General features: G+C 44.3%; 58 protein-coding genes and 4 tRNA genes (1 of these 62 running past the window's edge). 25 read left to right on the top strand and 37 right to left on the bottom strand.

The features are described from left to right. Window positions 1-436 (top strand): type IV pilin protein (locus ACQY3M_RS06475; protein ID WP_428066899.1); only part of this gene is annotated, 436 nt, incomplete at its 5' end. 186 nt (window positions 437-622) lie between these two features. Here the strand turns inward: ACQY3M_RS06475 and uvrA are convergent. Then, entirely contained in the window at window positions 623-3,454 is a 2,832-nt protein-coding gene (gene uvrA, locus ACQY3M_RS06480; protein ID WP_428066901.1) for an excinuclease ABC subunit UvrA, read from the bottom strand. Between the two features lie 90 nt (window positions 3,455-3,544). Here uvrA and ACQY3M_RS06485 point away from each other — a divergent pair, with 90 nt between their 5' ends. The 5 genes from ACQY3M_RS06485 to ACQY3M_RS06505 are packed head-to-tail and all read left to right on the top strand — an operon-like array spanning window position 3,545 to window position 6,698. Continuing rightward, complete coding sequence (locus ACQY3M_RS06485) at window positions 3,545-4,612, top strand: lysylphosphatidylglycerol synthase transmembrane domain-containing protein (RefSeq protein ID WP_428066903.1); 1,068 nt, start codon at window positions 3,545-3,547, stop codon at window positions 4,610-4,612. After that, the gene (locus tag ACQY3M_RS06490) at window positions 4,596-5,111 is read left to right on the top strand and encodes a gamma carbonic anhydrase family protein (protein ID WP_428066905.1); all 516 of its coding nucleotides are present in this window, start codon (window positions 4,596-4,598) and stop codon (window positions 5,109-5,111) included. Before ACQY3M_RS06485 ends, ACQY3M_RS06490 begins: the two co-directional genes overlap by 17 nt. Continuing rightward, the gene (locus tag ACQY3M_RS06495) at window positions 5,112-5,486 is read left to right on the top strand and encodes a response regulator transcription factor (RefSeq protein WP_428066907.1); all 375 of its coding nucleotides are present in this window, start codon (window positions 5,112-5,114) and stop codon (window positions 5,484-5,486) included. 6 nt (window positions 5,487-5,492) lie between these two features. Further along, window positions 5,493-5,849, top strand: a complete 357-nt coding sequence (locus ACQY3M_RS06500; protein ID WP_428066908.1) for an ORF6N domain-containing protein — start codon at window positions 5,493-5,495, stop codon at window positions 5,847-5,849. 45 nt (window positions 5,850-5,894) lie between these two features. Beyond that, window positions 5,895-6,698 (top strand): hypothetical protein, encoded by an 804-nt coding sequence (locus tag ACQY3M_RS06505; RefSeq protein ID WP_428066910.1) that lies wholly within the window; start codon window positions 5,895-5,897, stop codon window positions 6,696-6,698. A gap of 68 nt (window positions 6,699-6,766) precedes the next feature. On the opposite strand, the gene ACQY3M_RS06510 is transcribed toward ACQY3M_RS06505, so the two are convergent. The 5 genes from ACQY3M_RS06510 to ACQY3M_RS06530 all read right to left on the bottom strand — a co-directional run bounded on the left by ACQY3M_RS06510 (window position 6,767) and on the right by ACQY3M_RS06530 (window position 15,111). After that, on the bottom strand, window positions 6,767-7,942 hold the full coding sequence (locus tag ACQY3M_RS06510; protein WP_428066912.1) for a tetratricopeptide repeat protein: 1,176 nt from the start codon (window positions 7,940-7,942) through the stop codon (window positions 6,767-6,769). Further along, window positions 7,939-8,799, bottom strand: a complete 861-nt coding sequence (locus ACQY3M_RS06515; RefSeq protein WP_428066913.1) for a hypothetical protein — start codon at window positions 8,797-8,799, stop codon at window positions 7,939-7,941. The genes ACQY3M_RS06510 and ACQY3M_RS06515 overlap by 4 nt, the downstream gene beginning before the upstream one ends. A 25-nt stretch (window positions 8,800-8,824) precedes the next feature. Next, window positions 8,825-8,965: a hypothetical protein gene (locus ACQY3M_RS06520; protein WP_428066915.1), complete on the bottom strand. Its 141-nt coding sequence runs from the start codon at window positions 8,963-8,965 to the stop codon at window positions 8,825-8,827. Between the two features lie 60 nt (window positions 8,966-9,025). Then, window positions 9,026-13,837 (bottom strand): zeta toxin family protein, encoded by a 4,812-nt coding sequence (locus ACQY3M_RS06525; protein ID WP_428066917.1) that lies wholly within the window; start codon window positions 13,835-13,837, stop codon window positions 9,026-9,028. 113 nt (window positions 13,838-13,950) lie between these two features. Further along, window positions 13,951-15,111, bottom strand: coding sequence for an NAD(P)/FAD-dependent oxidoreductase (locus ACQY3M_RS06530; protein ID WP_428066919.1), 1,161 nt, complete (start codon window positions 15,109-15,111; stop codon window positions 13,951-13,953). Window positions 15,112-15,248: 137 nt separating this feature from the next. On the opposite strand from ACQY3M_RS06530, the gene ACQY3M_RS06535 reads away from it, so the two are divergent. From ACQY3M_RS06535 to ACQY3M_RS06560, 6 genes are read left to right on the top strand one after another with little or no spacing between them, the layout of a single operon-like run. Further along, a complete protein-coding gene (locus tag ACQY3M_RS06535; protein WP_428066921.1) occupies window positions 15,249-16,301 on the top strand; it encodes a M24 family metallopeptidase in 1,053 nt (350 codons plus the stop codon). Continuing rightward, window positions 16,298-17,347, top strand: coding sequence for a M24 family metallopeptidase (locus ACQY3M_RS06540; RefSeq protein WP_428066922.1), 1,050 nt, complete (start codon window positions 16,298-16,300; stop codon window positions 17,345-17,347). Before ACQY3M_RS06535 ends, ACQY3M_RS06540 begins: the two co-directional genes overlap by 4 nt. Window positions 17,348-17,359: 12 nt before the next feature. Beyond that, window positions 17,360-17,926 (top strand): elongation factor P, encoded by a 567-nt coding sequence (gene efp, locus ACQY3M_RS06545; RefSeq protein ID WP_428066924.1) that lies wholly within the window; start codon window positions 17,360-17,362, stop codon window positions 17,924-17,926. Then, window positions 17,927-18,448: a hypothetical protein gene (locus ACQY3M_RS06550; RefSeq protein WP_428066925.1), complete on the top strand. Its 522-nt coding sequence runs from the start codon at window positions 17,927-17,929 to the stop codon at window positions 18,446-18,448. Beyond that, window positions 18,445-18,789: a DUF192 domain-containing protein gene (locus tag ACQY3M_RS06555; protein WP_428066927.1), complete on the top strand. Its 345-nt coding sequence runs from the start codon at window positions 18,445-18,447 to the stop codon at window positions 18,787-18,789. The genes ACQY3M_RS06550 and ACQY3M_RS06555 overlap by 4 nt, the downstream gene beginning before the upstream one ends. Window positions 18,790-18,807: 18 nt before the next feature. Beyond that, window positions 18,808-19,536 carry a hypothetical protein gene (locus ACQY3M_RS06560; protein WP_428066929.1) on the top strand — a complete coding sequence of 243 codons (729 nt, stop codon included), beginning with the start codon at window positions 18,808-18,810 and terminating at the stop codon, window positions 19,534-19,536. Between the two features lie 372 nt (window positions 19,537-19,908). Here ACQY3M_RS06560 and lysA read toward each other — a convergent pair whose 3' ends face one another. The 9 genes from lysA to ACQY3M_RS06605 form a co-directional block, all read right to left on the bottom strand. Continuing rightward, window positions 19,909-21,159: a diaminopimelate decarboxylase gene (lysA, locus tag ACQY3M_RS06565; RefSeq protein WP_428066931.1), complete on the bottom strand. Its 1,251-nt coding sequence runs from the start codon at window positions 21,157-21,159 to the stop codon at window positions 19,909-19,911. Window positions 21,160-21,171: 12 nt separating this feature from the next. After that, entirely contained in the window at window positions 21,172-21,891 is a 720-nt protein-coding gene (gene lptB, locus ACQY3M_RS06570) for an LPS export ABC transporter ATP-binding protein (RefSeq protein WP_428066933.1), read from the bottom strand. Continuing rightward, entirely contained in the window at window positions 21,872-22,606 is a 735-nt protein-coding gene (locus tag ACQY3M_RS06575) for a hypothetical protein (protein WP_428066934.1), read from the bottom strand. Before ACQY3M_RS06575 ends, lptB begins: the two co-directional genes overlap by 20 nt. Next, window positions 22,603-23,163 (bottom strand): LPS export ABC transporter periplasmic protein LptC, encoded by a 561-nt coding sequence (gene lptC, locus ACQY3M_RS06580; protein WP_428066936.1) that lies wholly within the window; start codon window positions 23,161-23,163, stop codon window positions 22,603-22,605. The genes ACQY3M_RS06575 and lptC overlap by 4 nt, the downstream gene beginning before the upstream one ends. A gap of 1 nt (window position 23,164) precedes the next feature. Beyond that, window positions 23,165-24,163: a KpsF/GutQ family sugar-phosphate isomerase gene (locus ACQY3M_RS06585; RefSeq protein WP_428066937.1), complete on the bottom strand. Its 999-nt coding sequence runs from the start codon at window positions 24,161-24,163 to the stop codon at window positions 23,165-23,167. Continuing rightward, a complete protein-coding gene (locus ACQY3M_RS06590; RefSeq protein ID WP_428066939.1) occupies window positions 24,151-24,324 on the bottom strand; it encodes a hypothetical protein in 174 nt (57 codons plus the stop codon). Before ACQY3M_RS06590 ends, ACQY3M_RS06585 begins: the two co-directional genes overlap by 13 nt. After that, window positions 24,309-25,136 carry a 3-deoxy-8-phosphooctulonate synthase gene (kdsA, locus tag ACQY3M_RS06595; protein ID WP_428066941.1) on the bottom strand — a complete coding sequence of 276 codons (828 nt, stop codon included), beginning with the start codon at window positions 25,134-25,136 and terminating at the stop codon, window positions 24,309-24,311. The genes ACQY3M_RS06590 and kdsA overlap by 16 nt, the downstream gene beginning before the upstream one ends. Window positions 25,137-25,210: 74 nt before the next feature. Next, window positions 25,211-26,581: an MATE family efflux transporter gene (locus ACQY3M_RS06600; RefSeq protein ID WP_428066943.1), complete on the bottom strand. Its 1,371-nt coding sequence runs from the start codon at window positions 26,579-26,581 to the stop codon at window positions 25,211-25,213. 124 nt (window positions 26,582-26,705) lie between these two features. After that, the gene (locus tag ACQY3M_RS06605) at window positions 26,706-28,532 is read right to left on the bottom strand and encodes a DUF885 family protein (RefSeq protein WP_428066945.1); all 1,827 of its coding nucleotides are present in this window, start codon (window positions 28,530-28,532) and stop codon (window positions 26,706-26,708) included. A gap of 181 nt (window positions 28,533-28,713) precedes the next feature. On the opposite strand from ACQY3M_RS06605, the gene ACQY3M_RS06610 reads away from it, so the two are divergent. The 9 genes from ACQY3M_RS06610 to ACQY3M_RS06650 all read left to right on the top strand — a co-directional run bounded on the left by ACQY3M_RS06610 (window position 28,714) and on the right by ACQY3M_RS06650 (window position 33,780). Further along, window positions 28,714-28,786: transfer RNA gene (locus tag ACQY3M_RS06610), tRNA-Lys, on the top strand. A gap of 27 nt (window positions 28,787-28,813) precedes the next feature. Beyond that, window positions 28,814-28,894 (top strand) — tRNA-Leu (locus ACQY3M_RS06615). Between the two features lie 24 nt (window positions 28,895-28,918). Beyond that, on the top strand, window positions 28,919-30,199 hold the full coding sequence (tig, locus tag ACQY3M_RS06620; RefSeq protein WP_428066946.1) for a trigger factor: 1,281 nt from the start codon (window positions 28,919-28,921) through the stop codon (window positions 30,197-30,199). Window positions 30,200-30,309: 110 nt separating this feature from the next. Continuing rightward, window positions 30,310-30,669 (top strand): 30S ribosome-binding factor RbfA, encoded by a 360-nt coding sequence (gene rbfA / locus ACQY3M_RS06625; protein WP_428066947.1) that lies wholly within the window; start codon window positions 30,310-30,312, stop codon window positions 30,667-30,669. Further along, window positions 30,653-31,642 (top strand): DHH family phosphoesterase, encoded by a 990-nt coding sequence (locus ACQY3M_RS06630; protein ID WP_428066948.1) that lies wholly within the window; start codon window positions 30,653-30,655, stop codon window positions 31,640-31,642. The genes rbfA and ACQY3M_RS06630 overlap by 17 nt, the downstream gene beginning before the upstream one ends. Further along, window positions 31,639-32,322: a tRNA pseudouridine(55) synthase TruB gene (truB, locus tag ACQY3M_RS06635; RefSeq protein ID WP_428066949.1), complete on the top strand. Its 684-nt coding sequence runs from the start codon at window positions 31,639-31,641 to the stop codon at window positions 32,320-32,322. Before ACQY3M_RS06630 ends, truB begins: the two co-directional genes overlap by 4 nt. Next, window positions 32,304-33,182: a riboflavin biosynthesis protein RibF gene (ribF, locus tag ACQY3M_RS06640; RefSeq protein WP_428066950.1), complete on the top strand. Its 879-nt coding sequence runs from the start codon at window positions 32,304-32,306 to the stop codon at window positions 33,180-33,182. Before truB ends, ribF begins: the two co-directional genes overlap by 19 nt. 85 nt (window positions 33,183-33,267) lie before the next feature. Continuing rightward, window positions 33,268-33,344: transfer RNA gene (locus ACQY3M_RS06645), tRNA-Met, on the top strand. 184 nt (window positions 33,345-33,528) lie between these two features. Next, complete coding sequence (locus tag ACQY3M_RS06650) at window positions 33,529-33,780, top strand: hypothetical protein (protein WP_428066952.1); 252 nt, start codon at window positions 33,529-33,531, stop codon at window positions 33,778-33,780. A gap of 283 nt (window positions 33,781-34,063) precedes the next feature. Here the strand turns inward: ACQY3M_RS06650 and ACQY3M_RS06655 are convergent, their stop codons facing one another. Genes ACQY3M_RS06655 through ACQY3M_RS06665 form a run of 3 tightly spaced genes read right to left on the bottom strand, consistent with a single transcriptional unit; the run spans window position 34,064 to window position 38,615 of the window. Continuing rightward, window positions 34,064-35,278 (bottom strand): acyl-CoA dehydrogenase family protein, encoded by a 1,215-nt coding sequence (locus ACQY3M_RS06655; RefSeq protein ID WP_428066954.1) that lies wholly within the window; start codon window positions 35,276-35,278, stop codon window positions 34,064-34,066. Continuing rightward, window positions 35,275-36,411, bottom strand: coding sequence for a glycosyltransferase (locus tag ACQY3M_RS06660; protein WP_428066955.1), 1,137 nt, complete (start codon window positions 36,409-36,411; stop codon window positions 35,275-35,277). The genes ACQY3M_RS06655 and ACQY3M_RS06660 overlap by 4 nt, the downstream gene beginning before the upstream one ends. Next, window positions 36,384-38,615, bottom strand: a complete 2,232-nt coding sequence (locus ACQY3M_RS06665) for a hypothetical protein (protein WP_428066957.1) — start codon at window positions 38,613-38,615, stop codon at window positions 36,384-36,386. The genes ACQY3M_RS06660 and ACQY3M_RS06665 overlap by 28 nt, the downstream gene beginning before the upstream one ends. Window positions 38,616-38,816: 201 nt before the next feature. Between ACQY3M_RS06665 and ACQY3M_RS06670 the strand changes: the two genes are divergently transcribed. Next, window positions 38,817-39,302 carry a hypothetical protein gene (locus ACQY3M_RS06670; protein WP_428066959.1) on the top strand — a complete coding sequence of 162 codons (486 nt, stop codon included), beginning with the start codon at window positions 38,817-38,819 and terminating at the stop codon, window positions 39,300-39,302. A gap of 124 nt (window positions 39,303-39,426) precedes the next feature. Here ACQY3M_RS06670 and ACQY3M_RS06675 read toward each other — a convergent pair whose 3' ends face one another. Both ACQY3M_RS06675 and ACQY3M_RS06680 read right to left on the bottom strand, forming a co-directional pair. Further along, complete coding sequence (locus ACQY3M_RS06675) at window positions 39,427-40,602, bottom strand: MalY/PatB family protein (protein ID WP_428066961.1); 1,176 nt, start codon at window positions 40,600-40,602, stop codon at window positions 39,427-39,429. Continuing rightward, a complete protein-coding gene (locus tag ACQY3M_RS06680; RefSeq protein WP_428066963.1) occupies window positions 40,602-41,144 on the bottom strand; it encodes a nucleoside deaminase in 543 nt (180 codons plus the stop codon). Before ACQY3M_RS06680 ends, ACQY3M_RS06675 begins: the two co-directional genes overlap by 1 nt. A gap of 175 nt (window positions 41,145-41,319) precedes the next feature. Between ACQY3M_RS06680 and ACQY3M_RS06685 the strand changes: the two genes are divergently transcribed. After that, window positions 41,320-41,619 (top strand): DUF4491 family protein, encoded by a 300-nt coding sequence (locus ACQY3M_RS06685; RefSeq protein ID WP_428066964.1) that lies wholly within the window; start codon window positions 41,320-41,322, stop codon window positions 41,617-41,619. Between the two features lie 17 nt (window positions 41,620-41,636). Here ACQY3M_RS06685 and ACQY3M_RS06690 read toward each other — a convergent pair whose 3' ends face one another. Further along, window positions 41,637-42,416, bottom strand: coding sequence for a 4Fe-4S binding protein (locus ACQY3M_RS06690; protein WP_428066965.1), 780 nt, complete (start codon window positions 42,414-42,416; stop codon window positions 41,637-41,639). Window positions 42,417-42,594: 178 nt separating this feature from the next. On the opposite strand from ACQY3M_RS06690, the gene ACQY3M_RS06695 reads away from it, so the two are divergent. After that, window positions 42,595-43,170: an inorganic diphosphatase gene (locus ACQY3M_RS06695; RefSeq protein WP_428066967.1), complete on the top strand. Its 576-nt coding sequence runs from the start codon at window positions 42,595-42,597 to the stop codon at window positions 43,168-43,170. 74 nt (window positions 43,171-43,244) lie between these two features. On the opposite strand, the gene ACQY3M_RS06700 is transcribed toward ACQY3M_RS06695, so the two are convergent. Together ACQY3M_RS06700 and ACQY3M_RS06705 are read right to left on the bottom strand one after the other, a co-directional pair. After that, window positions 43,245-43,733 carry a cyclophilin-like fold protein gene (locus ACQY3M_RS06700; RefSeq protein WP_428066969.1) on the bottom strand — a complete coding sequence of 163 codons (489 nt, stop codon included), beginning with the start codon at window positions 43,731-43,733 and terminating at the stop codon, window positions 43,245-43,247. Beyond that, window positions 43,733-44,755, bottom strand: coding sequence for an alpha/beta hydrolase (locus tag ACQY3M_RS06705; RefSeq protein ID WP_428066971.1), 1,023 nt, complete (start codon window positions 44,753-44,755; stop codon window positions 43,733-43,735). Before ACQY3M_RS06705 ends, ACQY3M_RS06700 begins: the two co-directional genes overlap by 1 nt. 439 nt (window positions 44,756-45,194) lie before the next feature. Here ACQY3M_RS06705 and ACQY3M_RS06710 point away from each other — a divergent pair, with 439 nt between their 5' ends. Continuing rightward, window positions 45,195-45,641, top strand: coding sequence for a GNAT family N-acetyltransferase (locus tag ACQY3M_RS06710; protein WP_428066972.1), 447 nt, complete (start codon window positions 45,195-45,197; stop codon window positions 45,639-45,641). A gap of 291 nt (window positions 45,642-45,932) precedes the next feature. Here ACQY3M_RS06710 and ACQY3M_RS06715 read toward each other — a convergent pair. From ACQY3M_RS06715 to ACQY3M_RS06780, 14 genes are all read right to left on the bottom strand, one after another. Further along, window positions 45,933-46,023 (bottom strand) — tRNA-Ser (locus ACQY3M_RS06715). A gap of 54 nt (window positions 46,024-46,077) precedes the next feature. Beyond that, a complete protein-coding gene (locus tag ACQY3M_RS06720; protein ID WP_428066973.1) occupies window positions 46,078-46,950 on the bottom strand; it encodes a hypothetical protein in 873 nt (290 codons plus the stop codon). Then, window positions 46,947-47,903: an NAD-dependent epimerase/dehydratase family protein gene (locus tag ACQY3M_RS06725; protein ID WP_428066974.1), complete on the bottom strand. Its 957-nt coding sequence runs from the start codon at window positions 47,901-47,903 to the stop codon at window positions 46,947-46,949. The genes ACQY3M_RS06720 and ACQY3M_RS06725 overlap by 4 nt, the downstream gene beginning before the upstream one ends. Continuing rightward, window positions 47,903-48,343, bottom strand: a complete 441-nt coding sequence (locus ACQY3M_RS06730) for a hypothetical protein (RefSeq protein ID WP_428066976.1) — start codon at window positions 48,341-48,343, stop codon at window positions 47,903-47,905. The genes ACQY3M_RS06725 and ACQY3M_RS06730 overlap by 1 nt, the downstream gene beginning before the upstream one ends. Window positions 48,344-48,346: 3 nt before the next feature. Further along, window positions 48,347-49,141, bottom strand: a complete 795-nt coding sequence (locus ACQY3M_RS06735) for an energy transducer TonB (RefSeq protein ID WP_428066978.1) — start codon at window positions 49,139-49,141, stop codon at window positions 48,347-48,349. A gap of 24 nt (window positions 49,142-49,165) precedes the next feature. Continuing rightward, on the bottom strand, window positions 49,166-49,573 hold the full coding sequence (locus ACQY3M_RS06740) for an ExbD/TolR family protein (RefSeq protein ID WP_428066979.1): 408 nt from the start codon (window positions 49,571-49,573) through the stop codon (window positions 49,166-49,168). Further along, a complete protein-coding gene (locus ACQY3M_RS06745; RefSeq protein WP_428066980.1) occupies window positions 49,570-50,274 on the bottom strand; it encodes a MotA/TolQ/ExbB proton channel family protein in 705 nt (234 codons plus the stop codon). Before ACQY3M_RS06745 ends, ACQY3M_RS06740 begins: the two co-directional genes overlap by 4 nt. 12 nt (window positions 50,275-50,286) lie before the next feature. Then, window positions 50,287-50,808, bottom strand: a complete 522-nt coding sequence (locus ACQY3M_RS06750) for a phosphatidylglycerophosphatase A family protein (protein WP_428066982.1) — start codon at window positions 50,806-50,808, stop codon at window positions 50,287-50,289. Then, window positions 50,801-51,430, bottom strand: a complete 630-nt coding sequence (pgsA, locus tag ACQY3M_RS06755) for a CDP-diacylglycerol--glycerol-3-phosphate 3-phosphatidyltransferase (protein WP_428066983.1) — start codon at window positions 51,428-51,430, stop codon at window positions 50,801-50,803. The genes ACQY3M_RS06750 and pgsA overlap by 8 nt, the downstream gene beginning before the upstream one ends. After that, a complete protein-coding gene (locus ACQY3M_RS06760; protein WP_428066984.1) occupies window positions 51,427-52,146 on the bottom strand; it encodes a LolA family protein in 720 nt (239 codons plus the stop codon). Before ACQY3M_RS06760 ends, pgsA begins: the two co-directional genes overlap by 4 nt. Further along, a complete protein-coding gene (locus tag ACQY3M_RS06765; protein ID WP_428066985.1) occupies window positions 52,143-54,425 on the bottom strand; it encodes a DNA translocase FtsK 4TM domain-containing protein in 2,283 nt (760 codons plus the stop codon). The genes ACQY3M_RS06760 and ACQY3M_RS06765 overlap by 4 nt, the downstream gene beginning before the upstream one ends. Window positions 54,426-54,434: 9 nt before the next feature. Continuing rightward, window positions 54,435-54,650, bottom strand: a complete 216-nt coding sequence (locus ACQY3M_RS06770; protein WP_428066987.1) for a hypothetical protein — start codon at window positions 54,648-54,650, stop codon at window positions 54,435-54,437. A gap of 12 nt (window positions 54,651-54,662) precedes the next feature. Beyond that, entirely contained in the window at window positions 54,663-55,166 is a 504-nt protein-coding gene (locus tag ACQY3M_RS06775; RefSeq protein WP_428066988.1) for an acetyl-CoA carboxylase biotin carboxyl carrier protein, read from the bottom strand. A gap of 134 nt (window positions 55,167-55,300) precedes the next feature. Continuing rightward, window positions 55,301-55,424 carry the end of a hypothetical protein gene (locus ACQY3M_RS06780; protein ID WP_428066990.1) on the bottom strand. The gene runs 419 nt beyond the window's last position, so the window shows 124 of its 543 coding nt (coding positions 420-543); the start codon falls outside the window, past its right edge; its stop codon occupies window positions 55,301-55,303.

The raw sequence follows: 55,424 nt of genomic DNA on the forward strand, positions 1-55,424 counted from the left end.
TATTTTGGCCGCCGTGGCATTGCCGCAATATTTTAAAGCGGTAGAAAAATCCAGATCGTCCGAAGCGCTCTCTGTTATGGGCTCTATCGCGGCGGCTATGGAAAGAGGCAGATTGGTTGACAGCCAAAATAAATATCCCGCTGGATGGGACGAATTGGATATCGAGTTCGCCAATGTAGACGGTTCCAAAGCTACTGGTGCGTCTGCTCTTACCACAAATAACTTTAAAATAGAAGTTACTTGGGGCGGAACCCCCAGCGGCGGAGCAACGGATACCAATGTCGTAACGGCTACCAGACAAGGTTCCTCGGGATATGAGCTCACAAGGAATTTCTATACCGGTAAAGTTACTTGCTCCGAGGGAGATGGCACTGCCGGTTCAAGCGTAAGCGGTATTTGCAAATCGCTCGGTTTGCCGACTGCTACAGGCGACTAATACTGATAATCAAAACAGCTTTGGTACTATAATCATATAGTACCCTCCTAAGGGGGGAGGCGCAAGCCTCCTCTCTTTTTGTTTTGGTTTTGTATTTTTAGCGTATAAAGCAAAGAACGCTCGGCTTTTAAGGCCGAGCGTCTTTATTTTTGTTATCAAGCGTATTTTATTTGCTTTAAAAAGGCTCTAAACTTCGCCCAATTCCTTTTTTAGATACTTGCCCGTATAGGAGCGGGGGCAGGCCATAATATCGCGGATATTGCCCTGCGCGACAATTTCTCCGCCCTTGTCGCCGCCTTCGGGGCCGAGGTCTATAATATAATCGGCCGTTTTGATTATATCAAGGTTATGCTCTATTACCACCATTGTATTGCCCTGGTCGCTCAGGCGGTGCATAACTTTAAGCAATTTGTCTATATCGGCAAAGTGCAGGCCTGTGGTAGGCTCGTCTAGGATATAAAGAGTATTGCCCGTATCTCGCCTTGAAAGTTCGTCGGCCAATTTGACTCTTTGCGCTTCGCCGCCAGAAAGAGTGGTGGAGCTTTGCCCCAATTTGATGTAGCCCAGGCCTACGTCCTGCAAAGTTTTTAGGATATTTTTGATTTTGGGTATTGCGTCGAAAAACTCTACCGCTTCGTCCACGCTCATATCCAAAACTTCGGCGATATTCTTGCCTTTGAATTTTACCTGCAAAGTATCTTCGTTAAAGCGTTTTCCGCCGCAGGCTTCGCATTTGACGTATATATCGGGCAGGAACTGCATTTGTATCTTCAAAATACCGTCGCCTTGGCAGTCCTCGCAGCGGCCGCCCTTTACGTTGAAGGAAAATCTGCCCGGTTTATAGCCGCGGCGTTTCGCCTCCGGCATTTGCGCGAACAGCTCCCTTATGTGGGTATAAGCACCCGTATAAGTTGCTGGGTTTGAGCGCGGCGTTTTGCCTATCGGGCTTTGGTCTACAATAATTATCTTGTTGATATGCTCAAGCCCTTTTATGGCGTCGTGTTCGCCGGGGGCGTCTTTGGCGCCGTAGAATTTCTTTGCCAAAGCCCGATATAAAATATTGTGCACCAAAGTGGATTTGCCCGAGCCCGATACGCCCGTTATCGCGACGAACAAGCCCAAAGGTATTTTTACGTTAATGTTTTTTAGGTTGAATTGTCTGGCGCCCTTTATCTCTATCCATTTCTTTCCCGGCTTTTGCGGATTAAGATTGGGCAGGATTTTCTTCTTGCCGCTGAGGTATTGGGCGGTAATGGAATTTTCGTCCTTCAAAAAATCTTTTAAGGGGCCTTGCGCCGTTATATTGCCGCCGTGTTCGCCCGCACCGGGGCCGAGTTCGATAAGGTGGTCGGCCGCCAGTATGGTGTCTTTATCATGTTCCACTACGATAAGGGTATTATCCAAATCGCGCAGGTTTTTAAGCGTTTCGATAAGCCTGTCATTATCGCGGCTGTGCAGGCCGATGGTAGGCTCGTCCAGTACGTAGAGTACGCCCGTAAGCCCGCTGCCTATTTGCGTAGCCAAGTGTATTCTTTGCGCCTCGCCGCCCGATAAGGTTTGCGATTTCCGCTCCAGCGTAAGATAATTAAGCCCGACGCTGTTTAAAAAGCCGAGCCTTGCCTTGATTTCTTTTAATACTTGTTTGGCGATAAGCTCTTCCTTCGCGTTTAATTTTAAGTTGTTTACAAAATCCAAAGCCGCGCTTACCTGCATAGCCGATATTTGAGCTATATTCTTGCCGTTGATGTAGACCGATAAAGCCTCGGGTTTAAGTCTGGCGCCTTTGCAGACGGGGCAGGTGACCTCGTGCATAAAGCGGTTGTAGACTTCCTCTTTGACAAATTCGCTCTCGCTTTCGCTGTGGCGGCGTTTTAGATTGCCGATTACGCCTTCAAAAGGGACCTCCTTGGAGCTGAACGCGCTTTGATACAATACGTCATCACCGCCGTAGAGCAAAATTTCCTGCTGGCGGCGCGAAAGATTTTTCCAAGGTTTGTTCATAGGTATTTTCTGCGCTTTGCAGACGGAGTGTAAAATCTCGTAATAATAGCCCGACCAGGAATTCTTCCAGCGGTTTGTCCTGTTGGTTACGGGGTTGTCCCACGCGGCGAGCGCGCCTTCGTTTATGGAAAGGGAATCGTCGGGCACGACCAAATTTTCGTCTATTTCTATTTTAATGCCCAAGCCGTTGCATTCGGGGCAGGCGCCCTGCGGCGCGTTGAAGGAAAACAATCTCGGCTCCAAATCGCCGAAGCCTATACCGCAGACGGTGCAGGCATTATTTTCGCTGTAAGTAAATTCCTCTTTGCCCTTCCTTACTTTGACAAGCCCCTTGGAGTATTTTACCGCAAGTTCCAAAGCGTCGGTAATGCGTTCTCTGTCGGAGGGGTCTATGTAAATTTCGTCTATCAGCAAATCAAGGTCGTGCTTTTTGTAGCGTTCGAGCTTGGGGGGATTGGCGAGGTCGAAAAGTTCGCCGTTGTAAATTATCTTTACGAAACCCTCTTTTTTAAGACGGTTGAAAAGCTCCTCGTAAGTGCCCTTCTTGCCCTGTATTACGGGCGCGCAAATCATTACGGTTTGTTGGTCGAATTTGGTTAAAATGTCTTTTGTTATCGCCGCTATCGACCATTGTTCCACCGGCCTTCCGCATTGCGGGCAGTGTCTGTGGCCGATACGCGCAAATAAAAGACGGAAATAATCGTATATCTCCGTTACCGTCGCCACGGTGGAACGCGGGTTGCGGGAGGGGTTTCTCTGCTCGATGGAAATCGCGGGCGAAAGGCCGTCTATCATTTCCACGTCGGGCTTTTCCATAAGTTCCAAAAACTGTCTGGCATAGGCCGACATACTCTCCACGTATCTTCTCTGCCCCTCGGCATAGATGGTATCAAAAGCCAAAGAGCTTTTGCCCGAGCCCGAAAGACCCGTTACCACCACCATTTTGCCTCTTGGTATTTTTAAACTGATATTTTTAAGATTATTCGTCTTGGCGCCGGTAATAGTGATATATTTCATAATTAAAATTATATAATTTATAAAAGAATAGTGAAAACTCGGACGATGTGGAATTAAAACGGTTCCGATTTTCGCGGGGAATTTGCATACGTGAATATATTTAACAGGAAGAATGTCATCGTCGGCCTGACCTGCCTTTTGTCGGTATCCGTGGTCGGCTGGCTGATTTATGACGCTAAAGACAATTTTATAAGGATATGGAACGAGGTCAATACCTTGTATTTGGTTTTGGCTTGTCTGTCTTCCGCGGCGATTTATGTTTGTATGGGGATGTCGCTTTGGGAAACGCTAAAACTGTTGGGCCAAAGAATAAATTTGGGCGCGGCCATAAGCATAGCTTTCGTTTCCACTACGGTAAATTATTTGGTTTCTACTATGGGAGTGAGCGGCTTCGCCTTAAGGGCGCATTTGTTGGGTAAGCGGAACGTGCCGCTTGGCGCGAGCGTGATGTCGAGCATAGTTATAAGCGTGCTTTTGTACTTCGTGCTGATAATTATTATCTTGCAGGGATCTCTTTTGCTGATTTTGTCTCATCACGCAGCGCCGGGGCAAATGCTGCGGAATTTTATTCTTGTAGTTGTAATCGCGGGTATTGGCGCTTTGGTTACGGGATTTTTGTTCAATAACGAGTTCCGCTATAAAGGCATAAGGAAAATCTTTATGCTTATCAATAAAGTGATTTACAATTTGTTTGGCGCTTTGATACCTAAAAACAATTATTCCGCCTTTACCAAACAGCTCGACAACGGCATAAATACAATCCATAACAATAAATTGAAACTCAGCCGCGCGATAGCCTATATTTGCGGCGATTGGATTTTTACGATACTTATTTTATATTTGGCTTTTATGGCGGTAGGCATAAAAATATCTATAGGCGTGCTTTTGGCTGGCTTCGCGGTAGGTATGGCGACGACGCTTATCCCAATATTGCCCGGCGGTTTGGGTGCTATGGAAATAGCGATGACGTCCGTCTTCTCCCAAATGGGGATAGATTGGGATTCCGCGCTTATGGCTTGCCTTATTTACAGGGTGGTGTATTATATAATACCGGGCATAATAAGCGTATTTGTGTATTGGGGGTTGAAACTTTCCGAGCCTATGGCCATGACCAAAAACAAAGCCAAGGAGTATATGGACAATGAAGCAGAAAATTGAAAAATCGGAGCCGCAAATTTCAAGCAGTTCTTACGTGCATGAGCGTGCCGTACTTATAGGGAAAGTAACACTGGAAGATAATACCTCTGTATGGCCCAATGCGGTATTGCGCGCGGATATCGCCGCCATAAAAATAGGGCGCGGCAGCAATGTGCAGGACAATGCCTGCATACACGTGGATTTCGATAAACCGGCCCTGATAGGCGAAAATGTTACCATCGGGCATAATGCGGTGGTGCACGGCGCGAAAGTCGGCGATAATACGCTTATCGGAATGGGGGCTGTTGTAATGGAAAGCGAAATCGGCCCCAACTGCATTATAGCCGCGGGCAGCGTATTGCCGGCGGGTAAAAAGATAGAAGCCGGCAGTATGGTAATGGGCGTGCCGGCAAAAGCGGTGCGCAAATTGAGCGCCGAGGAAATTGCCAAAATAAAAGAAAACGCCGAGGTCTATGCCAAATTAGCCGGCGTCTATAAGAAAAGTTGCAAGGAGTATTAATTGGCCAAAATAGTTATGATAGAGGATTCCAAAATCCTCGGAAATGCTTTGAAAGGCGCTTTGGAACTTAAAGGGCACGAAGTCGTTTGGGTAAATGACGGGCGTTCGGCATTCCAAACGGTTAAAAAGAATAAACCAGATATAATTCTGCTTGATTTAATGCTCCCGCACATAAGCGGCTTTGAAATATGCAAAGCCGTCAAAAGCGACGGGGCCTTGTATAAAACGCCGATAGTTATAATGTCCACTTTGACTGGCGGGGAAGACAGGGAAAGAGCAGCCGCCGCCGGCGCAAATCACTTTATAGCCAAACCCTATGATTTGAAGCTAACTTTGGCGGAAATAGAAAAATATATCCCTAAGAAAGGAGTTTAGATTTATATGAAATTTCGTATTATAAGAAATCAAAAAGTAGTTACTGATGCTGACTTCGCCGAGGCTCTAAATATGCAATGCAAAATATTGACCTCTATGTTTAGAAGGTCAAAAGAGTACTTTCCTCAAGATTCTTACTTTCAGCTTACTTATGAGGAACAACGCGACCTGGTAAAAAACTATTGCTTTACCCATGCCGAACGTTTGAGATACGCCAAAAGGCTGCCTTTTGTCTTTACCAAAAGCGCCATAGTTATGATGCTTTGCATTTTAAGGAAAAATCCGATGGCGAAAGTTTACAGAAACAGGCTGTTTGCTTCAAACGCCTTTTCTAACATCGATATAGAGGCATTGCTGAAATAAGGCCGATATAAAACCGCGGGGATAGGCCGCCCGCCACGGAGCGATATGAAAATATTTCTTGCCCTCTTGCTTTTGATTTATCCCTCTTTTGCCGAGGCAGAGGTTTTCGTTATGCCTATGGAAGATCCTTCTCCTAAGGAAAATATTTTTCCGCTCAATGCCAAAGACGATATATCAAAACAGCCGGAGATAGACGACGAAATGCTCGCAGGCCGCCAGATATCGGAACTCGTCCGCTATACGATATGCGGCTTGGTAATAACCGATATCAGCCAAAAGAACGTTAAACCGCAGGAAATTTTAGATTACGAGAACAAAACGGGCCAAACTCTCCCCGATAAATATACCACGGTGGATCACGGGCAAAAATACCTGTGCGGGGTTTATTACGCGGGTGCGGATTTGGCCGGGAAAGGCTTGGCCGTACAGGGTGCTTTGCGCGATTTCGGGGAGGTGCAATCCCTGTTTATAAAAGACGCGCAGCCCGTAAGAAGCGACAGAAACGATTTTAACATTAAAGACAAAACACCATCCGCCGCCGTCATATCCTTTGATGAAAAAGCCGTATTTAAAAAAATACTGACTAGCAAAGATAAAATACGCAGCTTATATAATTATTCCGATTTGCCGCTCGCTTGGGAAATACACAATCTTATGCAGAACCGGGAAGACGATAAGCTCCCGATAAGGCTGACTTTCTATGAGGACGCCTCTGCCGTAGGGGCAAAAGGTATGGCTGTTGTCGTCTTTTCCCTTACGGAAAAATATCTGCTGCCGCTTAAGGACGTGAAAGGCGGAACCTCGGACATATACGGCATAGAACCCGATTACTATTTTATTTACAGATAGTTTGCCGATGGGGGAGATATGACTGCCGCGGGTAAGCGAAGAGAGCGAGTGGGCATCCTTCCGAGTGCTTATTTGTTATAGTCCGAAATGAAACTTCTAAATTCCACGCTGTTGTTGATGTTTTTAAACAGCCAGGCCTTTTTCCCGCTTTCGTAAAGAGAATCAAAATCTTTAAAATTGTTCTTCAAAGCCAAATCAAGATGCTTGTACATATTGCGTTTGTCTTTCTTTACGGTCCAGTAATAACCGGCCATATTGATATGCGTCGTAGGCAGATAGGAGGATAATTTTAAAGACATATCAAAATCTTTTTTCGCTTTTTTGTAATTCTTCAGCTTCAAATAAGCGTATCCGCGGTTGTTATAAGGTATGGCCCACTTGGGATTTAACGCTATGGCGTAGGAATAATCTTCCGCGGCGGCGCGCCAATCGTCCAATTCCTCATAAATTAAACCGCGGCGATTGTAATATGTGTATTCCGGCTTTAGGGCTATGAGTTTAGTATAATCCTGCGCCGCCTGCTCATAGTCGCCTATTTCCTTGAAGGCCGAAGCCCTTAGCAGCCAAGCGGTATCGAAGGAAGGATCTCTGTTTAAAGTCTTGCTGAAATAGGATATAGCCTCATCGTAGAGTTCATTATTGAAGTATATGCGCCCTATATAAAATAAGGCTTCCGTATCATCGGGATTTTGTTTTAGCAGCTTGTTGAAAACCTTGCGCGCTTTATCGTATCGGTATAAAAAGAAATTGGCCCGGCCTTCCATTATCTCAATTGTATGTTCCTTGGATTTCCTGTTTTTTATTTTCTCCAAATCCTTAAGGGCGGGCGAATATTTTTCCAAAGTCATATAACATTGGGCGCGGTTGTAGTAGAAATCGTCGTAATTGCTTTTTAGTTTTATCGCTTCCGAAAAGTCCCTTATCGCAGAATCACAGTCATTTCGCTGCATATAGGCCAAGCCTCTCGCGTAGTATTTGAAAGGATCTTTGGGAGATAGTGTTATTATCTTGTTATAGTCCGCCAAAGCCTTTTTAAAAAGACCTTTCTCCTTATAAGCGTCGGCGCGGTGGTGATAGGCATTTGTAAACTTGGGGGATTTGTCTATGGCTTTGGACAGCAGCTTGATTCTTTCGTTAATATCCTCAGTCTTTAATGCTTTATCATAATATTGCCGCGCGCTTTGGGCATAAACCAAAGGCGCAAGCATAAAAAGTGATAAAAGCAAACAGATAAAGTGTTTCATTTCAGCAGAAGTATAATTAAAGCCTGGCTCGCCAACATTATTATACCTATAAGATAGCCCGCCGCTATTGCCAGCTTAGTAAAGAAAGTGAGATTTAATATTATTGCCGCCACCAAGGCCGCTTTGGCAGACATTATCGCAAAGAAATCGGCCTTGTTTTTTATTTTTGAAAGGCTGCTTAACAATACTTTCCTGCAAACGAATATCACTCCGCCCAAAATGGCCAGAGCGGTTATCCCGGCGGCTGTTTTTGCCGCGTATTTGCGTATATTTTTGGATAGATCGTCAAAAGTTTGTTTGACTACGCGGGAAACCTCGTTGCGGGAAAGAGTATCGGCTATATTGTCTATTTTGCTCTCAATGGAATTTTTTACTCTGTTAATGGTTTCCCTTATTAAATTGCCAAAAGCTTCAGAGAGGGCTTTTATGGTATATAGCAATCCCATGGAGGCACCGTAAAAAAGCCCGAAAAGCCCGTAAAATCCGAACAGGATTATCCCCGCGATTATAAGATACCAAAGCGGATATCCTTGCCCCGCGAAGCAGGTGTAGAACACATAATATGTTCCAATAGTAAACAATAGCGCGCTTAACAGCGTCCAGGGTATTATTGTTTTTATACCCTGCGATATTAAAGAGGTAAAAGTTTTTACCAGTTTTTCGGCTAGGCTTTCTTTGCCTGATTTCCCGTAAAAGCGACGGGAAGGGGAACTTTCGTGTTTCTTTATAGGGTATCGTTTGTGAGTATGGGCTTTATCCTTTGGATATTGCCCGCCGCCGCGGTTGCCTTCTCGTCTTTCGACGGGTTGAAGGATATGCGTTTTTATAGCTTCGGATTTATTGTGTTTTTCTGTCATATAACCCCTTATATGAAGACGGCCGTCAGTCGTGATGTCCGCAGCAGCCGCAGCAGGAATCGCAATGATGGTCTTTCTTGTTTAGAGAAGGAACGTCATCTGATATTTTTATTACTTTCCCCGTTTTTTTGTCAAAAACGTATCTGCCAGTATTATTATTCGTCATATAAATTATTCTACAAAATATGGTGATTATATTGTTGGGTCAAACATTTTTATCGGTGGCTTACATAGCGGCCGGCGTTTGCAAGGCATTATCTGCTATGGCGGGGATAGGTGGTAAAATCTTGTCTTGCGGCTGGCATTGTTTAAAAAGTGCTTGATCCAGTATTTCCATGGCTTGATCTTTTTTCTTGGAAGCTATAGGTATAATGTCGGTATCGCTGTTAAAAAACATTATCCAATCGTCGGCCATATCTTTATATAAATTCCAAAAGTTATTTCTGCTTTTGTAGTATCTGTCGGTAAGATTCCCGTATGGGGCATCGTGTCCGCCTTCCAATACTCTGGAATGCACTCTGGAAATAGATTCTTGCGGACTCTTAACGAAAGTATATACTATTATTACGCGGTAACCGTTGTCTTTGGCTCTTTGTATCAGCGTTTTAGTGCTTCTGCCCGATAGGGTGCTTTCCATTACGAAAGAGCGATCGTTTCGTATCATTTCGTCCATTTTGTTTATTAATACCCTGCCCGCCTCTACTGTGTTGAGGTTCTGTTCGGAGGATATTAAGTCCTGATTTAGAAACGGTAAATTTTTATCGGCAAGGATCTTATTGTATAAGTAAGTTTTTCCGCTGCCGTTTGGCCCTCCTAAAATAAATAAGGTTTTTGTGCTTGGTGGGGAAGTTAAATCCAAAATAGCATCATCTTTTATTGCCGGGGCCGGTTTAAAGTAGCCTTGCAATTGGCGCAACGCGGTGACGATATTATCTCTCTTAATATCTCCGGAAAAAGTATAAGGAACATTTAATATGCCGTACCAAGTATCGTTGTTTAAATATTCCAAATGCAAATGGGGGGCTTCATTCTTTATTTCGTGGTTGCCAAGGCGCATCCTTACGGTATAGTTGTAATTGTATACGTGTACGTCACCCTCTTTGTTCTGTACGTAATGCACCGGGGTCGAATCGCTCGCGCCGAGCATATAAGAAACCCATGGCCCCAGTTTGTCCAGGATATCTTGTGTGGAGGCAATATTCTGTTCGTTGGGGGGGAGATTGCTTTTGTGAATCCAATCTACTATGGCTTTGCCTATATCCAACGGCTGTGTTTCGGCAGAAACGCCGATTCTGGATGGTGCCAAGGCTGAGGAATCGTCCCATACGCCGCTTTTGCTTACCAGGCAGCCTTTGATGTCGGTAAAATTATTTGAGGATTTATTTAGCGTAAGTTCATCAACGGTGCTTTTTGTCTTTATTATGGCCGCAGCCATATTAAGAGCTTCATAGGGGCTCATCTCGGATAGAGCTTTCCTTAAAGAATGTCTTAAGTTTTGGCTGGAAAACAGAGAGCCGATATTGGCTTTGGCAAATTCTATTTCATTTAAATAGTGAATGCTTTGCAGGATTTTATCCTCGGAGAAGTTTTTTATTGAGGCAAATTCCGGGATATGCAGCAACCTGGCGGGATTAAAAGCAATGGCTTTATAATAAACGTAAAAGTAATCAAGGGAATTTAAGTAATCTTTTATTTTATTTGCGCGAGCTTTGGCGGAAGTATTTAAATCGGCTATTTTTATAAGGGCCTGCTCATTGACGATAATTTTTAAAAATCGTTCAAAGGTGGATATGGACAGGCTAGGCGCTATCGATTTAAGGAATGAAAGGCGTTCATTATATGTTTTAAGAGATAGGCTCGTTCCTTGGGCTAGGCCGTTATCTTCAATAAAACGAATTATTTGAGGTACGGTCATTTGCTGAGAGTTGACTTGGAAGAGCGTATTTTGTGATTGGAGTATTCTGTTTTCCAATACCGATCTTATAGAACGTTCGTAATTGGAAAGGGAATTTCCCGTATGTATTACCGAAATTTGCTGAGGCTGGTTTAGATTTTTATAAAGATATTGGTATAACAGAAAATCTTGGGCTTGCGGCGAGCCAAAGGCTACCAAAGGCCAAGCGGTCATGGCAACCAAAGTGGGCTTTAAATATTTTTCCGTATGAGGAACACTTCCGTAATTTATTTTGTTTTCTAAGTCGGCATATATATTCTTCGCAAATATGGAGGTAAATACAAACGGCGAAACTGACGCCATAGTCCAGCTCTTTAGCGTCTGACTTATAGCCTTGGGGCTTAAGGAGTTTGCGACATTTCCGCCCGGCAAAGGTATGGTGTTGTATGTTTGGAATATTTTGGGGTCAAATAAAGACGCCGGCTTAACGGTAGGTGTCGCAACGGGCTTTATGGTGCCCAAAGATATCAAATCGGAACTTTTTGCACCGTTAAGGACCCATTCCGTCGCGGCGGGGAAAGCCTTATCAAAGGTGATAAGCGGCTTAGGGGTAGTGGTGGCGACTTGGTAGTTGAACATTAAAGCCGTTCCCATCAAAGTTGCCCTATTATTTATAAAGCGCAATGTTTTGCTTAACAAAGGCATATTGTGTTTGTTTAGATAAGAGTAGAATTTATCCGCTGTGCTTGGCCCTGTCTTTGCAAATAGTCTGGAGGATATTGTAGGCGGTGTGTAAGGGGATGAGATATGCAAGGCTTCTTCAATGGTGATTCCTTTTCCGGTTTCAAGCTGCCATATGCCCAAGGTGCCGTCTTCGTAAGAGGGTTTGTTCCACCAATTTTTTAATGGTGAAGCAAAATACTTATTCCACCAGGAAGTGGCTTTAAAATTATCCTTTGCTGTTTTTAGTGAAGACATGGCGGAAGTATAGTCATTATAGCTTTGTATAAAATTCAACTCACCCGCGGTGAAAACCGGTTGTTGGGGTATAGTTGCAGATCCGTTTTTAAAGCTTTCGACTTGCGCATTGTAAGAAGCGGCTTTGTTATTGTAGCCTTCGGAGTAAATTCTGGCTTTTTGTACAAAAGACTGCTGGGTTTTTGCCGCTTCATATTTGGCCTGAGCCAACTCCGCTTTTGCTAATTCCCGTTTGCCGGGTGATTTTTTTTGAGATATTTTTTGCTTGGCGGTTTTAGCGGCATTTTCCAATTTCGCCAAATTGCGTTTGTTTAAATCATTTTGCAATTTTAAGGCTTCACGCGCGGATACGGGCTGGCGGAATATGGTTTTAATGCGGTTGCCGGCCCGAAGGAGGCTTCTCCTTGCGGAGATGTATTGCCCCATTTTAGCATAATTTGCTCTTATATAAGCCAGCCGCTTGGCGTTGTTCTGTATTCTGAAAGCTTTAATTGCCGTGTAGGTGGACTTGCTTAAACCCGCCAAGTTTTTGCCAATTTTGGCAAGGCCTATGGTACCCCAAATCATTAGCAGTATATCCCCGGCCAAGGCTGCCCTGTTAAGATAATCGAAAGCCAAGTTTACTGTGTTTTTGCGATTTTTGCTTTCCATATCCACTATTGCGTTTTTGTTTAAAGCGGTTTTCATCGCGGGGTATTTATTCAAAAGGGCGCGGTCTATATCGTATTCGTAAATTGGGCTTATATCCCCGAATAAGGTGTTGCTCATCAATAGGGCATATTCTTGAGCTTTTTGAGTGGATATACCGCTGTTTTTGCCGGTCAGCGCACCAAAGAGGAAAGGCTTAATGGTATCGTTCATTTTCCGGTTTGTCGCGTATTTGGCCAGCAAATTAGCGCTTTGGGGAGTGCCGTCTTCAGACAAGATTAAAGCTATGTCGGTGAAAGTATTTCCGTAAGAGTAATTGGTATTATATTGCGCTTGCTGTGAGATGGCTCCTAAATATTTACCGCTTGCGTTTTGCGCCGTTTGTGAATAATGGGAGAGGGTAATCCATTCGCTCCAATGCGGGCCGTTTTGTTCCATTTTTGTATAACGGGCAAGCAGGGAATCCAATGCGGAGTAATTGCCGTTTGCCAGCAAGGCGGAGAACCCGGAGCCGAGTATATGGCTGAAGGCTATGGTATTTTCACTTCTGATTATTAAATCGGAAATCGCTTTTGAGTAAACAGGGCTCTGTTTGGGGGCGAGATATCCCGCTATTACTATGCTTTCCGTTATATTTTTAATAAGTACGGAGGTAACCTTTTTTCCCTTTTCACTACTTATGCTGCCGGGGGAAAGATTTTTTAAACTTTGTTTTCGCAGAAAAGCCAAATGATAGGCGTAAGTGACATTCCTTTCGTGTTGCGTTAAGACTTTTTTCCCGTTCAGTTCCAAGTTTAACAGTATCTGAGCTGTTCCCAAAGAGAGATTTTGCGGTCCTATTGCCGAAATCGCGGCCCTGGCCACGGTATAGGCGGCGTCCTCTATTTTGGCTTGATTTTTTTTGCGCCAATTTATTTCTTCTTGGGCGTCTTTTTTATATTCCTTATAGGCTTCTTCCGCGGGGAAAGCGTTTAAAAGGTCGTTAGCCAACTTATCTTCGGGGTTTTTAAAGGGGACGGCATTTTCATATCCGCTGTTCTTGATGTTTTTTTTGGCGTAAGTCAGCAGCATTTGGAGATATAATTTGCTAAATTGCGTATATGGCAGAATAGCCGGTTCTCTAAGATATTCTCCCAAGAATTGTTTTAATTGGTTTTCCAAAGCGTCTATGTTTTTTGAACCTGCGGCTTTTACGTACATGGGCCACATATTTCCGTATTTTGCGCTTCCCTGCTTTTTTAAAGAGGCCAATTTTTTGTTTGCAGGGCTGTTATTTATCGCTTTAAGGGAGGCGTCTACCTGTGCTTTAAGAGCGTTTTCGTGGATATTGCCCGTATCGCCGCGCAGGAATGCGTCATCGATTTTATCCAATTCGGAAATAGCGGCGTTATAAGATAACTGATAATTAGTATTGCTGACGAAATTTTCAGCATTGGCTATATTGGCCTGCAACATAATTATTGCCGACATAACGGAGGCTATAAATTTTTTAGCTTTAAACAAGTTTTTATTCGACATAATTCTCTACGCTCGCCGCAAATCTTTTCGGATATACACTTATATTAAAATGATGACATAAAGACATCTCTGTCGCAAGGGTCAATAGTCCCAAGCGGCAATACCCAAAGGGCCTAGTTTTCGTTTATTGCTTTTGCCGCGGCGCAGGCGCTGGCCCAAGCCCAAGCAAGATTATAACCGCCCAGCTGTCCGCTTATGTCTAGACATTCGCCTGTAAAATAGAGGCTTTTTGTTTTTTGGGACATCATTGTCTTTGATGAAATTTCTTTAGTCGATATTCCGCCGGCCGTTATTTCGGCTTTTTCGTATCCCGTTAATTTTTCTACGGTAAAAGAAAAATCGTTGATTTGCTTTGCCGTTTGGGATATTTCCTCCTTCGTAAGATCGGCTGTTTTTTTGTCAAAACCGTTTAAAATCGCTTTAGCGAGCCTTGGCGGAATCAAACGCTCAATCAAGGATAGCAAATGTTTGGGCCCGTTTTTGTTTTGCTTTATAAAATCTTCGGCTTTAATTTGCGGGCAGAAGTTTATTTCAAGCGTTTTGTTTTTTATCCCGTAAAGCGAAAGATTGAACAAGGCAGGGCCGCTTATTCCATCATGGGTAAAGAGTAGCCCTCCCAAGAATTTATTTTTACCGCAGGTAAGCTCGGCCTTCAGGGAAATCCCTGCCGTATCGGCAAAACGTTTTTTTAAATCGCCCGTGAAAACTACTCCGCATAATGCCGGATAAGGCGGCACGATTTCATGGCCGAAACTTTCCGCCAAATCAAAAGCGGCTGAGGACGCCCCCATATTTTTGTGGCTTAATGCGCCTAACGAGCAGACCAAATTTTTGCATTTAAAAACTTCTCCGCCGGCATAAACCTCAAAAATATCCCCGTTTTTTAAAGCTTTTTTGAATTTGCAGCCCAACCGTATGTCTATATTTTGGCCCAAGGAATTTAGCAAAGCGTCCAATACGGATCTTGAAGATCGCGCGAAGAATTTCCCGTCTTCCCTAAGGGTAAAATCGGCTTTATTTTCAGCCAGGAGTTTCTTGAAGTCTTCAAAGTCGAAAGATTTTAAGGCGGATATACAGAAATGCGGGTTTTGTCCGTAATAGTTCTTAAAGGATAAGTCGGCATTGTAAAAATTGCAAAGCCCGCCTCCGCTGGCCAAAAGTTTAAGTCCGGGTTTTTGGTTCCCTTCAATAATCAAAGTCTTTGCGTTTTTTATTTTTGCGGCACACATAAGTCCGCTTGCGCCCGCGCCGAGTATTATGCAATCGAAGATCATATAAGTAATGGTACAAAAGATTTTAGATTAAAGGTAAAAGTTTCGGCGATAAGCGAAACAAGATTTGATTATTCGGCCTTTTATTATGGCTTAGGCAAATTGTATAATATAAATAATTAAACATTAAGGAGTCGGATATGGCAAAATTGGACGCGGATAAACTTTCACTTATAAGGAAAGTTATAAAAAAACAAGGTCTTGACGCTTTTATCATAAGCGATTACAGCGATATAAAATACATTATGGGCCCCGTGTTCCAACCAGGCGAGGCTGTAATGCTAATTCATTCCAAAGGGGTATATCTTACGGCTCGCAGTTTGTACGAAGCTCCTCTTAAAGCCGATTTTCCCGAAATACAGGTAGAAGGCTGCGATGTGGAACGCTCTTCCAAAACGGTTCAGGCTGTTAAGAAGTTAAAACTCAAGAAAGTCGGCTTCGATGGCTTAAAGGAAACATATCACGACGGCAAAATATATGAGAAAGAGGGCTTTAGCAATATAGAGAACTTTTTGGTTCCCGTAAGGGCCAGCAAGACGGAAGCGGAGCTTAGAAATATGAAGGCTTCGGCAAAGATAGCGTATAAGACTTATGAGCATATTCTTTCTTGGCTGGAACCCGGCGTTACGGAGCAGCAGACGGCTGAAGAGATAGATTCTTTTATGAAGAAAAACGGCGCCAGCGCGCCCTCTTTTGAAACGATAGTCGCCTTCGGTGCGAATAGCGGCAATCCTCATTACGTTACCGGCAAAACCAAGTTAAAAAAGAATATGGCGGTTTTGTTGGATTTCGGCTGCATATATAAAGATTATTGTTCGGATATAACAAGGACGTTTTGGTTCGGCGACAAACCCGGCAAGGAATTTGTGGAGATTTTAAATATAGTCAAATCTGCCCATGACGAAGTTGTGGAAAAGGCGCGCTGCGGTCAGAGCGGGGCTGAGATAGACGCCATCGCGCGCGGCTATATAGAGGCGGCTGGCTACGGCAAATATTTTACTCATCGCACGGGCCACGGCATAGGTATGCAGATCCACGAGGAAGCCTGCCTCAGCCAGGATAACACCGCCGTACCCATAATGGAAAATTATTGCTTCAGCGTAGAGCCGGGCATATATATAGCCGGCAAAATAGGCGTAAGATATGAAGATTGTTTTTATATGACCAAAAACGGGATTAAGCAAATAAAATGAAGCGAAGCGACGAAAAAATAAAGAATTTTCAATCGTATATGAAGCGCAAAGGCATAGACGCCTGCGCGGTTACGGATTTGGACGGAGTAAATTTTTTCGCCGATTTTTCTTTCGCTGGGCAAGGCGACGCCTATTTGCTTATAACCCGCAAGAAAGCCTATTGCTTTACAAAGCAAATGTACGCGGCGGACTTAAAGAAGAAGGCGCCCTATCTTGCCTTGGTGGACAGTTTGGATTGCGCGGATATAGTCAAGAAGGCGCGTTCGCTTAAAGCGGAAAATTGCGTATTTGACGCCGCGTCCACGGGTTATTTGGCGGGCAAGCTGTTTTATGAAAGCGGATTTAAAGAGGCAGCTGGCCTCATATCGGAAGTGAAGGAAGAAAAGACCGCCTCGGAAATAAGCCGAATAAAGAAAGCCTGCGCCATATCGGCCAAGGCATATGATATCTTCCGCAAGAAGCTAAAAGCCGGCATTAGCGAGATCGAAGCCGCAGCCCTTTTGGAAGGTATAATGTCAGATTTGGGCGGGCAGGGTTTGGCTTTTACTACGATAATGGCATTTGGCGCGAACAGCGCTAACCCTCACCACATAAATTCGTCCAGGAAATTAAAGGAGGGGGAAGTCGTTTTGTTGGATTACGGGTGCAAGTACGGCGGATACTGTTCGGACATAACCAGAACATTCTGGTTCGGGAAGAATCCCTCAGCCGAATTTAGCAAAACTTTTGATTTGGTAAAAGCGGCGCATGACGAAGCGCTAAAATACGTCAAAGCGGGCGCCGCGGCCAAAGAGGCGCACAACCGCGTATGCGAATTCTTCGACAAAAACGGCAAACTCGCCAAATATTTTATACACGGTTTGGGGCACAGCTTGGGCACGGCGATACATGAAACTCCGTACCTTAATCCCCGCAGTTTAAGCACGCTTAAGACGGGCAATATCGTAACGGTGGAGCCGGGCCTTTATTTCGAGGGCAAGTTCGGCATACGTTACGAAAATACGGTTCTTATAACGGATAAATCCGTTAAAATTTTAACTAAGTAATAAGGAGCATTTATGATAGGAACACCAGACTTTAAAGAGGGCTTGATATTTGAAAACGAAAACGGCGAGCTCGTGGAAATTATTGAATATCAGCACCACCGCAAATCTCAGGCCAGGGCCGTGGTTCGCGTAAAACTCAGAAATTTAAATACCGGCTCTGTTATCGAAACGGCTTACAGACCGGAAGACAAATTTAAAGAAGTGGACATAGAAAAACGCCCGCATAACTATTTGTATACCGAAGGCGATATGATCTATTTTATGGACGCCGAAACTTACGAACAAATCGCGATACCGGCCGAGAAAATGGGCCATCAGCGCCATTATCTTACGGACAATATGGCCGCTACCGGTTTGTTTATCAACGGCAAACTTTTTAATATGGAATTGCCGATAAAGATAGATATGAAAGTAGTTTCCACCGTTCCCGGCGTTAAAGGCGATACGGTATCTAATTTGACTAAACCGGCCACTTTGGAATCCGGCCTGGAAATAAAAGTGCCGCTTTTCATCAATGAAGGCGACAAAATCCGCATAGACACCCGCACCGACACCTATGTCGAGAGGGTAAACGAGTAAATGCCTTTTGCAAAGCGCATAGCCGCCTTGGCGGTATTTGCGAGTATGGCTTATGCGGCTTGCGCTTTGGAAATATCGGGTTTTAAGCCTTACGAAGACGGCGGTTTGGAAGCGGAATTTTGCGGCAAGTTTAAAGTGGAGAATATATCTCTAAAGTCTGATTCCGCGGGCGGCGGCGTGGAAATGCCGCTGGACTGGGGCGGATACGAAAACTTGCTTTTGACTTCCTCCGTTTTAGAAGGGAAAATAGAGAAATGCCTGCTCGGCGAATGCGCGCTTAAAGCGCAGAATTGCGAGCCTAAGGCAGAAATAATCTTCAGCAGGAAAGTTAGCGATAAATCGCTCTTGTTAAAGGTTAGCTTTGACGGGGAATTGACGGCGGTATTTTTCTTGGGCAGGTATAAGCGTTTGGGCAAGGTCTATTACAAACTGAGTTCCGCGTCGGATTTTGAATTTACGGATAACAAATATCGCAAAAGTTTTAGGGAATTTGTTATAAAGGAAGTAAAGAATCTTTTATGAGATGTTTAAATCTTAGCCGCGGCGGCGCGGTAATAGCCGATAAACTTGAGATGAAGGACAGTTTTTTCGGGCGGCTTATCGGGCTTTTGAGCAGAAGCGGCCTAAAGGACGGCGAGGGAATAATATTAAACCCTTGCACTCAGATACATACGTTTTTTATGCGTTTTAGCATAGATGCGGTTTTTTTAAGCAGGGATATGGAAGTTATATCGGTAATAGAGGATATGAAGCCTTGGCGGGTAAGCCCCATGTATTTCAAGGCGAAGTACACTTTGGAAGTGCGGGGCGGATATTTGAAAGGCGGGGTAAAAGCTGGCGACAAGCTTGTTTTAGAAGACTAAATTTCGGGAGAAGAGAAAATGAAAAGAGCTGTTTGCATATTGTTTTTGGCTTTTGCGGCGGCAATGCCGTTGAAGGCGTCGGAATACAAATTTGATAATTTCTCGGCGAATGTTACGGCCGAGAATTTGGAAGCGTTCACCAAAGATATGGGCGGGCTTTTGGGGTCCGGTACATACAGTACGGGGCGAATATTGGGTTGGGGCGGATTTTTGCTTTCGGCGCGCGCTGCCGTAATGCCGGAGCCAAGCGAGGAAAACACCGCCTTGGGCCCCGATCCGGAAGTAATGTATATGCCGTGGATACAGGGCGAAATCGGGCTTCCGTTCCGTTTGGATGGCTTCATCAGGGCGACATCTTGGGACGGCCTTACTTTGGCTGGCGGTGGTTTAAAATGGGGTATAACGCGCCCCGTGGATACTTTATATAGTTTCCAGACGATGATAACCGTAATGGCGCAGTCGGGGGTACATAAGGATTTTTCTCTTACGCATTATAACGCGAACATGGTAATATCGTTTAAAATGCCGGTAGTTACGCCTTATATAGGCGGCGGCGTGGATTATACCAAACTAACGGTTGAAGGGGCAGATAACGCCGCTTTAATCGGTATGAGGGAATATACCACTACGCCAAGGGCGAGCGCGGGTTTGAACTTCAAACTGCCTGCTTATATAGATTTAAGCGTGGCGGCCAACTACGCCAATTACGGTTTTGGCGGAGAGGCTTCCTTAGGCGTGCGATTTTAGTTAAATTTACTTTGTTTAAAAAGGCCCGCGGTTTTTAGCTGCGGGCCTTTTTTATGTGCGCTGATTTGTGTTATATAATCGTTATATGCTTTTATGCAGGCGTATAATTGGAATAAATAGTCAGCGTAGATAGCCTTGCGATGTTCCCGCCGTTGCATACTTTGCATGTGATGGCGTCTCTGTATATGGCCTCTTTCTTGTCTATTTCTATGCAATTTACCGTACACGCTCTAGCCCATCTGCAGGATAAAGCGTGGTATTTTTTTTGTTTTTACGTTAAACGCTACCGTCTGTGCAAAAAGAGAAGCGGCGGAAATAAAAACAATTAGACAATAATAAATAACTTTTGCCGTAAACGCAGTTTTTTTAAAATTATTTAAGCAAGTCCAGCTGGGAAGCAATCATATCCTCGTAGCTTTGGCGTTTCCTTACCACTTTATATTTTGCGCCGTCCACCAATACTTCCGCCGTAAGCGGCCTGAAGTTATAGGTGCTGCCCATACTGCTTCCGTAAGCGCCCGCACCCATTATCGCCACAAGTTCGCCGTGCTCAAGCTGAGGCAGTTCGCGGCTCTTGGCGAAGGTATCCCCGCTTTCGCAGATCGGGCCGACGACGTCATACTTCTTCATAACTCTGTTGTTCCAATCGCGTACGGGCAAAATCTCGTGCCAAGCGCTGTATAAAGCGGGGCGCATAAAATCGTTCATTCCGGCATCTATTATTAAAAAGTCCTTGCGGCCGCTTTTTTTGTTGTAGAGTACACTTGATACCAAAATACCCGCATTGGCCACTATTTTGCGGCCCGGCTCCATAATGATATGCTTCTTTAGCGGTGCAAGATATTTATCCACCAATTTGGCGAAGGCTTCAGTCCTTACCGGTTTGTCTTCTTTATATTTGTATACTACGCCCAATCCGCCGCCTATGTCGATATTTTCTATTACTATATCGTTCTTTTCCAGTTCTTTTACCATTTTGACGAGCTTTTTAAAAGTTTCCTCAAAAGGTTTCAAATCCAATATTTGCGAGCCTATATGCACCGCTATGCCTTTTATGCGAACCCCGCTCATATTGGAGGCTTTTTTGTAAAGCTCCAAAGCGTCGGGCCATAAAATGCCGAATTTATCGGTAACGCGCGCGGTGGTTATTTTGTCGTGGCTGTGAGCGTCTACTTCCGGGTTTATCCTTATGGCGATATTGGCGCGCGTGCAGAGCCTTATTGCCGTTTGGTTTACCGCTTCAAGCTCCTCTGCCGATTCTATATTGATTTGTTTTATCTCGTTTTGTATAGCGAGGCTGATGTCCTTTTCCGTCTTGCCCACGCCCGAGTAAACTATCTTGCTGCCCGGTATCCCGCATTTTAGGGCCAGGAAGAGTTCCCCGCCGCTTACTACGTCGGCGCCCGCGCCGCAGGCCGCCAAAGTCTTTATCACGGCTATATTGGAGTTGGCTTTTATGGCATAGCATATCGTCGCTTTGGGAAATACTTTTTTGAATTTGTCGAAGTTCTCTTTCAAAGCCCTTTTGCTGTAACAAAAAAACGGCGTGGGGACTTTCTTTGATATTTCCCTTATGCTTACGTCTTCCATATACAAAAATCTTTCTTCGTAATTGAATGCCATAACAAAACTCCTTTACATCTTAAAGTCTTCGCCCAGGTAGAACTTTCTTGCGTTGGCGTCGTTAAGCAGGGTATTCTGATCGCCTTCCACCAATATTTTGCCGTCGTAAATAAGGTAAGCTCTTTCCGTCAGGGGCAGGGTTTCCCTTACGTTATGGTCGGTAATCAAAACGCCGATGCCTTTGTCTTTCAGCTTGAAAATCATTTGCCGTAGTTCCGATACGGTAATAGGGTCTATGCCGACGAACGGCTCGTCCAAAAGAATAATTTTGGGATTGCTTATCATACAGCGGGCGATTTCCATTCTTCTTTTCTCTCCGCCGGAAAGCGTCCACGCTTTTTGTTTTGCCAGTCTTGTAAGGCCGAACTCTTCCAGCAGCTGGGCCACTTTCTCTTTACGTTTGTTTTTGTCGGGTTCTATTCGTTCCAAAATCGCCAGCAGATTGTTTTCCACGGTGAGGCCGCGGAAGATGGTCGGCTCCTGCGCCAAGTAGCCAAGCCCGTGGCGCGCCCTTTCGTACATTGGCAGGGGGGTAACGTCTTCCCCGTCGATAAATACTTTGCCGGAAGTCGGTTTGATAAACCCGACCAACATATAAAAACTTGTTGTTTTGCCCGCGCCGTTGGGGCCCAAAAGCCCCACTATTTCGCCCGAGCGGACGTATATGTCCACGCCTTTTACGACGCGTCTTTCCTTGTATACTTTTTCTATATTAGAAGATCTGAGCTCCATCTTTCTGTCCTTGCGTGTATTTTGATATATCCTCCGCGGGCACGAGCCAGCCCGTCACCCGCCCCGAGGCTTTAAATATCCCGTTTTTGTTGTCTGCGGTTATTTGATCGCCCTGCAAAGCGTAATCGCCGTCTTCGTTATAGCCGAAGAGTACGGGCCGCTTATCTGAAGCGGTAAAAACTTCGCTTTGAGTATCGTAAGCCATTTTTCCTGCGTAAAGAGTGTTGTTTATATCGTTTAATTCGCAGTCGCCTTCGGCTTCAAAGGAGGTAAATTTTTTGCCAAAATTGATTTTATCGGCATAAACATTGAATATATTATTCGGTGTGGAAAAACTCAGCTCCGCCTGTTTGCTCTTGGAGCCCTGCGCGTACCCGTAATCTTTCTTTGCGTTGAAAAACACTTTGTTCGCCTTAAGCGATATTTCCTCGCCGTCCTGCTTTCTGGATGCTTGCACGTTCCCGCTTATCGTGTAGGCGTTTAGCTTTCTTTGTGAAAGAGCCTTGTCGGCCGATATTTTGTAAATTTCATTTTCGTATTTTACATTGCCGATAAATTCTTCCTCGGCTTTGTCTTTCCTTATAATCCAGCTGTCGCTTTTGACCAGCCCGCCCAAAAGGGCGGATAGTTCCGCGTCGTCGCCGAGGTTCTGCGCAAAAACTAAAGCGGGTGCCAGCGTGAAAAACAGGGAAAGGACAGTGTATTTAAGTTTCATAACTCCACCTCGCCTTTATCGAAATCGCGCAGTTCTTTAGGCAGCTGTGTAACCTGCTTGTAGAGCTGTATTTCCGAAAAGTCGGCATTGGCCTGCAAGGCTTGACCCTTTACCGTTACGCCGCCCCGTTTTAGGGTTACGGGTTTGTCCGTCCAGACGTTTCTGCTTTTTGTGTCGTAATACATTTTTGAGGTTCTTATCGTCGCTCCCTCGCTTAAAGACACCCCGGTTACATTGCCGCTTAAAGTTATAAGATTTTTTTCAAATTCATAAGAACCTTTGTCGGCTTTGATAGAGGAATCCTCTTTGCCGTCGGTTTTGTTTATCAGCTTCGGATCGGTCATAACGACTTTCTGTTCCTCGTCGTAATAGTCGGCCGTTTTCGTGGTAAGAAGCCACTTGCTTTGCCCCATTTCCGATTCCGATATGATAACGTCTTCCGCTCTTTGCGTTGGGCCCTCGTTGGAGTTATCCTTCCCTTTTTGCCCGCAGCCTGCCACAGCCGCCGCCAAAAGCGAACTTAGGAATATTATTTTAAGATTTCTTCTCAGTTCCATCTTATTTCTTGTCTATCAGAGCTATAAACTCTATCAGATTATCCTTGTCCAAAAATCCTATTACCTTGCCCTTTTCGTCCGTTACGGGGGCATTGTCTATCTTCTTGTCGTTGATTATTTTTGCCGCTTCCACCGCGGGTGTTCCCGGCTTGAAGGCGAAGGGGGAAACGGTCATCACGTCGGTTATTTTGAGTTTTAAGATATCCTGTTTCTTTTGTAAAGCGCGTCTTAAATCGCCGTCGGTAAAATAGCCTTTAAGCCTGCCGTTCTTATCCACTACGCTGGCCGCGCCGGATTTATTTTTTGTCATCACCAAAAGCGTATCCTGAACGCTGGCCGTTAAAGGAACAATAGGGTTTTTATCGGTAAACATAATGTCTTTTACAGTATAAGTCAGCAATTTGCCCAAAGAGCCGCCGGGGTGAAACATAGCAAAGTCTTTCTTCTCGAAGTGTTTTATCTTCATTAAGGCTATCGCCAAAGCGTCGCCGCAGGCAAGCATAGCCGTAGTAGAGGCCGTCGGCGCTAAATTATATGGGCAGGCTTCCCGCTCCACCACCACGTGTATATGCAAGTCCGACATCATGGCCAGATTGGATTTGGGGTTGCCAGTCATCGAGATTATTTTTACTTTCTCTTTTTTCAGCGGCAATAAAATTTTGCTGATTTCTTCCGTCTGTCCGGAAAACGATAAGGCCAATACCAAGTCTTCCTTGGTTATCATACCCAAATCGCCGTGCAGGGCTTCCGTAGGGTGTACGAAAAACGACGGCGTTCCCGTAGAGGCCAAAGTAGCCGCGATTTTGCGGCCTATATGCCCGCTCTTGCCTATACCTATAAGCACCAAACGGCCCTTGCAGGCCGCTATCGTTCTTACCGCCTTGACGAAGTTCCCGTCAAAAGCCGCTCCCGTTGTTTTAAGGGCGTGCTCCTCTATTTCAAAAACTTTCTTCGCGATTGATATTATATCTTTATCGGTATATTTTTTTATTTCAGCCATGGCGTAATCTCCGCAGGTATCTGCCTTTTGTGATACGGCCTATCTAAAGTATTGGCGAAGTATACAGCTGCCGTAAAGGACACCGCCGTCAGGCAATATATGACGCACAATATTTTCAAAGTTTTTATCAGTACGGCTTTAAATTTTACTTCTTCAGACATTTCTTTACCGCTTTGTCTATGATCTTAGTTTCGTTTATCATAATGAGCGTTTCTTTCATATCCAGCGAGTTGGCGCTGTCGGAAAGAGCCTTGGGCGGATTGGGGTGCGCCTCAAAGAATATTCCCGCTATTCCCACCGCCGCCGCGCTCCTTGCCAAAGCGAAAGCCACGCTCTTATCCCCGCCCGTTCCGCAGGCCAGCGCTCCCGGCTTTTGCAAAGAATGCGTCAAATCGAAAATGACGGGGTATCCGCTTCGCTTCATAATCTCCAGCGAGCGCATATCGACAATCAAATCCCCGTATCCAAAGCTGGCCCCGCGCTCGGTGAGCATAATCTTTTTGTTGCCAGTGCTTTCTATCTTCTTTATAATATTGCCTATGCTTGAGGGGGGAAGGAACTGCCCTTTCTTTACGTTTACCGCTTTGCCCGTATTACCGGCAGCCAGCAATAAATCCGTTTGGCGGCACAAGAAGGCCGGTATTTGCAGTATATCAGCCACTTTTGCCGCTTTTTCCGCCTGCCAAGGCTCGTGTATATCTGTTAAAACGGGCACTTTAAGCAATGCTTTGGCTTTGGCCAAAATGCGCAGGCCTTCGTCTATACCGGGGCCTCGGTAGGCGTCTATTGACGTCCTGTTGGCTTTGTCGAAAGACGCTTTTAATATAAACTTTACGCCCGCTTTGTCGGCGGTCGCTTTTATCTTTTTTGCGGCTTCGATATAGGCTTTTTCGCCCTCGATTACGCACGGCCCGCCTATATAGACCAGCGGGCCCTCGTTGGAAATTTTTATGGGACCTATGGATATATTCATACTAATTAACATATTAGCATATTTTTTATGCCGTTTTACGAGGGAACCGCCCAAGCGGAGGCAAGCCGTGAGTTTTAAAATTTCTTCCTGCGGAAAAAGAAGTTCTGTTTATGTTTTGCAAAGTACTTGTTTAACAGGTACGATGCCAATAATACCGACATAAAATCCGCCGCAGGCGGCGCGTAAAATACACCGTCCAGCCCGAAAAACAGCGGCAGTATCATAACCATCGGCAATAACAGCAGGACTTGCCTGGATAAACTCAATATACCAGCCTTGAGAGGTTTGTTTATCGCTTGGAAGAAGCTGGTCGCCAAAATAGGGATTGCCGTCAAAGGCAGCATTAGGTGAAATATTCTCAGCGCTTTGGCCGAAAGGGATATCAGGTTCTGGTCGGTACTGTTGAACATTGATACTATCTGCCTTGCGAAAATCTGTATTATTATAAAACCGGTTACGCTTAAAACGGTACCCCATCTTATAGCCATCTTTAAAGTTTGTATTGAAGTAGCGTATTTCTTGGCACCGTAATTGTAGCCTATCAACGGCTGGGCACCTTGGCTGATGCCTATCATGGGCATAATTACTATTGTGTTTACCGCTATTACTATGCCCATAGCCGATACCGCTATATTTCCGCCGTATTTGATAAGCGCGTGGTTTAGTATTATGTTAAGCGTGCCGCTGGCTATTTGGAAAATAAATTGCGCTAAACCTACTATGACGCTGTCTTTGAAAATATCAAAGCGCGCGTTAAGATGTTTCCAGGATATTTTATACGTTGCGCGTTTACCCGTGAAGAAGGCCATTATCCATATAAACGATACTATCTGCCCTATTACCACAGCCCATGCCGCACCTTTCATTCCCCAGCCGAATTTGAAAATGAACAAAGGCGCGAAAATTATGTTTATACACGCGCCGATAATCTGTGTGGCCATTGCCGTTTTCGGGTGGCCGCTGGATCTTATAAAATTGTTTAATCCCAAAGCTATTATAAAAAAGAAATATCCGAACAATATTGGACGGGCATATGCCAAAGCGTAGGGCATAATTTCCGGAGTGGCGCCCATAAAGGCGAGTATTTCGTCTAAGAAAAGGTAGGATACAGTTATTTCAATTGCGGCTATTATGGCTAAATATACAAAGGCGTTACATAAGATAAGCTGTGCGTCTTCGTCGCGTTTTTCGCCCAAACGTATGGAAAACAGAGCATTGCTTCCCACACCGATAAGCATACTGAACGCTATGAAGATCAGCCCCATCGGGAATAATATACTTATGCCCGCTATACCCAGCGAGCCGACCTCGTTGCCTATAAATATCCTGGACGCGATATTGTACAAAGCGTTCACGAACATTCCCGCTACCGCGGGTGCGGAAAATTTTACAAGCAACTGGCCAAGTTTCCGCGCTTTAAAAGGATTTTTATAAACAGTTTCCATTTATATATATTTTATCAAATTGCGAAGATAAAGTTTTTGCTGCTATCCTCTTATCGCGCGGAAGGGGGAAAATAAAAACCTCGGCTTCAAAGCCGAGGTTTTTATGCAATTAAAGTTTTGAATATTAGAAATAGGTCATATTAAAAAAGCTTTCTACTTTTTTGGTTTCCATTTCTTTTGCCATAGCCTCGTCCAGAACAGTAACTGGCACGCGCCCTATCGAGAGCAATTTACCGTGATAGTCGGCAAGAGAAAGCTCCTTGCCGATTTTCTTGGAGTATTTGCTCTTTAAAGAGTCAAATTCCTGCGCGCCTATTACATAGGCTACGGCGTCCAAAGGATTAAGCGCCAAATAATCTATATTGGCTTCCGCGTCTTCCTTTTTAAAGCCGTTTTCCACCAAGTAATCTACGGTTTGGGTATAATTGGCGGCCATGGTCTGCATATTGTATTCCGCAACCGCAAGCAGGGCTTTGGTGTAATTGAACCAGGCCAAATTCATCTTATCTTCCTGAGAAGAAAAATAATCCGTAGTGCCGGCAAGATTGAGGGCGTATTTCACCCAACCGTTGATGAAGAACGGGTCGTTGGAAAGTTTTCTTAGTACGCGGCCCTCTTCCGTAGAGATGGAATACATAAGGTTCTTGCCCGGGGTGATATATTCCAGTACGTCCATCTTAATTCTGCCATAGTTAAAGCGGGAGGCCAACAAATCCTTGTCCTCGGCTTTAGGCATGGTTATAAGAATGTCGCCCATCTGCTTGTTGAGCAGCGGGAACGGCGGCAGATAAGAAATAGGCGTAAGTTTGTTTGCCAAGTACTTAGGCGCGGGAGCTATTACCACTTGCAAAGCGCCTGCCGGGAACATCTTTTTATCCGCGAAGAATACCGTCGCTTTCTTAAATGTGTCGGCATAAGAATCAAGCAATTTCTTCGTTCCCGGATTGGAGGTATAAGTGGAAATAGCTTTATAATAATCCTGCGGGAAGATGGTTATCAAGCCTTTTTTGTCTGTTCTGTCCGCTTTTTCCTCTTCGGTCAAAGTGGGTTCGACGACGGGTGTAATGGCTCTGATAAGTTCCTTTTTGCTGGTTTCCAGTTCTTTGTCCAGCGCTTTCTTTAACTTGGAAAAAGCCATTTCCTGCTGATATACGTCGTTAAAGAGTTTTTCGTAATTTTCTTCGCCGAGCCTGAAGTCAACATATTCTTTTTTGAGCATTATCTCTTTTAGGAAGTCGGCGTAATTCTTAAGAGCCGTTTGCGCCGCGGCACAGGCTTTTTTTGCCTGGTCTTTGTTGTACTCGTCGGAGCTGATTTTCATCAGCATAAAGTTAACATTATTAAAAGAAGAATATGCAAGCTGCGCTTTTTCTATGGCGAGCCTCAAGAATAAATCAGGCGGATTGTCTATATTAAGTTTGCCTTGCTCCAATATTTGCGGCAGGGTTTGAACTCTTTTTAAAGCGTCGCGCTGCCTATCGGCCGCGGAAGCGTAATTTTTAAGCAATATATCGTAAATTGCGTCCACGGCCTGGAGGTACCAAAGCGGATTTTTTGAAAGTTCGCTTTCATTATCTATGGCGAAGAGTTTTTCTCCGATAAGTTCCTTGAGAATATAATAATCTACCTTTGTATAAGGCGAAAGCGTTTTCGGATTTATTTTATCCAAGGCGTCCTGCAAGGAAAGCAGGGTTTGCTTCCTGGCCACTTGGGCTTGGACATCCCTTTCCTGTAAATCGGAATGATAGCCCAAAGTTCCCGCGCGAGTAGCTTCTTCCTGATACATTGAACTTAAAATGGCGACATATTTATCGCCCAACTCCAACACTTTGTGGTCCATCATCAAAATGTCGGTGTCGGTATCCCCTGAGTAGCTTTTCGCCTGCGCTTGCGACGTTAAAACCCCTGCGCCGAGCAGAAAAGCGACTGCCGTCAATATTAGTTTTTTCATTTAATAATCTTCTCCTTTATATAGAGTCAAAAATAAAAGTCATCAATAAAGATACTGCTATTGTATCACTTTTTTGGTATAATTTGTATATAGATTACCGAAACGGTTTTTTCAACCGTAAGAGATTGACAAAATATTTGCAGGCTTTAAAAATATTTGTTATAATTTCTTCATAAGGGAAGGGCCATTAGCTCAGTTGGTAGAGCAGACGCCTCTTAAGCGTAAGGTCACAAGTTCGAGCCTTGTATGGCCCACTTCATTTTTAAATCAGTTAATACCATGGACGGATGGCGGAATTGGCAGACGCGTACGGCTTAGGACCGTATGGATTTTCCGTGAGGGTTCAAGTCCCTCTCCGTCCATAGTTTTTTTATATAGGAGAAATTATGTCCAGTTTTGCTGTAGCGCAGGATAATGAAGTCAATACGAAAGAAATTTCAAAAAAAGGTTGTACTGTAAATTTGGAAGTTACGGCGCAAGCCAGTTTGGTAAACAAATGTTTTCACAATGCTTTGCTGCAAGTCCAGGCAAAAGCCCAGATGCAGGGTTTCAGGGCCGGCAAAGTGCCTTTGGATATAGTAAAGAAAAATTTTACCGCCCACATTATGGAACGCGCGGCCGATTTGGTTATCAGAAACGCTTCGGCCAAGGCTTTGGAGCAGAGCGCTCTTAAGGCTGTAATGGCGCCGGCGGTAACAAAGGCGGATTTCACTTCTTTGGCGGAGAATAAACCTTTTTCCTTTGAGATGAGCGTCGACGTCGCGCCCGAATTCAAAGTAAAGGGCTATAAAGGTATAGAGATAACCAAAAAATCCGAAACCGTCAGCGAAGAAGACGTTAACAAACATTTGGACGAAGTATTGGAACATAACTCCAGCTTGGAAACCGAAGGCGAAGGCGCGGCTGTAAGCGACAGCAGCTATGTCGTGGTAAAATACAGCGGCAGCAAAGACGGCAAAGCCGAGGCTAAGTATTCCAGCGACGGTGAGCTTGTTGATATGTCCGCCCCGCAGACGGTAGCCGGCCTTGCCGACGCCATTAAAGGCGCCAAGAAAGGCGAGAGCAGAACTTTTGACGCGAAAGTGGACGACGGCACCATCAATTTTACCGTACAGGTAGAAGAGATAAAAAAGAAAATAAAACCCGAACTTAACGACGCTTTCGCGAAAGATATGGGTTTTGACAATGTTGAAAAGCTTAAAGAGACGGTAAAAACCTCCATGGAGCGCGAAGCCAAAAGCGCGAGCGAACGCGACGTGGTAAAACAAATAGAAGATGCTTTGGTAAAAGAGAACGATTTTGATTTGCCCTCCGGTTTGGTGGAATATTATACGCAGATATCCGTGGGAAATTTCATCAACAGAATGTTCGGCGGTAAGACGCCCGATCTTACGGAAGACAACAGGAAGGCCTTTGCCGAGAGAATGCGCCCCGGCGTGGAAAGGGATTTAAGGATAGGCTATATCGTACACGCCATCGCGGAAGCGGAAAAACTTGAGGCTACGGAAGAGGATTGGAAGGCCGAACTTGATAAGGCCTTGGCTTCTCAGCCCAAAGAGGAAAGCGGCATAAAGAAGTTCTTTAACGATCGCAAGGACGAAGTAATGGCGACGATAAATGAACGCAAAGTGTTCGATTTCCTTAAGAGCAACGCCAAGATAAAATAAATATTGGTGAAATTTGATAAAGCGGGGCGGTTTATCAGCCCCGCTTTTTTGTTTGACGGCCTGATTTACGGGGAATATTTTATAATGTTTTAATTTGGTAAAATATATATATGATAGAAAGAACCAAAAGATTGGAAACTCTGTTTCTGGAAGAAATCAATACCATAATCAGCCGTATGATAGCCAGCGGCAGCTTCAGCGGGTTTATTACCGTTACGGGCGTAAGAATATCCAAGGACTTATCTACGGCGAAAGTGTTTTATTCCGTTTTCGGCAGTGACGAGGACAAAAAGAGGGCGGCGCATAACCTTTCCGCGCTTAGGGGGGAAATAGGCTCTTTGTTAAGAAAGAGGATCCACATTAAAAGAATACCGTCTTTCTCTTTTGAAATTGACGATACTCCCGAGCGTGCCTCCAGAGTAGAAAAAATATTTTCCAAGATAGAAAAGGACCATGAGCAAGCAAGTTAACCCCGCGTTTAAAGCCATAGCCAAAGCCATAGCCAAAGGACGTAAGTTTTTTGTTGCGGGCCATCAAAACCCCGACGGCGACAGCTTGGGCTCGACCTTGGCCGTATGCAGTTTTTTAAGACGTCAGGGCAAAGAAGTTTACCCTTTCAGCAATGACAGGCCTGGCGACGATTTGTTTTTTATGCCCGGTCTTGACCGCATAAATTTTTCCGTCTTGCCCGATGAGTTTGATTTCGACACAATGATCCTTCTTGAATGTTCTGACAAAAAACGCGGCGGCAATTTGGACCCGTTGTTTGACAGCGTGAAAACCGTTATAAACATCGATCATCACATTACCGGCGAAAATTACGGGACTATAAATTATATCAACGCTCAAGCTTCCTCCACGGCTGAGATAATAACCCAGCTTTTTGAATATATGAAGGCCGAAATAACACCCGAGGAAGCCACCTGCCTCTATACGGGCCTGGTGACTGATACGGGGCGGTTTCTTCATTCCAATACTACGGCCGAAAGTATGAGGGTGGGCGCGGTGCTTTTGTCGCGCGGCGCAGATATACAGAAAATAAATACGGTAATATATAACACCAAACCTTATAAAGAACTAAAACTTTTGGGCCGCGCGTTGGAAAAACTCAACCTGTTAAACGGCAATACTTTGGCGGAAATCACTTTGACTTCCAAAGATTTTGATTTACTGGGCGTAGATCCGCGCCATACTCAGGGGATAGTAAGCCAGCCGATAATGATACCCTCGGTGGAAGTATCGCTATTGTTGAGGGAAGAGCCCGGCAGAATAGCGGTAAATCTCCGCTCCAAGGGAAGAGTGGACGTCAGCAAGGTTGCGGTACTTTTCGGCGGCGGCGGCCACGCTAGAGCGGCGGGTTTTAAAGTTGAAGGCGCGAAACTCGACGAGATAAAAAACCGTTTAGTATCTTCCGTAACCAAGGAAATATCAAAACTGCAATGAGCGTAGAGAGCGCAATACTTCTTGTGGACAAAGCTCCGGGCTGGACTTCCCATGACGTCATAGCCTATATGCGCGGCGTGCTTAAAATAAAGAAAGTCGGACACAGCGGTACTCTGGACCCTATGGCCAGCGGGCTTCTTATTTTATTGCTCGGCAAAGCCACAAAATTGCAAAGCGAATATTTGGGACTTCCCAAAAGATATGCGGGGCAAATTACGCTTGGAGCGGAAACCGACACTTGGGACGCGGAAGGCAAAACCGTAAAGACCGCGCCTGTTCCGCCTTTCGGCAGAGAAGATTTGGAGAAAGTTTTAAAGGAATTGACGGGTAAAATAAAGCAGCCGATACCGTTTTACAGTGCCAAAAAAGTCAACGGCCAAGCCATGTACAAAAAAGCGCGCATGGGCGAAAATATAGAACGCGAAAATGAAATCGAAATTTACTCTTGGGACAAAGTCGCCCTAGACGGCAATAAGATAGAATTTGAAGTTTCCTGTTCAAGCGGCACATATATCCGTTCTTTGGCGGTTATGATCGCGCGAATGTTGGGAACGGCCGGGCATTTGAGCGAGCTTAGAAGGCTTAGCATAGGTGATTTTGACGTCAAAGACGCGTTGGGAATAGAGAAAATAAAAACAATGCGGGCAGAGGAAATAGAAAAGTGGTTAAGAATTTTATAGCTATCGGCAGTTTTGACGGTGTCCATTTGGGGCACAGACATTTGTTTGGTGTGCTTAAGGACTTGGCGGCGGAACACAAAATGAAGCCGCTTTTGCTGGTTTTCAATATTCCGCCAAAAGTGGTTATGGACGCGTCGCACGGCGTGCTTACCACCCTTGAGGAGAAAAAAACCCTGCTTAAAAAGAGCGGAATGACGCGCGTTGAATTTCTGGATTTTAAAAAAATTAAGGCCTTGAGCAAAGAACGCTTTTTTGAAGTTCTGCTTAAGAAATACAATATGGGCGGGATTTTATGCGGAAAGGATTTCGCTTTCGGCAAAGATCGCGGCGGCAAGATAGATTTTATAAAGAAAGCCTGTTTGGAGAACGGTGTTATATTCGAAAGCTGTTCGTTTTTGGAAGCGGGAGGGGAGAAAGTTTCCTCCTCTTTGATAAGAAAGGCTTTAAAAGGCGGCGATATAGAGGCCGTTAACGAAATGCTCGGCTCCAGATACGAGGTTAGCGGGAAGATAGTAAAAGGGCGTCAGATGGGGCGCAAGATCGGGTTTCCTACCGCCAATATAGATTTTGATCCGCTTAAGATATTGCCGCGCGGCGTGTACGCCGTAAAGGCGAAGCTTGGCCGCAAGGAATATAATGGTGTATGCAATATCGGGCGCAGACCGACGGTGGAAGAAGGCGGTTTGCCCACTTGCGAAGTGCATATACTGGACTTTAACCGCGATATATACGGACGGGAACTGACGGCGGAATTTATCGCCAAAATAAGGCCGGAGCGGAAATTCGGCACGCTTGGCGAACTTACCCAGCAAATAAATAGAGATTCAATATTGGCCTATAAGTTGCTTAAACATGTGTAATTTTTTGTCGTTCTCGGTTACGGCGGGTGAATTTCGCCCAGTAAATCTTTACAAGGTTTTTAGTATTTGTTATAATAAATAAGACGTCACCGTAGCTCAGCTGGTTAGAGCGGGCGTTTCATAAGCGCCAGGTCGGTGGTTCAAGCCCACCCGGTGACACCATTTTTAATATTACCCGCCATAAGGCGGGTTTTTTATTGGCAAGATACGGAGAAGTAGAACTCCAAGTCGGGAAAAAGCCGCTTTTTTAATTCCGTAAACGAGGAATGCCACAAACAATTGTTCCCGACGGCAAGGTAAAATAAAAAATATTGACAAAACTCTCATACATAGTTAAAATCTTAATATGGAAAAGATAATAAAATCATTTAAAGCTTCTTTTAGAAAAGGCATTATTTTCGGCCTGCTGGATATAGTATTCAGGCTGGTGGCATTGTTTATATGGTTTGCCACGGTAAAACTTTTATGCGTTTTCGTTTATGAGGCGCTTTTCCAGGAGCCGCTGTTTTCCGAAACGATATGGTGGTGTGTTTATTCTTTCTTGATGTTTATCACCGTTACGGCTTTGGCATACGAGGCCGTTTGGGACAGAGAATAAAATTTTCGACTCATAAAAACCCTCGGCTTCAAGCCGGGGGTTTTTTGTATCTTGTGCCCCCAGGGTATGCCGGGGCGATAAAGGTTTTGCCGTCGCCAAAAATAGAAGAACTCTTCTTGTTACTATAAATTGACTGCGCAGGCGGCAATCCGCTATACCCGTCACTTTTTGCTTTCGCTTAAGGAAAGAGAATCGTTGCTCAGAGGGGAGTATTTTAGTGCGGAAGAATAATAAGCCCCGCGCTTAAAGCGTGGGGCTTTATCGTTTTTGAGGGGATAAGAATCTAGCTCTCTTTTATTATAGAGGCCATAATCTCGTTTTTCTGGATATGGTTGGTGCCTTCGTAAATTTGGGTTACTTTGGCATCGCGGGCGAATTTCTCCAGCGGGAAATCGCGCGTATAGGCTATGCCTCCGCAAAGGTTTATGCAGCGGTCGGCCACTTGCATAGCGGTATCGGAACAGAACAGTTTTGCCATAGCGCTGTATTTCGTCCAGCGCGGGCCTTTAAGGTTTTTAAGCTCGTCGTGTACGGTGGTGTTGTTCTTTAAAGCGTTTTGCGATGCGGCCAAAAAGTCCTTATCCATTAAGGAAGTCAGTTTGAAAACCAAAGCTCTGCCTGCTTCCACTTTTGCGGTAAGTTCGGCCAGTTCGTGACCTATGCTTTGGAAGGATATTACAGGCTGGTCAAACTGTTTCCTTATCTTCAAATATTTGACGGCTTCGGACATAGCGCCTTGCGCTAAGCCCAAGGCTTGGGCTGCGATGCCGGGGCGGGAGTAGTCAAATGTTTCCTGTACGATAAAAAGCCCTTTGCCTTCGCCGCCGAGCAGGTTGGAAGCGGGTACTTTGCAATCTCTGAAAATCAAATCATAGGTGGGGTTAGTTCTAAGCCCCATTTTGCGTTCTTTCTTTCCGAAGGTAAAGCCCGGCGTTCCCTTTTCCACCACGATAAGCGATATTCCTCTTGCGCCTCTGGAGGGGTTTGTCGATACCGCGACGGTATAGAAATCTGCGGCCTCGCCCGTGGATATATAATGTTTTGAGCCGTTTAAAATATAATAGTCGCCTTCCTTCACGGCGGTGGTTTTTATGGAGGTTGCGTCAGATCCCGCCTGTGCCTCGGATAACGCGAAAGTCCATAGCTTTTTGCCCGAAGCCAAATCCGGCAGCCATTTAGCCCTTTGTTCCGGCGTCGCCCAGAAGAACATCGGCATACCGCCCAAAGCGCTTGTACCCGCGGGCAGCGCCAAACCCATGCATACTTTTGAAAGTTCTTCCAATACCAAAGCCAAAGCGTTTACGCCCAAGCCTTCGCCGCCGTATTCCTTGGGCAGCCAAAGCCCAAACAATTTTTGCGCCGCCATTGCTTCTACGGCTTCGGGGCAGAATTCTTCCTTTTCGTCGTATTTTGCTCTAAGCGGTCTAAATACTTCCAAAGCCAGTTTTTTTGCTCTTTCAACGGCTTCGCGTTCCGCTTCATTATTAAAATAGTTCATCTTCGTCCTCCTAAATTCAGGTAAAGTTCGCGCTGTCGGTTAATCATATTTTTTATGTCGAAATCTTCCAAATCTTCTTCCTTGAAAGAAAAATCTTTCCTCTTTAGGGCTTTGATATGCCCTTGCGCCAAGGCTTTGTAATCGCCGCGCTTTATTAAAAAACCGTTTTGTCCGTCTTTAAGTATTTCCTTTACGCCGCCGCTGTCATAACATACGGCGGGCACGTTCATGAATAGGGCCTCAGCCAATGCCATCGGCAGGCCTTCCCAAAGCGAACTGAGCGAAAACAGTTCAGATACGGCCAGCAATTGCTCAATATCCTTGCGGTGCCCCAAAAGTTTAAAATTGTTTTTAAGTTTATATCTGGCTATAAGTTTTGCGGCCGCTTTTTTTAGAGGGCCGGTGCCCGTATAGAGATATACGCAGCGCGGTTCCTTGCGGCATACTATCGCCGCGGCGCGTATCATATCCAGCGGGTTTTTCTGCGGTTTTAAGTTGGCCGTGCTGAGTATTATCCTGGCATTGGGTTTCAGGCCGAGCTCTTTTAGTTTGGCTTCTCTGTCAAAATCCTTAAAGTCCGCCCGCCGTTTGACTTCTACGCCCGCCCTTATAAGGCGGCATTGGGACGCTTTGGCGATTTTAAGCCTTAGGGCATTGTCCATATCTTCCCTGGATACGAAAACGAGGCGGTCGGTAAATCCCGCCAAGAGCTTTTCCGCCAAAATATAGAAATATTTTTGCGTCGTTTTTTGTCCTTCATAAAAGGAAAAGCCGTGAACGGTATGCACTATCTTCGGCCTTTTGATTAAAGAGGCTGCCGCCAGTCTGCCCAATATGCCCGCCTTGGAAGAATTGGTGTGTACTATGTCGGGGCGGATATTCTTTAGCCTTTTGCGTATTTGGAAAAACGCTTTTATGTCCTTTACGGGCGATATTTCCCGCACCATATCTGGTATAAAGAAAATGGCTTTGATGGTTTTCTTGGCGGTTTTATCCAAAAATCCGCCCTTGCCGCATAAAAGATAGGTTTTGAAAGGCGGGCGATTGATATTTTTTACGCTGTAAAGCACGCTCTTTTGCGCACCGCCCAATTCCAGTTTGGTTATTATAAAAGCGATTTTCTTATTTGCCATTTTTCCGTTATTTCCAAGTCGGGGTAATAATATTTTATGATTTCCTGCGAGGTTTTCCCTTCGCGCGCCAGGCCGAAGGCGCCGTCTATGCATAAGCCTTTGCCGGCGCCGCTGTCGCTGCCGAGCAGCAGAATGTCTTTTTTAAACGGCACGAAGGTAAAGAACGGCGATCTTAAAGTGCCCGCGGCTATGATGAAATTGGCCTCGTCAAAATCCGTTTCCACGCTTTTTTTACTGCCGACAAACCGCATAGCCTTTACCCTTCCGTAAGGCGTCGTTTGGGCGGGTTCGAAATATTTTAAGGAACCGATGTCGTATTTCTGTTTAAGGCGCGCTTCTATTTCCTTTAATGGCATCAGGTATATCCATTTTGTTGAAGACCATAAAGTAGGGTCCTGCGGTGCGGAGAAAAGGTCTTTGGGTGGGTTTGAAAGCATATATTTAAACAGATTGACGGGCGAGAAGTTGTAATTCCTATTCTCTTGAGTGTTCTTTGTCCCGTCTTCGCTTGCCCAAGAGCAGGATTTATATATTTCCGCCTGCGCCAGAAGGGGGAGATCACCTTCTTTGGCGGGCTGCGCCAAAACTTGGTTTTCCGTATTTTTCGCCGCGTCCCGCACATAGCGAGATTCCATATTTACGCCGCCGTAATTTATGCGGGGGGAATTGTCTGGAATGTCAAAAAGCTCATTTCCGCCGGCAGATAAGTGCCAAACCAAGGCCGTTCTTAAGGCCAGAGCCGAGGCTTCTAAAGCGGCGGGCGTCTTTATGCCGCGCGTCATGGACATTAGCAAAGCGGGGATTACGTCTTCCAAATAAGTGTAATTGACCAGCACCATTCCTTGCTCTACGGGTATTACAAGCAAACTGCCTTTAAGTTCTTTGTCGCCCAAATTAGCCGCGAAGATATTTTCCGCCTTGGCGTCTTTGACGATAAAGGAATAGCCCTCTTTCTTTAGGCTGATTACGAAAGGCCTCTTCGTCGAAAAATCCGCCGCGCCCCATTTGTTCTGTATGTGTATGCCTTTATGCTCTTTATCGAAGGTTATGGCTTTGGGGGTATAGGCTTCGCCCGAGATCACTTCGCCCATCAGATCGTCCTTTATGACGAAATCCGCCCCCGGCATAAGATTAAAACTGGTTATCGGCGTCAGCTGCGCCTGATAGTTGGAGAACAATCCTATCCTTATCTGCCTGGAATTAGAGAGAGATGGCCGTTTGGTGTATATCTCGGAAAGTTTAGTGTAGAATAAATAATTTTCCGGCGCGTATGGCAGATATTTGGATAGTTTTTTAAGCCTTTTTGCGCTGGTTTTGTCGCCATTGTCCAATATGTATAGGCTGGCGTAGCTCTGCCATGCGGGTATGCGCTGTTTTAGTTTATATTGAATATCGGCCTGATATTTTTGCGCCATATAATTATTGGAATCGTGCGCCAAGGCTTGTTCTATAAGGGCGGAGGCGGCCTTTTTATCCTTGCCCGATAGTCTTGCCATTAAATAGGCTGCGTGCGATATCACGTAAGGATCTGTACCGTAGAGGTTTTGCAGTATTTCCATTGATTTTTCGGCTTTATCCGCGTTGAAATAGGCCTGAGCCATCGCTAGCTTGGCGGAAGATATATATTCAAAATCGGCAGTTAAAAAGGGAAGTTGGTCATATTCTTTTTGCGCTTCTTTTATTTTGCCTTGCGCGGCGTATATCCAAATCCTCAATAACTGGGCGAAAGGATAGTTCGGGTTCAAGGTTAAAGACAAATCCGATAATTTAAGCGCTTGTTTATATTCCGCCCTTTGCAGATGTATTATCAAAGCGTTTAAAGCTGCTTCCACTCTTATTTCCGGCATAAGGCCTTCGTTTTGGGACAGTTCGGTATAAAGTGTTAAGGCCTCTTGGCTTTTGCCTTGGCTATATAAAGTGTTCGCTTGGGAAATTTGCGGATAAATATTATATTCGATAACGGTTTTGGTTATGATATTGTCGTTTAGCTTTACGTCGGGCAGATGCTTTACGGCCATTATGTTTTGCGAAGGATCTGTGCTTTCGGGCTGTGCCTGCGGGGTGATATCTTCTTGTTGGGTGTCTTCGGTTTTTACGGTCAAGGCGGAATTGCCCGCCATATAATCGTTGAGGCTTTGCCCGAAAGATATAAGCGGCAGGGCCGCAAAAACAGCTAGGAGTATAATATTTCTAATAATTCTCATAATATAATTATACCAACTTAAAGCGTGCGGCGCAGAACCTCCGGCACTGTTTGCTTGCTCCCGACGGAAAAAAGCCTGTTATGCGTATGTGACAAAAAAACTATTATATGTTATGCCCAGTATAAGGGCGTATATTATTCGTTTTGATTACCCTTTTTATTTATTGATTTTTAAAATTAGTTTTTTGTATAAATATTAAGTATGATTAACAAAAGAAAAGAAAAATTTATTATTGGTATTATTCTTGTCATCGTCGGCGTTATGATTATGATTTCTACGCTGACTTCGGGCGTATTTTATTCCAAAATTACTTTAAACAGCGTTGATAATGCCGTTTACGTGAGCGGTATCGGCGGGCAGAAGAAAATAGCGCCTCTTGTGCAGGCCCGTTCTTTTAAAATGAAAACCAATTATAAAAAGGGATTTTTTTCAGCACAGGGCAGTTTGTGTTATAATTTGGAAATGACAAAAGCCGATGGCGAAAAAGAAGAGATCTTCCCTTTTTGCGTTGCCAGCTCAGAGAAAATGAAATCCATAGCCAAAAAGGCTTCCTCTTTTTTGGAAAATCCCAAAGGCTTTGTTTTTAGCGCGGGAGTATTTTCCTTAAATAATCTAATTTTGTTTTTTGTAGCGCTCTTTGCCGTTTTGGTGGGAGTATCTCAAATAAGCTCCGCAAGGAAAATGTAATTTTTTGTTACTTGAATACAAAAGGCCGAAGAAAAATCTTCGGCCTTTTTTGTTTCTAATTTAAAGCATATATAAGGCTTTGCCAAAAACGCTTGATATCGCACATCTCGTTTGACGGGCATTATTATTGTTTTAAAGCGTTAAGAAGCGTGTTTTTTATTCTTAAAAGCCCTTCTTTTAAAGTTTCTTTAGGGCAGGCGAAATTTATTCTTATAAAACCTTCGCCCTCTTTACCGTAAATGGCGCCGGGGTTAATCCTTACGCCGTTTTTAAGCATAAGGTCCGATACTTCCTGCGAGGTTTTACCCAATATTGAACAATCCACCCACGCCAGATAGGTTCCCTCAAGCGGGGCAACGGGGAATTGCGGCAGCTGGGTTTGAAAAAACTCCTTAAGCATAAGATAGTTTTCGTTAAGGTAAAGATTTAATTGGTCAAGCCAATCCCCGCATTGATTATAGGCTGCCGTCAATGCGTCAATGCCGAACGGGCCTATCATTGATACTTCGTTTTCGTGGAGGGCTTTTTCTATTTTTGCACGTACGGTTTTGTCCGCTGCAAAAATGTTGGCGCATTGAAGGCCAGCCAAATTAAAAGCCTTACTTGGCGAGGCGCAAGTAACGCTGTTTAATAAAAACTCCTCGCTTATCGACGCAAAGGGGGTATAGATAAAACCCGGACGGATAAGTTCACAATGTATCTCGTCTGCTATTACAAATACTTTGTTGTCCAGGCAGATGCGGCCGATTTTTTCCAGCTCGGACCGGCTCCATACTCTGCCGACGGGGTTATGCGGATTGCACAATATCATCAGCCTTACTTTCGGGTCGGCCGCTTTGCGAGCCAAATCCTCAAAATCTATGGAGTAACAGCCGTTTTTGCGTATCAAAGCATTGCTTTGTATGGCGCAGCCGTTATTAAGTACGGAAGAAAAAAAGCAATTGTATACCGGCGTTTGGAAAAGAACTTTATCGCCGCTTTGCGCCAAAGCTTTTATTATGGCCGTCAAAGCCGCCACCACACCGGTAACGGGCAAAATCCAGCCTGGGCGTATTTTGAGGCCGTGGCGGCCGTCAAACCATTTTACTATTGACTCGTAATAAGAGGCCGATGGTTCGCTATAGCCGAATACGCCGTGCTCCAACCGCTTTTGCAAAGCCGCTATTATCGGCGGAGCCGCTTTAAAATCCATATCGGCGACCCAAAGGGGAATCATTTTCTCATCGGAAGTAAAATCCCACTTTACGCTTTGCGTAGAGCGTCTGGAAACAATGGTGTCAAAATCGTATTTGCTAGGCATTATTTGCCTCTTTGGCAGGAGGGTTTATACACCTCTTTGCCTTTGGCTATATAATCTTTGAGGACTTTTTTGCCCGCTTCAGGCTCTATTTCCCCATAGACCTCTATTCCGCGTTTGGCGAAAGCCTCAAACCACCCCGGCTTAAAGCCCTCGTCAAAGCCAGTTATAGCTTCAACGTCGGAGGAGTTTACTCCGTAGAAAATCCTCTTTATTCCGCTCCACATTATCGCGCCCATGCACATTACGCAAGGCTCTGCCGTGACGTATATGGAAAGATTATACGGGGCCAAATCATAAGTTTTTAATACTTCGTGTGCCTGCCTTATGGTATTTACTTCCGCGTGGTTAAGGCAGCATTGTTCTTGCGCGACGCTGTTGGCGCGTTTGGCGACCAAATTGCCTTTATCGTCATATATCGCGGCGAGGAACGGCCCGTAACCTTTATCCGTCAAAAGGGCTGTTTCCGCTTGTAAATCAAGTATTATTTTTTTTGCTCTTTCGAGCTCCTCCTGCGGAAGGTCGGTTTTGGTATTCTTTATCATATAAATCCTTTTGAGAAAAATTCCCGCGCGATAAAGTCATCGGCGCGGAAAGTGTTTTTTTGTTGAGATTGCTCTTATTATGATTATATCATAAGCGGGGCCCGCCGCAGAGACATAACCCTGTTGCCGTTGATACTTCTTTAAGTTATAATAACTTTTTTTAGAGGGGGTAATTATGAACTGGGAAAGTATTTTTGTGGGGTTGGCAGCTTTTGTAATTATAGGGGTGTTTCACCCGATAGTGATAAAGGGGGAATATTATTTCTCCAAGAGAATTTGGCCTTTGTTTCTAATAGCGGGCATTTTGTTTGTTGCGGGGGCTCTTTTTACGGAAGGCAAGGGCCTTTCGGCGGTGTTAAGTATAACGGGTTTTACCTGTCTGTGGAGCATAAAGGAGCTTTTCGAGCAGGAAAAACGCGTAGAAAAAGGCTGGTTCCCCAAGCGGGAAGGAAAGAAAAAAGACGAGGCCGTCTAGAGTTTAAATTATAAAAATCAGAGGAAAAATTCCGCCTCTTTGTTTGTTTTAAGCAATTTGCGCTCAAACATTTTAAAAATCATTTTCGCTTTTACGGAGTGGAACCCTCTTGCTTTTTGCGGGCATGCTTTTACGCAGGCCATACAGGATATGCATTTATCCGGATCGGTATTGCGCGGATTTGCCGCATTTATGGCATTGGCCGGACAAATTTGAAAGCAAATCCTGCATTTATCGCACTTCCCGTCGGCCGTAGGATAAAAAGGTATTTTGCCGTAAGGTTTAAACGGATAATGCCCTTTAATGAAAACTTCTTTGTCAAGGGCCCGCTCATCGGTAAGTTTTAGCTTTATTTTTCCCATGAAATCGGCAAGCGCGGAAAGATCTTTCCCGTTAGGGCGGCCAAAGCCGGCTTTTTCGCAAAAGCTGTGCGGCGCAACAACGGCGGCAGCGCCTATGGTCTTGAAGCCGTTTTCGGAAGTTATTTGTTTAAGTTCCAGCAAGGCGTCGTCGTAATCTCTGTTGCCGTATACAGAAAACAATATCACTTTTGTTCCCTTGCCTTTTAATCTGTCAAAAATGCCGTTTTCTATTTGTGCTACCCTTCCAAAATAAACCGGTGCGCCTATTATGGCCAAATCATTTTCGCCCAAGGTATAGCTTTTTCGTCTTTTGTCAAGGTCGGTCAAGTCTATTTCCTTATATTTCTCGCCAAGCATAGCGGCTGCGGCAAGGACATATTTCTTCGTCCCTCCCGTAGGGCTGAAATATACAGCATAGATATTTTTGTCTGTCATAAAGCCGCCGAATCCAACTTAAAAATCCTATTATATATCTTATTTTATCAAAATCGGAACGATATATTTATATTTTACGTATCGGCAAAAATTGCGGATTTTAATATCTTGGGTTATGCTATTTAATTTGCTTAAATTGATATAATCATAATAGACATAATGTAAAAGAGAGGCCCAAATGTATAATTTTAATCCGTGGCATCACGTATCCCCCGGCAATAAAGAAACTTTGCCTTATATAGTAAACGGTATAATAGAGATACCCAAAGGTACTCGCGCCAAATACGAACTGGATAAAGAGAGCGGCATGCTCAGGCTTGATAGAGTTTTGTATTCTTCGGTCTATTATCCCGCCAATTACGGTTTTATCCCGCGTACATACGGCGCCGATAAAGACCCGCTGGATATTTTGATACTCTCGCAGGCGGAAGTGGTGCCGATGTGCATTGTTCCCGCGCGCATTATCGGCGTTATGAGAATGCTCGACGCCGGGGAGGCCGACGATAAAATAATAGCCGTAGCGCAGGGCGATCCTAACGTCAGCCACTACACAAACATTTCCGAATTGCCCGATCACTTGGTTTCGGAAACGATGAGCTTTTTTGAAGACTATAAAAAGCTGGAAAACAAGACCGTAGTGGTGGAGAAGATATTCGATAAAAATACCGCCGTGAAAATCCTGCAGGAAGCTCTAATCGCCTATGAGGAAAAATACGTAACGTTCAGCAATTTTTCCCAGGCTTGCGGCAAGTAATATTCTAAGCCTTTTTATGAAGGATATTTTTATATATTTCCTTTTATGAATGCCTGATAGGGATATAACTTGTTCTATTCTGGCGATAGGGCATTATTGCTTCCTTGAGAGATAAAAGATATTTCTACACTATCCTTGCCTAGTATTTCGGATAGTTTTTGAGGATTTCTTAATCGCCCTATCGGTGTATAGCGATAACTTGTCTTGAAATCTTTATAGAACAGAACAAGACAGTCGTCGGAAAAAAGCATAAGATCCCCAGTTTTGATTTCTGTAATATTCTTAGGAGATGCAGGTAAAGGCTTTGTAAGATAAGAGTATTTTTCATTCCCGTTGAGCTCAATCATTCTTATTTTTAATGGAAGAATTTTTTTAAATTCGAGTGCCGTCTCATTATTTAGCAGGAATAATTCAAAACGGTGCTCTCCTATTTGTACGGATATTTCGGTAGTCATAGTTGAAACCCCTTTGGATTGCTCAGCGCTTGCAGGTTTTGTTTCCCCGCAAGCACTGAACAAAAATAGTGAAATTATAAATACTTTACAGTAATTTAACACTTTCATTATTTAAGATATTCCTTATAAAAATGCTCTATTTCGTCAAAAGGTATTTTGTCGGAATTATCATATAGGTCGACGTGATTTGCGCCCGGTACAATTAAAAGCTTCTTATTGGTCCCGGTTAATTTGTTAAAAGCGTCCTCACTGAAGTATTTGCTGTGCGCTTTTTCACCGTGAATAAGCAATACTGGCGTTTCTATTTCACTGCTATAGGCTAAAATAGGTAAGTTTATAAGTGAAAGAGAGGAGGTCGTATTCCAATTGCCGTTTGAGTTTATAGAACGTTTATGGAAGCCCCTGGGCGTTTTGTAATAATCCCAATAATCTTTGACAAATTGCGGTTCATTATCTGTAAGTTTTTGAGGTAATCCCTCAGCTTTTGCATAGGTGCCGTTTTTAAAATCTTGTGTGCGCTGATCATTTAGAGTTTTTTTGAGAGCAAGCCTAGCCTTTGCGTCCATGGTGTCAAAATACCCCTTAGCGGATACTCTGGTCATATCATACATTGTAGAAGTTACTGTCGCTTTGATACGAGTATCAATTGCCGCGGCGTTTAAAGCGAAACCTCCAAATCCACATATTCCCAAAACTCCTATTTTATTAGGGTCAACATTTGCTTGATTTGAAAGGAAGTCTATCGCCGCGCTGAAATCTTCCGTATTAATATCAGGTGAAGCTATATTCCTGGGTTTTCCTTTGCTTTCGCCAGTGTAGGAAGGATCAAACGCCAAGGTTATGAATCCTTTCTGCGCCAATGTTTGCGCATATAGACCGGAAGCCTGTTCTTTTACGGCTCCAAAAGGTCCGGAAATTGCTATAGCAGGAAGTCTTTGCCCTTTTTTCACTCCTTTAGGAATATATAAATCGCCGGCAAGAACAATGCCGAATCTATTCGTAAAATTAACTCGCTTTGATATAACATCGTTACTTTTTTCGAAAGTTTTATCCCATTTTTTTGCGGTAACCATAACACTTCCTCCAATTAAAAAAACAGCGCTTAGTATAAATGTCGTTAATTTTTTCATTATATCCTCCTTATTCATAAATTATAACTATTGGAGTTAACTCTAAGTCAATATTTTTTATGTTAGATTTGTGTTGGGGGGATAGTTTTCGTGAGAATAGCGGCGTCTTATTGTGTTTTAAGTAAAAGCGGAAGAAAAAGAAAGACAATGGCAAGGGGGGATAAAATCAAGTATTGAATCCGTTTTTATTATAAAAGAACACATGGTTTGATTATATTTTACAGATAGTTTGATTATTTCGGGCAAAATAAATTTAAAATGTTAAACAAATGAGCAATGTTTTCATTAATACATTCTTAATAAAACCCTGTTTTTAATACGGATTTCTTATAATATTCTATTTCATTGGGTACATACGCATTAACTCTGAGAACAAAGCATTATCCCCCTATTTCCGACCTTTGTTTCGGTTTTGTATCAATTATGATATATTTAACTTATGCAAATTAAAGAAATAACTACGAATAAAAAGGATTATATGGATATTCTATTAATCGGCGATGAAGATAAAGCAATGATTAACAAATATCTGGAATCGTCAAAACTTTTTGCTTTGTACGATAATGATATCTTGACATCAATCTGTGCTGTTATGGAGATTGATAAGGAAACCGTTGAAATAAAAAATCTTGCAACTTATACGCAGTATCAAAATAAAGGCTATGCCTCAGCATTGATTAATTTTGTCTGTAATAAATATAAAACAAATTTTAAATATTTAATCCTTGGAACCGGAGAAAATAACAATACCTTGAAATTCTATAAAAAACAAGGTTTTCAAGAAACTCACAGACTAAAAAACTTTTTTATTGATAACTACCCGCACCCAATTTTTGAAAATGAAAAGCAGTTGGTAGATATGATTTATTTAAAGAAAATTTTATAATATTCCAACCTTAAGAAAAAACTTCCGATTTTGTTTTAAAATTTTTAAAAATTTGCGCAACTGGACTGTTCCAAAATAATCAAATTATCCGTATAGTTCAAATTTGGTGCGTATCTTACTGATAATATACAAATCTCAATCTATCCGTACAAATCAAACCGATCGTTAAATTACATTTATATTTAAGTAATTTTATATGCCTTAATGGAAGTAAAAACAACTTAAGCCAAGTTGCGAGGAAAAAATAAAAAAAGAACCCTTCTCATACAAAAAAGGGGTCTTATAAATATACGGAGAGGGAGGGATTCGAACCCTCGATACGGGAAATCCCCCGTATGACGGTTTAGCAAACCGTTGCCTTCAGCCTCTCGGCCACCTCTCCATTCCCGCCAAAATACAGTTTTTTGCAAACCGCATTTCCAGTCGGATATATTAATTATAACAAAATATTTAACAAAATAGAAACATAAAACACCAAAGCCGTCAAAATCATAAATAGGGCAACAAGTCCTTCAACTGGCAAATGATGTTTTCTTTTTAGATCTAACTCAATATGATTTTCTTTAACGTATTTCGCGAATACTTTGCTGAAGGGCAGCGTCAGCAGCGGCGATATTATGTTAGCCGCTAGAGTTGAGAGCGTCATAAATACCCATATCAGCTTGAACGGGAGCAGAATTATATGCACCCAAAAAGATATCATTACCGGCTTGTCTATAAAATGTTCTATCAGGTAGCGGTAGTTGTGCGAGGATAACAGTACTATTAATGGCGTCAAGATAAGTATCACCGCAAAGGTGGGCGCGAAATAGGGCAGTACGAATCTGAAGCCGTCTATCACGCTTTTCTTGGTATGTATGAATATCGCTTTCGAAAGTTCTTTGGCTTCCGTGCGCCTCATATTTGCCAAGATGCCTATCTTGACGAAGCTTAAGGCGGCCATTCTTATAAATTTGTTTTCGCGCCTCATTTTAAGTTCGGCTTTCCTCGCGCGGTTTAGCTTGCATAATGCTATATAAAAGCATTGAAGCGCGCTCTTTTTTACGCCCAAATCGGCATAGACGTTTATTACCGCCAAATAGGTGCTGGGCAGATATAAAGCCGTTCTTATCCATAAATAGTTGTAGTAAAGCCAAAATAAAGCCACGCAGGTGTAAAGAACCGGGTTTAAGAGAGGGGGAATCCAATAGAGGCCGAACAAAGTCCACTTAAAGCCCAAAAAGAATATCGTCAAAGTGCAGATCTGCACAAGAACGTAAGAAGGCGAAAAGAAAACGTCAGCTCCGTTTAATTGTTTGTTGTTTGTCATTTGAAACTCTCTTTAAGGCCCTGCTCCAAAGGCGTAAACTCCTGCCCTGTCAGGGTTGTCCACTTGCGAGAGCTGCAGGTCCAATGTCCTTTTATCGACGCCTCTTTAATTTTATCGTAATTTAAAGCGGGCGTAATGGAAAAGACGCGCGCCGCACTCTCGTAGACAAACGCCGCCGCCTCCAACAAAAAATAGGGCAGGCTGAACATTATCGGCCGCGGTTTGTCCATTGCGTCGGCCATGGTATTGATGAAATGTTTCCAGCTGTAACTTGCCGGCTCGCATACGAAGAATATTTCGCCGTTCGCCTGCGGCAGCTGCGAAGCTTTATACAATGCCAAGACCAAATCTTCCACATAAACGAAATTAAAGAACATTTCCGAAGAGGAGGTGTTGACCATTATCCCTCTTGCCACCCAAGAGGCTATTTTTGATACGCCCGAATCGTTTTTGCCGTATACTACCGGCGCACGTATTACAGTCTTGTGTATGTTTTGCGGGAGTTTTAAAACATATTCTTCCGCGGCAAGTTTTGTCGCCCCGTAATCGGATACCGGCGCCGCGGCTGACCTTTCGTCGATAGGATTATTCTTGTACTCGCTGGGCCCGGCAGCCGCTTGGCTTGATAAATAAACAAAGCTTTTTATCTCCGGCGTTTGGGCTGCGGCCTGGCATAAATTTTTTGTAACTTCCACATTCGCTTTATAAAACTCTTCCCTGTTGAAAGCGAATATCGCCGCCGCCAAATGAAATACGCAGTCGGCACCTTTTAATGCGTATTTTAAATCTTTTACGTCGTTATAGTCTACGCCGACCGTTTCCAGCATGGGGTTGTCGCTCGGTCCGCCGCGTCCCCTTGTTAATAGTTTAACACGGTATCCCTCTTTAAGCAAGAGCTCCGTCAATCGTCCGCCTACAAATCCGCGTCCTCCGGTTATTACGGCAGTTTTCATCAGTTTTTTACCTCTTTCGTTATTACCTTTTGGATCTCGCCTATCCCTTTGTTAAGCTCTTTACTGGTCTTTTTAATGTCTTCTTCCAGGCCCTCGGTTGTGAAATCCAATTTCTTAAGGCCCTTTTTTATTTGGCTTTCCGTAGGGTATTTGCCGTTTTTTACTTTGTCGTAAGGCGAAACGCCGTCCGTCTGCGGCATTATATTGAGCAAAAAGTAACCTACTACAAGTATCATTGCCAAATCGAATATACAATTAAACACGTGCGATCTGCCCAAAAACAAAATCGAGGAGAAAAACGTCAGCACCAATACCGCCACAAACGATATTATAAACATTATAAATACCGTTATCGGAGCAGTCTGCGGATAATCGGGAAAGCATATCAAAGCGGCCAAGAAAATTATCGTAAGCAATATAAAACGCCATATTATAAGCATAAATTACTCCTCGTTTTTAAATTCTACCGTAACTGTAAGCAAATTTTTGGGGAAATCTTTGGGCAGCGGCGGATACGGCGCAGATTTTTCCGCCGCGGAAGTAGCCGCGTAATCGTAAGAATCGTTACCCGAGCTTTTTTCTATCTGTACGCTGTATACCGCGCCGTATCTGTCTATATTGAAAGATACTAGCGTGGAAAGCCCCGTACTTTTCTTTGGCATATGTTTCTGCCATTGTTCCCAAAGAGAGTTCCTTACCTGCGTTATGTACCAAGGATAGGGGAAATTTGTAAAATTAGCCCTTACCGCTTTTGGCCCGCCGTCAGCGCCGCCCGATAAGTTATGCAGGGAAGATGGATCTATATTTGTTGATTCCACCTCACCCAATATGCTTGGTTTGGAAAGGGTTACCTTTTTTTCCGGCTCGGCTTTTGGTTTAGGTTCTTCCTTTTTAGGCGCGGCTTTCTTGCTCTTTTTGGCTTTTGCGGAAATTTGTTCCTTAGAGTTATACTCTTTCTTTGCCGCCTTTTTGGGTGCTTCTTTTTTTACTTCTTTAATTTCGGAAGGAGGAGTTTCCTGCTTTGCGGGCGCCTTTATCTCGGGCTCTTGCGTTTTGGCGGGCGCGGGCGCAGGTTTTGTTTCCGGTTCGCCGTATCTTAAAGGCTGGGAGGCCATTCCTATAAAATCTATGGTATAGACGGCTTTGGTTTTTTTCGCGGGTGCGCCTTGCATCAAGGCAAACATCGCCAAGAATAGCAAGAAGTGTATCGCTGCGGAATAAACCAATGATAAATTCATAAAGTTTCAAATACGGGGTAAATTTTATTTACCTTCGCTTACTCCTATGCCCAGTTTCGCCGCGCCGAGTTTCTTGGCGACGTCGAACACCTTCACCACTTGTTGGATAGGAACGTCTTTGTCGGCCTGAACGAGAATAGTCTTTTCGTGTGCGCGTCCCAGCAAGAGGATAAGTTCTTCCTGCAGGCCTGAAAAAGCAACCTCTTTATCCATTACTTTAAGTTGGCCTTTTTTATTGATTTCCACTCGTATTACATTATCTTCCGTTATCGTGTTTACCGCGCTTGAAGACGGCAAATCCACATTGATTTGCGACTGTACGATAAAAGGCGTCATCACCATAAAGATAATTAGCAGTATCAAGGTAATGTCAATAAACGGCACCATATTTATTTCGCCCATGATGCCGCGGGTCTGCATTCTGTTCTTCATAATTTACCGGCCGAAATAAGATCTTCCACCGCGGCGAAAGTATTTTCTGGCTTTTCAGGCTCCTTATATAGTTTCGCCGAGATTACCTCCTGCGCCAAATATTGCATATTCTGCGCAAAGAAGTTTACCTTGCTCAAGAAGTAGTTATAGGCTATCAATGCGGGCACCGCCACGAACAAACCCGCCGCCGTATTTACCAAGGCCTCCGCTATGCCTTTTGCCACTACCGAAGGGCCCGCCGCCGTTCCGCTTATGGAAGATAAATCCGCAAAAGCCCTCATTACGCCCAACACCGTACCGAACAGCCCTATAAAGGGCGTCGTGCTGGCCAGTGTCGCCAAGACGGAAAGTTTGCGGGAGAGCTGAGCCGTTTCCCAGTTGATTATGGAATCGGCCAAATCGTTTAAGCTGCCGATATCGGTCTTGTCCGATTTAATTAAGTTTATCACCAATTTCGCCGCGGAAGTGTTGGAATAGCCGTTCTTCCTGCACGCGTCCGTTATTTTATTGAAATTGCGCGCCGGCAGTTGGTAGCGCACGTATTCCATCAAACGTCTGGATTTGTTTATATTTGCTCTGTATTTGAAAAATCTGTCTATCATTATCGATAAGGAGTATATCGACAAAGCTATTAAAAGGAACAGTACCGGCCCGCCCGCTTTTATAAGTTCTTTTACGCTTCCCATACTTGTAAAATCCATAAATCAACCTCTTTACAATAAATTAAGATATATTAAAATCCATATTATCAAATTTGATATGATACCCGCCAGCACGTCGTCCAAAACGACGGCCGCGCCGTTTAGGCAGTATTTGCTTTTTGTCTTTTCCGGCAGGTTCTGGCCGAAGTTTTCCGCTTTCTTTATAAAGGATAATTTTGTCGTGTCAAAAATCCTAAACAGGACAAAGGCCAAAACCATTATCAGAAATTCTTTCGGCAAAAAGGCGGTTGCGGTAAAATATCCGGCTATTTCGTCTATGACGATTTTGGGGTTATCTTTCTTTTCGTCTTTAAATCTTACTTTATCCGATACATATACGGATATGAGTATTACCCCCAGTACTGTCATCGCCTGGTAAAGTGGCTCCTTTGGCATAAAAAACAAGTAGAGAACAAAAGCCTCAAAAGTGCCCAGAAGGCCTGCGCCGCTGTTCTTCTTATTTCTCAGTATCGCAGTGGGAATATAGCTTATAAATGCGCCCGTGGCGAAGAATTTAAGGCAAAAATTAGTCATTTACCGGCAAGCTCCAAGATTTTACCAACATAGCCCAGTTGTTCTTTAGGTACGAAATCCCGCTCAAAGCCGTTACCAGCGCCGTTACCACCGTAATGCAGTAAGGCAAAGTGCCGAGCAGATTATCCAGGAAAGTCAAAACATTCCTTAAAGAGCCGTCCGCCAAAGGCAAAAGCAGTTTGACGTCCGCTATAAAAAATATCAAGCCCAAAGCTATAAGCTGTACGGTAGTTTTGAATTTGCCCCAGCGTTCGGCCGCCATTACGTGGTTATCCAAGGCAGCCAATACGCGCAAAGTAGATACCATCAATTCCCTTAGTATTATCACGAATACCGCCCACACCGGGACATTGATATAAGACACCTCCGTAAACGCAAAGAACGCCGCGCCGACCAATACTTTATCCACAAAAGGATCCACTATCGCGCCGAAAGGCGTGGCGGTATTTGTGCTTCTTGCGATGCGGCCGTCTATCCAATCTGTGCTGGCCGCTACGCCGAAAATCAGCGAAGCGGCTATCATCGCAAAGCCGTTTTCCGCTATCATCAGCAGGAACATTACTATCGACATTCCCGCCCTTATCAAAGTTATTTTGTTGGCAAGCGTCATCTTTAATTTCATTTGAATATGCTCTCTTTTAATTTAATATTCTTTTGAGTTCCTTTTAAAACGGTGGTGGTTTTTACGCCTTCGTTTTCCAAGGATATTTCTTTAACAAAAAAATCTTTTGGGTCGAGTTTGAAAGTCAATTCATATCCGCCCGCTTGTTCTTTTTCGGGCGTAAGAGTTAAAGTTAAGGCGTCGTTTCCGACAGAAAAATCTTTTATTTTATGGCCTTTTACCGCTTTGCCGTAATTGCCGAAGTCAAATAAAGCCTTGTTGCTTTGGCCCGCTTCCCAATCGGCCCAGGCCATCGTGGTAATAATTTCACCTTGGCTGTCTTTGATTTTTATAACTTTCTTGTCGGTCAGCGCGCTTTGCGAGAGAACGCCGTTTTCAAAAGTATCAAGGCGTATATTCTGCCCTTGTTTATATATCCTGCCTTCCGAGGAGGATATCGGCGTGCCTTCAAAAGTAGTGGCTTGGGTAAAATCCGCTTGCAAAGTTTTTAATTTGCCGTCCCAAGCTATCAGCCCCGCAAGAGCTTGATCTGCCGTAAGGGCGGCGCTTTTATTGGAAAGCTTTTTATCCGCCCGCTCTTTTGCAGGAGCGGTTTTCTCGTTCTGTTTTTTGCCGGCCTCGGCTTTGGCCGGAGCGGTTTTATCCGCACCCGCATCGGCCGCGTTTACAAAAACGGCAGGCAAAAGTAAAAAGATTATCAGAAATATGTTCTTCATTTGTACACCGTATCGTATTGAGTATCCTGCGCGGCGGGGCCTTTTTGCAGCTGCTCTATTTGCTCGTCGATGGCGTCAAAGTGTATTTCCCAGCGGTTGGAGCCTTCCGGCTTGGTGATAAAGCCTTTCATTTCCAATACGCTTAGGATATTAGTCGCGCGTGCGCTGGAGCCGAAGTTCGCCTTAAGCAAATCTTGGGATACTCTTCTTCTTTCCTTTATAAGTCTTAAAGCCGACAGCAGTTCCTCCGGAGAAGTACCCAAGCCTTCCCCGGGCCTTCCGCCCGCCGTATTTTGCTCGGGCTGGACCTGCACCGGATAATCCGGGCCGCCCTGCGCTCTTAGGAAATCGGCCACTTTCGTTATTTCTTCTTCCGATATGTAACAGCCTTGTATGCGTTTGGGTTTCGGGTCCGATATACCCAAATAGAGCATATCTCCTTTGCCGAGCAAAGCGTCCGCGCCGTTGGCGTCCAAGACGACTCTGGAATCTATTTTTGATGTTACCTGCAAAGCTATTCTGGAGGGCAAATTCGCCTTGATTACGCCCGTTATCACGTTGGTGGACGGCCTTTGCGTACATAAAATCAGATGTATGCCCAAAGCCCTGCCCATTTGCGTAAGCCTTTGGACGGAATCTTCTATCGCGGCTTTGGTTTGCAACATAAGATCGGCCATTTCGTCGATAATTACCACTATATAAAATACTTTTTCCTCATTATTTTTTTCCGCCCAGGCGTTATAGCCTTCAATGTTCTTTACCTTTGCGAATTCGAACATCTTCATGCGTTTTTCCATTACCTTTACCAAGGCTTGCAAGGATTTCACTGCGCCATTGGCGTCTTTTACCACGCTGACGTCTTCGCAGTCGGTTTTCGGGTCGTAGAGGTGGGGGATACCCTCGTATAAAGTCAGTTCGACGCGTTTTGGGTCTACCAACAGGAATTTGATTTCATTGGGTTTGGCCCTGTATAAAAGCGATATGATTATGGAATGTACGCAGATGCTTTTGCCGCTGTTGGTCGCGCCCGCTATCAAAAGGTGCGGCATTTTGGCCAGTACGGAAGTGGCGGGCATGCCGTCGGCGTATCGGCCCAAAGCTACGGTCGTTTTGAATTTGGAATTGACGAAGCTTGTGTCTTGCAAAATCTCGCGCATGGTTACCATCAAAGGTTTGTCGTTGGGGATTTCAAAGCCGATGGCGTCTTTGCCTGGGATAGGCGCTTCAACCCTTATGCCGCGCGCTTTCATCGCCAAAGCTATATCGTTTGATATTGATACTATGGAGCTTATTTTTACGCCAGGGTCGGGTTTGATTTCATATCTGGTAACTACCGGGCCGGGGGCTACGCCCGTTACGCTGGCGGCTATATCAAAACTTTTAAGAGTGGCTTCCAGGCGTTTTGTAGCCGCGGCGATTTCCTCGTCAGTCGGGCCGATTATATTGGTTGTGGAAGGTTCTTTAAGCAAATCCAATGGGGGGAGAATAAAATCTTCGCCCGCTTTCTTCTCTTTTGAAGCGCTTTCGCCCTCTTTCTCTATATGATGAAGCGGAGTGTTTTGACGCGGCGGCATTTTTATCATTTCCGCTACGGGGCGGCTTATCTTAGGCGGTTGCCTTTCGGGCAGAGGTTCCTTTAATGGTTCCTCGGTTTCATGTATTACACGTCTGGGCTGGTTTTGCTTTTCCTCGCGTTTGGCTTCTTGCACTTTCTCTTTAAATTCCGCCCGCGCCTGCATCCAAGAGTTGAAATCCTCGCTTAAAAGCTCCCTAGTTTTTCTTAAAGTTGCCAGCCACGGTATCGCAAAAAGTATATGCAGCCCTATGAATACGCACGCCAAAGCGAAAATTATCGCCCCGACTTTGCCCGCAATAGAGGTTACAAACTCAAATATCCACCCGCCGAACGCACCACCCGTTATAGAACTTTTGGGGAATAGACTGCCAAGGAAGGTAAACGTGGTACAAAGCCCGCCAAAAGTAAAGAAAAATCCCAGCAGAGAGGTAAAGACCGACAGTTTTTTGCTCTTTATCGTTCTGGCCAGCCAATACATCAAAAACAGCGGCAGCAGCAAAGATATTTGCCCAAATTTGCCAAAAAGCCAATCGTGCACCGCTTTTCCGCTCGGCCCGTTTTGGACTCCTATCCACAGAACCCAGGTAAGCCACATACAAAAAGCCAAAGAAAAAACCCACACCGCCAACAAGCCCAAACCTTGTCCTTGTTTGCGCGCGGGTTTCTTACTTTTAGATCTTTTATGTATAGTCCTGTAAGCCACAAACACCCCTTAGTTCTGCTGCGGGGTTTTAGCTATCTTATAGTTAATTCCGTCAGGTTCTATAGTTATCTTTCCGCTTTGCATAAGCGAGCCCAAAGCCAAATACATCGTCGAACTGGATATGTTCAGCGATAGCTTTATCTGCCAAGACGTCGCTTCTTGTTTGTCTTTTAAAAACTCGTATATGCGAGCGGAAATATTTTCAATGTTTTCTCTGAAAGGCATAAATACCGCCAATTAAATCTTTTCTATCGCGAAAAGCAAATCGCCGGGTTTTACCGGCTGGCCGTTTTCCACCAATACTTTCTTTATGATACAGTCGCTGGTGGCTTTAACCTCATTGAATACCTTCATAGCTTCAATAAGGCAAATCGGCGTGCCCGCTTTTACTTTTTCGCCTTCTTTGATAAACGGTGGTGCGGAGGGGGAAGAACCCCTAAAGAAAATACCCATAAGCGGAGATTTTATCGTCTGGGAATATTGCGGCTTGGCCGAGGTTTGTTCCTGCTCAATAGAGCCCGAGGCACCCGCGGCTACCGGTACCGCAACTTGAGCCGGCGGCATTCTGACAAGCCTGATATGAGTACCTTTCTCTTCATAATCGACGGTACCCAGATTATTGTCTTGCATAAATTTGTAAATCTGTTTAACTTCCGATAATGCCGGAGTGTCTTTCAGCGCTGTTTTCGCGGACGGCTTTGCCGTTTTCGCGCCGGATACTTTCTTTATGGTTTTTGGCATAGTAACCTCACTTATATTTCTATGTATATATTTTACTAAATTAGAATTATTAAAGCCAATTTTTAGCAGCTCTTTTTTTGCCCTAAAAAAACCGGCAGATTTGATCTGCCGGTTTGGGCGAAATTTTGTTTGCGTTAGTCCGCGCACTTAAGTATTGTATATTTGCCGCCGCCTGCGGTTTCCACGTTGCTTTGCCATTTATACGCACAAGAGCTTGGATAAAGAAGCCCGTCTATATAAAGATTGTTTATCCTTGTA

Source organism: Candidatus Proelusimicrobium volucris (assembly GCF_959605025.1).
GTDB lineage: Bacteria > Elusimicrobiota > Elusimicrobia > Elusimicrobiales > Elusimicrobiaceae > Proelusimicrobium > Proelusimicrobium volucris.

Excerpts from the sequence above, each read along its gene's own strand:
- ACQY3M_RS06705 (WP_428066971.1), bottom strand. The coding sequence starts at position 44,755 with ATGAAAAAATTAACGACATTTATACTAAGCGCTGTTTTTTTAATTGGA.
- ACQY3M_RS06560 (WP_428066929.1), top strand. The coding sequence starts at position 18,808 with ATGAAAAGAGCTGTTTGCATATTGTTTTTGGCTTTTGCGGCGGCAATG.
- ACQY3M_RS06500 (WP_428066908.1), top strand. The coding sequence starts at position 5,493 with ATGAAATTTCGTATTATAAGAAATCAAAAAGTAGTTACTGATGCTGAC.
- ACQY3M_RS06660 (WP_428066955.1), bottom strand. The coding sequence starts at position 36,411 with ATGGCAAATAAGAAAATCGCTTTTATAATAACCAAACTGGAATTGGGC.
- ACQY3M_RS06720 (WP_428066973.1), bottom strand. The coding sequence starts at position 46,950 with ATGACAAACAACAAACAATTAAACGGAGCTGACGTTTTCTTTTCGCCT.
- kdsA (WP_428066941.1), bottom strand. The coding sequence starts at position 25,136 with ATGAATATATCCATAGGTCCCATAAAAATTTCCAACGAGGGCCCGCTG.
- ACQY3M_RS06590 (WP_428066939.1), bottom strand. The coding sequence starts at position 24,324 with ATGTCTGAAGAAGTAAAATTTAAAGCCGTACTGATAAAAACTTTGAAA.
- ACQY3M_RS06555 (WP_428066927.1), top strand. The coding sequence starts at position 18,445 with ATGAGATGTTTAAATCTTAGCCGCGGCGGCGCGGTAATAGCCGATAAA.
- ACQY3M_RS06760 (WP_428066984.1), bottom strand. The coding sequence starts at position 52,146 with ATGAAGAACATATTTCTGATAATCTTTTTACTTTTGCCTGCCGTTTTT.
- lptC (WP_428066936.1), bottom strand. The coding sequence starts at position 23,163 with ATGGAACTGAGAAGAAATCTTAAAATAATATTCCTAAGTTCGCTTTTG.
- ACQY3M_RS06730 (WP_428066976.1), bottom strand. The coding sequence starts at position 48,343 with ATGCTTATAATATGGCGTTTTATATTGCTTACGATAATTTTCTTGGCC.
- uvrA (WP_428066901.1), bottom strand. The coding sequence starts at position 3,454 with ATGAAATATATCACTATTACCGGCGCCAAGACGAATAATCTTAAAAAT.
- ACQY3M_RS06490 (WP_428066905.1), top strand. The coding sequence starts at position 4,596 with ATGAAGCAGAAAATTGAAAAATCGGAGCCGCAAATTTCAAGCAGTTCT.
- ACQY3M_RS06525 (WP_428066917.1), bottom strand. The coding sequence starts at position 13,837 with ATGTCGAATAAAAACTTGTTTAAAGCTAAAAAATTTATAGCCTCCGTT.
- ACQY3M_RS06680 (WP_428066963.1), bottom strand. The coding sequence starts at position 41,144 with ATGATAAAGAATACCAAAACCGACCTTCCGCAGGAGGAGCTCGAAAGA.
- ACQY3M_RS06665 (WP_428066957.1), bottom strand. The coding sequence starts at position 38,615 with ATGAGAATTATTAGAAATATTATACTCCTAGCTGTTTTTGCGGCCCTG.
- ACQY3M_RS06775 (WP_428066988.1), bottom strand. The coding sequence starts at position 55,166 with ATGCCAAAAACCATAAAGAAAGTATCCGGCGCGAAAACGGCAAAGCCG.
- ACQY3M_RS06515 (WP_428066913.1), bottom strand. The coding sequence starts at position 8,799 with ATGACAGAAAAACACAATAAATCCGAAGCTATAAAAACGCATATCCTT.
- rbfA (WP_428066947.1), top strand. The coding sequence starts at position 30,310 with ATGATAGAAAGAACCAAAAGATTGGAAACTCTGTTTCTGGAAGAAATC.
- ACQY3M_RS06575 (WP_428066934.1), bottom strand. The coding sequence starts at position 22,606 with ATGAAACTTAAATACACTGTCCTTTCCCTGTTTTTCACGCTGGCACCC.
- ACQY3M_RS06735 (WP_428066978.1), bottom strand. The coding sequence starts at position 49,141 with ATGAATTTATCATTGGTTTATTCCGCAGCGATACACTTCTTGCTATTC.
- ACQY3M_RS06530 (WP_428066919.1), bottom strand. The coding sequence starts at position 15,111 with ATGATCTTCGATTGCATAATACTCGGCGCGGGCGCAAGCGGACTTATG.
- ACQY3M_RS06520 (WP_428066915.1), bottom strand. The coding sequence starts at position 8,965 with ATGACGAATAATAATACTGGCAGATACGTTTTTGACAAAAAAACGGGG.
- ACQY3M_RS06750 (WP_428066982.1), bottom strand. The coding sequence starts at position 50,808 with ATGACTAATTTTTGCCTTAAATTCTTCGCCACGGGCGCATTTATAAGC.
- ACQY3M_RS06700 (WP_428066969.1), bottom strand. The coding sequence starts at position 43,733 with ATGAAAGTGTTAAATTACTGTAAAGTATTTATAATTTCACTATTTTTG.
- ACQY3M_RS06650 (WP_428066952.1), top strand. The coding sequence starts at position 33,529 with ATGGAAAAGATAATAAAATCATTTAAAGCTTCTTTTAGAAAAGGCATT.
- ACQY3M_RS06630 (WP_428066948.1), top strand. The coding sequence starts at position 30,653 with ATGAGCAAGCAAGTTAACCCCGCGTTTAAAGCCATAGCCAAAGCCATA.
- ACQY3M_RS06745 (WP_428066980.1), bottom strand. The coding sequence starts at position 50,274 with ATGGATTTTACAAGTATGGGAAGCGTAAAAGAACTTATAAAAGCGGGC.
- lysA (WP_428066931.1), bottom strand. The coding sequence starts at position 21,159 with ATGGCATTCAATTACGAAGAAAGATTTTTGTATATGGAAGACGTAAGC.
- ACQY3M_RS06605 (WP_428066945.1), bottom strand. The coding sequence starts at position 28,532 with ATGAAAAAACTAATATTGACGGCAGTCGCTTTTCTGCTCGGCGCAGGG.
- ACQY3M_RS06540 (WP_428066922.1), top strand. The coding sequence starts at position 16,298 with ATGAAGCGAAGCGACGAAAAAATAAAGAATTTTCAATCGTATATGAAG.
- ACQY3M_RS06710 (WP_428066972.1), top strand. The coding sequence starts at position 45,195 with ATGCAAATTAAAGAAATAACTACGAATAAAAAGGATTATATGGATATT.
- ACQY3M_RS06695 (WP_428066967.1), top strand. The coding sequence starts at position 42,595 with ATGTATAATTTTAATCCGTGGCATCACGTATCCCCCGGCAATAAAGAA.
- ACQY3M_RS06585 (WP_428066937.1), bottom strand. The coding sequence starts at position 24,163 with ATGGCTGAAATAAAAAAATATACCGATAAAGATATAATATCAATCGCG.
- ACQY3M_RS06690 (WP_428066965.1), bottom strand. The coding sequence starts at position 42,416 with ATGACAGACAAAAATATCTATGCTGTATATTTCAGCCCTACGGGAGGG.
- ACQY3M_RS06740 (WP_428066979.1), bottom strand. The coding sequence starts at position 49,573 with ATGAAGAACAGAATGCAGACCCGCGGCATCATGGGCGAAATAAATATG.
- ACQY3M_RS06600 (WP_428066943.1), bottom strand. The coding sequence starts at position 26,581 with ATGGAAACTGTTTATAAAAATCCTTTTAAAGCGCGGAAACTTGGCCAG.
- ACQY3M_RS06725 (WP_428066974.1), bottom strand. The coding sequence starts at position 47,903 with ATGAAAACTGCCGTAATAACCGGAGGACGCGGATTTGTAGGCGGACGA.
- ACQY3M_RS06535 (WP_428066921.1), top strand. The coding sequence starts at position 15,249 with ATGGCAAAATTGGACGCGGATAAACTTTCACTTATAAGGAAAGTTATA.
- efp (WP_428066924.1), top strand. The coding sequence starts at position 17,360 with ATGATAGGAACACCAGACTTTAAAGAGGGCTTGATATTTGAAAACGAA.
- ACQY3M_RS06685 (WP_428066964.1), top strand. The coding sequence starts at position 41,320 with ATGAACTGGGAAAGTATTTTTGTGGGGTTGGCAGCTTTTGTAATTATA.
- truB (WP_428066949.1), top strand. The coding sequence starts at position 31,639 with ATGAGCGTAGAGAGCGCAATACTTCTTGTGGACAAAGCTCCGGGCTGG.
- pgsA (WP_428066983.1), bottom strand. The coding sequence starts at position 51,430 with ATGAAATTAAAGATGACGCTTGCCAACAAAATAACTTTGATAAGGGCG.
- tig (WP_428066946.1), top strand. The coding sequence starts at position 28,919 with ATGTCCAGTTTTGCTGTAGCGCAGGATAATGAAGTCAATACGAAAGAA.
- lptB (WP_428066933.1), bottom strand. The coding sequence starts at position 21,891 with ATGGAGCTCAGATCTTCTAATATAGAAAAAGTATACAAGGAAAGACGC.
- ACQY3M_RS06655 (WP_428066954.1), bottom strand. The coding sequence starts at position 35,278 with ATGAACTATTTTAATAATGAAGCGGAACGCGAAGCCGTTGAAAGAGCA.
- ACQY3M_RS06770 (WP_428066987.1), bottom strand. The coding sequence starts at position 54,650 with ATGCCTTTCAGAGAAAACATTGAAAATATTTCCGCTCGCATATACGAG.
- ACQY3M_RS06505 (WP_428066910.1), top strand. The coding sequence starts at position 5,895 with ATGAAAATATTTCTTGCCCTCTTGCTTTTGATTTATCCCTCTTTTGCC.
- ACQY3M_RS06670 (WP_428066959.1), top strand. The coding sequence starts at position 38,817 with ATGATTAACAAAAGAAAAGAAAAATTTATTATTGGTATTATTCTTGTC.
- ACQY3M_RS06550 (WP_428066925.1), top strand. The coding sequence starts at position 17,927 with ATGCCTTTTGCAAAGCGCATAGCCGCCTTGGCGGTATTTGCGAGTATG.
- ACQY3M_RS06675 (WP_428066961.1), bottom strand. The coding sequence starts at position 40,602 with ATGCCTAGCAAATACGATTTTGACACCATTGTTTCCAGACGCTCTACG.
- ACQY3M_RS06510 (WP_428066912.1), bottom strand. The coding sequence starts at position 7,942 with ATGAAACACTTTATCTGTTTGCTTTTATCACTTTTTATGCTTGCGCCT.